The organism is uncultured Eubacterium sp., from assembly GCF_934561735.1.
Taxonomy (GTDB): domain Bacteria; phylum Bacillota; class Clostridia; order Oscillospirales; family Acutalibacteraceae; genus Eubacterium_R.
Map to the genome: position 1 here is coordinate 1 of NZ_CAKTGT010000001.1, position 57,671 is coordinate 57,671.

Below are 57,671 nucleotides of genomic sequence, written 5' to 3' on the forward strand. Positions count from 1 at the left end.
GGATCAATGGTACATTAATCCCGAAATATATAATGAACCGGATTTTCATGAACCGAAATTGAATAGTCTTGATGATTTTGATAATCAAAAGGTATTATCACGAGAATTATTAATTGATTATTTTGAAACAATCAAAGAAAAAATAATGGAATATTTAAATTCGTTAAGTGATGAGGATTTATATGAAAAACCCGAAGGATGTGAGTATAACAGATTATCGTTAATTTTAGGTCAATTTAGACACTTTCATTGCCATATGGGTAATATAAACGCAACAACTATCTACAATACAAACAAATGGCCACGAGTGCTTGGTATGTATTGGTTAGATAAAATTAATGATTTTAGAGATATGGATAACTTATATGAATGAGTTCATATATTAGAATCAGTACAGTTCTATGCAAAAACTGCCTACTCAATGAGTAAGCAGTTTTTATATATTTTAGCAATTTACTTTTTTATGAATTATGATTAATAATCGTCATCGTCATCATCGTCGTCATCCAAGAATGAGCTTTCTCTTTCGTCATCCTCTTCCAAGCCGTCAAGAATCAAAGAATCAATAACAGTGTCCTTGTAGTCAATATTTCCGTCGTTGTTCCAATCAATATCAAATATGCTCATATCAAAATCTCCTCATCAGCATAAAAAGATTGTTTGTGTTTCTGTACCTTGATAATAACATTATTTTTTTAGGATTACAATACTTAGACAGATTAAGTCCTGTTTTTCGTACTATTGTGACAAAATTGTTTACTATATTTATTATAGTTTAATTATAACAAGGCCATGTATCCTAAAATCGTACTCCTTTGAATAAACACATTATTCTAATAGGAGCTTTATAATAATGTTAAAGTAGAAAACATGTAATTCGATGAACAAAAAGCTGCAAACAGCAAAAATGTTCGGAATGAAGCCTAACTTTTTGCCATATTGAACAAATTTATATAATATGCTATAATCATACATATTAATTATAAGAGGTTGAATTATGGGAGAAAACAGCACGCCTTTGCAAAAGCCGCGGTATGACTGGCTCGACGCAATCAAAGCCGTTGCGATGGCATTTGTAATTTTTGTTCATTTGGGGCTGAACGGGTTTACAACATTTGTAATGTACACAAGTTTTTTGAAGCTGCCGCTGTTTTTTGCGGCTTCGGGATTTGTGTTTAATCCGAAAAAGCAAATGAGCGTTAAAGAATTTTTGATTACCCGCTCAAAGCGAATACTTGTGCCCTACCTTTGCCTGTCGGTAATATTGTGCATATTCGATTTATTCACATACCAAGGCACATTCACCGAATGGATAAAATACTCGCTCGATTTGATATGTATGGGCAAAATAATGTGGTTTTTCCCTACATTGTTTCTGTGCAACTTTTTGATGTTCATAATCTTTAAAATTACAAAAAACAACGATGCAACAGTGATAATAAGTGCCGTGATTTCGCTTGTTTTAGGCTACTTCTGCATCACCGGCAAGCATATATTTATGGCGGTAAACGCCGTTTTTGTGGCATATCCGATATGCGTTTTCGGTTACTACCTAAAATCTTTTCTTGCTCTTGTAAAAAAGAACTACCTTATTATAATCGCAACAATTTCCATGATAGTTTTTCTTGCACTGCCTGCCCTGTACAAATACCACACGGGCAAGTTCAACTACATAAACCTTTTTTCATCGCTCTACTGCTCATATTTTTACGATATGCTGGTTGTGTACAGCGGCGTGCTTGCATTTTTCATATTCTTCAGCTTTATGAAATTCCCGAAATTTGTGGTTAAATTCGGTCAAAACACTATTTTTTACTACGCATTTCACATTCCGGCTTGCAAGCTGATAATGTTCTTGCTGAGCACCTTTGTGTCCCCTAAATTTGATGCAAAACTCCTTGGTAACACGCACAAAGGCATACTGATTTATTCGGCTGTAACGCTGTTTACTTTGATTGTACTTGCACCGATTTGCACACTTGTAAACAAATACATCCCGTTCATCGTAGGGTCAAAGAAGCGAAAAGCATAACAAAAAGAACTGTGATAAATGAATTTAATTCATATCACAGTTCTTATATTTTATACCTGCTTTTTTAATTTAAGTGTTTTTAGTTTCATTAATCCGTAGGACATAAGCAGAGTGCACAGAATTATCATTAAGCCGTATAGCAAGCTGTTATTATATATCGGTTTGATTTCTTTAAATACAAACTGAAATACACCGTGCAACAAATATATTTCAAGTGACATCTTTCCGCACAATTCAAACACGGGGTTTTTAAACCGAACATATCTTCCGACCGATAATGCAACTATTGCCAAAGATAAAACCGAAACATTATAAATTAATGCCCAAAGCACTATAATCTTTGGTTTGTCACTCAAAACATATTCTGCACCGGTTGCAACAACGGCAAGTGCACCAAAGCCAAATATTAACGGTAAAGTCTTTTTTTCGTTCAAATTAACAACACTGTAAATCATACCGCCGCTGAAGCATAGCAAGCTTAAATACCAAAACTCATCTACTCCGAATGCCGATAAAGCTATTATTAGAGCCAATTCAAAAATTGTTACAAATATAATTAATCCCTTCAAATTATCTTTAAACAATTTATATCCAATGTAAAACACAATATACAGCACTTCAATCATGATAATAAACCATGAATGAGGAGTAATTATTTCTTTAAGGAAATTAAAATTTCCCGATACTAAAAACATACAAACGAAATTGAAAATCCACACAAAAATATATTCAACAAACAGCGGTACACAACGTTTTAATATAAATCCGTTCATATAGTTATCAATGCCGATTTGCTTTATTCTTGTCAGCATACCATAGCCGGATAAGAAAAAGAATATGCCGACAATGGGATTGCCTAAATAATTAAAAACATTCAGCGGAGCAAAATTTGTTATTCTGATATGACACAACATAATTGCCAAGGCACAAACTCCTCGAAGAGAAGTTGTATAATCCTTAGACATAAATTCATCGCTGACTCCGAATTTAATTTTGTACAAAAACAGCAAAAAGAAAACTGCAAATAACAATTCCATAAAACAATTTCTCCAATATTTAATGCAATTTTATAGTATCATATTTAACAACATAAAGCAATATAAAAAGCGACTTGGAAAATCAAATCCAAGTCGCTTTAATTATGCAATGTTCAAATTACGGCTTATGCCATAATCTTTTTGTAAAGCTCTTTAAGCTCTGCTTCGTTTGTATCTCTTGGGTTACCCGGACGGCAAGCGTCTGCGTAAGCGTCTGCAGCCAATGTGTCAAGGTCTTCTTCTCTTACCTTTTCATTAACAGCCGGAATACCTACATCGGCAGAAAGCTTTTTAACTGCGTCAACGGCAGCCTTTCTGTATTCTTCCTGTGACATTTCGTCAACGCCTTCAACACCCATAGCACGAGCAATTTCTCTGTACTTTTCGCCTGTGAAGTCCTCGTTGTATTCCATAACGATAGGAAGCATCATAGCACAAGCAACACCGTGAGGTGTGTCATAGTGAGCACCGAGTGTGTGAGCGATTGAGTGAGCAATGCCAAGACCTACATTTGAGAAGCCCATACCTGCGATATACTGTGCAAGTGCCATGCCCTCTCTGTCCTCAGGCTTGTTTTCAACTGCACCACGGAGATGCTTTGCGATAAGTTTGATTGCCTCAAGGTGGAACATATCAGACATTTCCCAAGCGCCCTTTGTTGTGTAGCCCTCGATAGCGTGTGTGAGTGCATCCATACCTGTTGAAGCTGTAAGACCCTTTGGCATTGATGACATCATATCAGGGTCAACAACCGCATATTCAGGAATATCGTTTTCGTCAACGCAAACAAACTTTCTTTCCTTTTGAACATCTGTGATTACATAGTTGATTGTAACCTCGGCAGCTGTGCCTGCTGTTGTTGGAACTGCGATTGTAGGAACAGCGTGATTCTTTGTAGGAGCAACGCCCTCAAGTGAACGAACATCTGCGAATTCAGGGTTTGCAATAATGATACCGATAGCCTTTGCTGTATCCATTGAAGAACCGCCGCCGATAGCGATGATTGAATCTGCACCGCAAGCCTTGAAGCTTTCTACACCGTCAACAACATTTTCGATTGTTGGGTTTGGTTTGATACCCGAATAAACTGTGTATGGAATTTTTGCTTCGTCAAGAAGGTCTGTTACCTTTGAAGTAACGCCGAACTTGATAAGGTCAGGGTCGGAACATACAAAAATGTGCTTCCATCCCTTTGATTGAGCAATAGGAGCAATTTCCTTGATTGCACCCTTGCCGTGATATGAAACTGTGTTAAGTACTATTCTGTTTGCCATAGTGAAAACCTCCGTTTTTTCTTTTCATTTTTCTATATTATACCACAAAATTTTAAATAAGTATTGTTAAATTTTTAACAATTATTTAAGAATTTTTACTATTTTGATATATAAAAGAATTTTTTAACGAAAATCGGAGCTTTTACGACCAAAACCAATCGCAAAAACCCCGATATTTTAATGCCTGATTAAATTTGATACCATTTTATCTCATTGGCTTCAAGGTGAAGTTCAAAGCTTGTGCCGTCACCGACATAAACAGTTGTGTCCTGAGGCTCATAAGTGTTGTTTACAACACAGTACTTGCCGTTTTTAACATAAGCGTGAACCTCAACATTGTAGTTTGTTGAATACCAACGATGAAGCTCGTCCTCTGCCGAAGCACTCCACAAAACCGCACGGTAAAGCACACGGCTGTTCTCGAACGAATACGGAAGTCCGCTGATGTAAACGCCTCTGCCCTTGCCGAATTCTTTAACAGCCATCTGAACTTCTTCTGCGTGTCTTACGGCAAACGGAAGCTCGGTTGCATTTTGAACAAGAACGGTTGTGCCGTCAAGAGCAACGATATTTTTCTTGCCCTCGCCGAAATCGACATTGCCGCCCTCGGTGTCTGCAAGGATAAAGTGATCTCTGTGCTCCTCGGTGTTGTATCTGCGAGTGTTGAGAGTGAAGCCGTTTTCTTCTTCAACGCCCAAAATATCATTGAGCTGGAAGAACTTGCCCTGCCAATGATGAGCGGCAGGCTCGCCGACACCGATAAATCCGCCGCCGTTGAACACGAACTTCTTAACGGCTGTGATGATTTGCTCATCTGCCCAATATTCGCCGCCCGACTGTGCCGTGTCTGCATCGCCGACATTGATGACAACATCAAACTTGTCAAGGAAGTTGTTGTCATTTTTAATATCATCAAAGCTGATGAACGAAACATCAAACGGAGCACCGCTCAAAGCCTCGATAACACCGAAATAGGAATAGTTCTGTCTGTAATAAAGACCGTGGTGAACCATATGATTTGACCAAGAACGCATCTTGCCCCAACAGTTAAGCACTGCAACTTTCTTTACGCAATAAGGAGTTACGCCCTGAATGTTATCGTAAAGTGTGCGGAACTCATCGCAAACGCCCTTGATATAATCAACAAACTCAGGGAATTTGAGTGCAAGTTTGAGATAACCGCCGTAGCCGATACGCTGGATAGGACTTCTCAAAATTGCTCGTCTTGCCGTTACCCAATTTACCTTTGCTTCGTAAATAGGGTCGCCGCCCTCACAAAAAACATCAGGGAAGAAGTACGGCAAAAATCTGCCCTCGGTATATTTTACATTTTTAATATCGCTGAAAAGACGAAGTGTTGCACCGTTGCCGACACTGCCCACAACAGCATCAAGACCGATTGATGCAAAGTCATCCATAAACGGCTCCATACCAATCCAGTGGTCGCCCATAAACATCATTGCTTCCTTGCCGTACTCGTGAACAATATCCACCATTTCTTTGGCAAGTTTGGCAACCTCACGCATTTGGAACTTTTGGAAATCCTTAAATTCCTTTGACGGAATACGATATGTATTGTTCATATAGCCCTGGTCAATGATGAACTCGGGACGGAACTTGTAGCCGACTTCTTTTTCGAATTGTTCAAGGATATACGGGCTTACAGACGCCGAATAGCCGAACCAATCAACAAACTTTTCTCTTGCAAATTCATCAAACACAAGTGTGAACTGATGGAAAAATGTTGTGAATCTGACAACATCAACATAATCGTGAGTGTCAAGGAATCTGCGAAGTCTGTCGAGCGAGTGTGCTCTTGTCTTTGGCTGACGAACATCAAAGGTAATCTGCGGTTCAACATCTTTCCACTCGTTGACAACTGCGTTGTACATATGAACCGGGTCCCACATAATGTAAGCAAGGAAGCTTACCGTGTACTCGTGGAACGGTGTGCACTTGTTAATCTTTACATTGCCCGTTGCCTCGTCATATTCCCAATCGGTCGGAGCAACAACCTCACCTGTTGTACGGTCGATAACCTCCCACCATCTTGTGATGTCATCACGGTTGTTGACCTTGAGCATATCGGGATAAAGATGATTCATAAGATGAATTTCAAGAGTTGACTCGGTTGCTGTGTAAAACGGAGTCATAATGTACATCTGCTGAATTTCATCAGGATTTGCCTTTGCCCATTCGTTATCTTTTCTTGTGGTGTAATAGGTTGCATAAATCTTTGCACCTGTGTCTTTAAGTTCCTGCGGGAACTCTGTGCCGTCACAGTCACGGATTGCGTCTGCACCCCATTCGTCCATAATTTCAAGGGTTTCCTTAACCACATCCATATCGGTTGGAATGGTTACTCTGCCTTTGTTTTGTGCCATAGTTGTACCTCGTTAATCTATAATCTCAATTTTATTATTTTTAAGCGTCATTTTGCCGTGATTTCTCTTGCGTTTGAGCGGAACACTTTTACGCATATAGAATTCGTTATCCGCAACATAAGCGTCAGGATTGCCCGACGGACTTAAAATTCCGCCCAAATCGTCATAACTTACATTATTGACAAATGTATTATGCACGGCTTCGCCGAGGCAGAACATCATGCAGCCGCCCTCGTTGAGCCTTGAATAATTGTACTTATATGTAGTTCCGTCACCCGAATCGGCATCCCACGGCATACCGTCTTGATTGAGCTTTGTGTCTACACCCTCGTTGTATTGAAGCAAAGCATTTTTGCACTTCCACGGCCAAATTGCCGCCGCAACCTTGCCCATTCTCTTGCCCGGCTTGGTATAAACACGGTCGTTCATCTCGGTTGCACAAGTGTCCGAAACATTATGTTCAACAAGCGGAGTGAGTGCATACATAGGCGTGATTGCGTCACCGCCGATATTCTTTGTGTAATTGCCGGTAATCAAAATATTGAGGTTGCCGTATTTTTCAAAGGTTTCCTCGCTGAGTTCCTTGCCTGCAAAATCTGCGTGGCGATAGGAATAACCCACCGCTATGCCCCATCTGCTGACATTCTTTACAAAACAGCCTTCAACGGTTACGCCGTCATATCTTGCAACGCCTGTTTTGCTTTCGTCTGCAGGCTTAAATGCGGTCATATAAATACCGCCGTTGTTCATATGCTTGTTGTAAACATTGCCGTTTACATCGTGAACAAAAAGATTTTTGAGCGTAATTGAATGAAGCGTGCCTCTGTTTTGAGCAACAACGGCAACGCCTGTTCTGTCCCTCTTGTCAGGGTCGCTGTACGCCTCGGGAGTTGTGAACTCCTCTTTGTTTGCAATTTCTATATCATGAATAACAATATTTTCCACATCGTAAAGAAGAACGGAGGAACTTACATCACCCTTGTAAACATGACCGCCGAAATCAAGCTTTGTGCCGTAATCCTGATGCCAAACGCCCTCACCGTTTGTGTTAATGAAAGGCATTCTGCCCTCCTTGCCGTAAGGAGCAATTTCAATAGCCTCGCCGTCGATACTGCCGCAGTTTTTGAGGTGCAAAAACTGATTGTTAAACACCGAGCCGTATTCAAGCAAAATCTTATCGCCCGGATTTATTTGAAGCGAATTGACCTTGTCAAGAGTTAAAAATGCGGTTTCGGGTGTGAGTCCGTCATTATTGTCGTTGCCGTTAAGAGAGCTTGCGTAATATGTTGTTGACTTCATTTTCATACTCCTCCTCTCTTATCTTCTTGTAAACTACATCCCTCGATTCCTTAAATCTGAACTTGTCGCCGTTATAACGGGTGAACAAGTCCTTGTTTGATTTGTAAAAATCTTTAAGCTGAGCTTTTTCAATAGGCTTGTAATTGTAATTAATGCCTTTTTTTTCGGAAACAAAATCCAGCTTGAAGCGTGTAAGCTCCCAATCAAGATAAACGGGAAGCGTAAATTGCTTTAAGCCGTAAACAATCTCGCCGTTTGCAAGAGCGGTTTTACGCTTTTCGTTTTCCTTTTCGCATCTTGATTTAAGAGCGTCAAGGCTGCTGTCATCAATAAGTCCGAGTTTTTCGGCAAAGGCAAGGCACGCTTTTGCGTACTTTTCCTCCTTTTCGCTCGTGAAAAAAATTGTATTCATAATTTTTCTCCAATCTCATTTATGTTTTTGATGAAGTTCTTTCATTCCCTCAACTTCATCACAAATAGGCTTTAGATTGCAGGTTGAACAGTCAAACATAACATTGTCAAGAATGTGGTTGAGGGCAGAGGTAGTTTCCTTGATTTTTTCGGCAACGGAATTAAGTTCTTTATAACCGTCAAAATCGGTGAGAAAAACGACCTCAACGCTTTTGACCTTTTCGTTTTGCAAAAAAGTATCAATCAACTTTTGACCGTAATCGGCAAAAGAAACACCGCTTTTTACGGCATTTTTGCCGACTCTTATCTGTTCACGCATATTAAGAGCGGACGCTCTTGTCATAAAATCACGAACATAAAATTTGTACTTTACCTGCTCAAGTTCCTTAACGGTGTTAAATGCGGTATCGTCGTCCGTTTGCTCGTCAATCTCAACAAGCACGATTTTGCCAAACGGAGAATCCCCCGTTATCTGCGGCAAATCCCTGCCCACAAGATACGCCTTGTTTGAAAAGTGCATATCGCTGCTCACGGCAAGGGTTGAAACGCAGGGCTTTTGACTTCCGCCGAATTCAAACGCCGTGTCCCTGCCAAAGATAATATCATTTTTACTGCCGTTTTGCAATTCTTTTGTTGAACGGGGCAGTTCTTTTTTATCTTTAACAAGCTCGCTCAGCCTATTTATAAAGCCGTCATAAAGCACCATTACAGTTTTCTGTCCTTTTCCAAATTATCATAGTGAACCTGAAGTTTGTCGTAAATCACCCTTACAAGCTTCATATCCAAATTGAAATAGTACACCGAAAATGTTGCAACAAAAAGTGCCAAAAATACACATACAAATATAAATGCAGATTTCATCATTATGCCATCCCTTTCTGTCTTGCATATTCTGCCGCACCGAGAGCACCCATAAGCTGAGGGTCGGTTTTGAGATTGACAACCTTGATTTTAAGCACCTTTTCGATAGCTTTTTTAAGCCCTTCGTTCTTTGCACAACCGCCCGTAAGAGTAATGCTGTCGGTAGCACCTGCCTTTTTTGCCATAACAAAACATCTCTTTGCAACGGCAAGCTGAATGCCTGCGGCAATTTCGTCCATAGGTTTGCCCTCGCCTACAAGAGAGATAACCTCACTCTCGGCAAAAACGGTGCATTGTGCGGTAATCGGAATAGTGTTTTTAGCCTTGAGCGAAAGCTGACAGAACTCGGGAAGGCTCATTTCAAACGCATTTGCCATAGCCTCGAAAAATCTGCCCGTACCTGCCGCACACTTGTCGTTCATTGCAAAGTTTTTAACCGTACCGTCGGAGTCAATGGCAATGCCCTTAACATCCTGACCGCCGATATCTATAATAGCCTTTACGCTTGGGTCGGTTACATGAACGCCCATAGCGTGACAGCTGATTTCCGAAATGTTTTCATCTGCAAACGGCACCTTGTTTCTGCCGTAGCCGGTACCGATGAGATAAGTTAAATCCTGTGCGGAATTAAGTCCCTCAACCTTACCGATTGCCTCACCGAGTGCAAGTTCGGCACTTGCAACCGGATTAATCTTGCTTCTTACGGTTGCGTCTGCAACCATTTTTCCGTTTTCGTCCAAAATAACGCATTTTGCATATGTAGAGCCTACATCGCATCCGCCAAAATATTTCATAATCTGTTATCCTTTCTGCTTACCACGCCAATGTATCGTCAAAGTCAACCAATGTAGGGTCAACCGGTTCTTCGTGCATAACTGTTGTCATATACTTGTTGATGTTTTCACGCATATCTCGGCGTGATACGGTACGAGGGTCCATAAGGTCCTGCGGAACCCAAATAAAGTGAATTCCTCTTTCTCTTGCCTGGTCGTCAAATATACCTACAAGACCGTCCATACCCTTGCACGAAATTTGGTCGTACATAATTACCATATCGGCATTGTACTCGTCAACAATGTTCCAAAGTTCATCAACAACATTTTGATAGCCGCCCTTTGTGTGCTTACGCATTGTGGTACGCTGAAGAGTTTTTGCAAAAGTGGTAAGAGCCGCGTCCTTGTCCTCGGTGTCGTACATAATGTAGGAAATCATTGTTTCCATATCCATTACAACATTTACACCCCAGCAGTTTTCAAGCCAATTTGCAAGAGAAGTGTAATAGTTAGCCGGGCAAGACCAAACGATTGCTCTGTGACGCATTTCCTTTGAGCACATCTCTCTTTTTTCATAGCCCTTCATCATAAGCTTGTTAACTTTTTTGTCTATCTTCAAAAATCTGTCGTCCATACCGCCGGAGATGTGGAAGTAGAAAAGACGGTAAAGCCAAAATGTTGCACCGGTCATTTGAGGATAATCGGTTTTGTTGATGTCCCACTTTTGAATTTCGTATTCAAGCTGCTTATTGTACTTCTTCATTGCGGAGAAAAAAGCGTTCCAATCAAACTTTTCACCCGTCTGCTCTTCAATAAAGGTGATAACATCCTTAACCTCCTGCAATGCGTATTCCTGAACATCTTCACCGTTGTAGCGAAGCGGAACATTACACACATGGGTTGGAATGTTAAATCTTCTGTCGATATAAGCGGAGTTCATAACCGAGCCGTCGCAAGGCATATTACATGTTATTGAACATTTACCGAGCATAGGATAATCGTCATTGATTGCAACGCCGGCTTCGGCAGACGGAAGCGGACAAACATCGGCAGGAACGCCGTAGCTTTCTGTAATATCAAGGTAAGGCGGAGTAATGTTTTGGTCTACCATTGACGACAGAAAGATAGGCACGGTTGTAACATGGTTGTCTTTAAGATTAGGGAAGCCTGCCATAATCTCGGACGAGAAAATCTCATCAACATTTACCGTTCTGTCGGACATTTTTGAATGCTTGTGAAAATGCTTGTCGTTTGCAAGGAGGTAATTAATCATATCCGTTGTAGGACGAACAAGACCGTTGAAATGAAGGTGAGTGATACGAAGCTGTGTGCCTCGAAGGCCCTCGGTGTGTCTGTCTATCCAATCGGGTGCGGCAAGATAGCTTGCCATCCAGCGATAATTATAAATGCCCTTAACCGTGGAAACGGGAGCTTTTGCAACCATAACCGCCATATCTTTCCATGTGATAAGCCAGCGGTAATAGTCGTACAGCGTGTCGGAAATTCCACGCCACTCTCTGTGCTTTAATATACCTGTTTTGTCCCGATGAAGGTTGCCGAGATTTTTCGGCTTATTACGCCAAATGCTCATTACTTGCCCTCCTTTGCTTTTTGAATTCTCTTAATTTCAAGGCTTTCAACAAAAGCCTGAATTCTTGTACGGAGCTGTCCCGAAGCGTTAGCCGTGTACTGCCTGTCAACGGTAACGGACGGAATGCCCATTTCGTTTGTAATGATGTGAGAAGCGAGTGCCCTCTCATATCCCCAATATTCACAGAATTTAAGTTGCTCGTAAACAACGCCGTCTGCATGATATTCTTCTACCAAATACTTAACATAATCTCGTCTGCCCTGAACCTTATCCTGCGACATATAGCGAGGACATTGGCAGGTTTTCATATAGTGAAGAATGATTTGCTCAAGCACATCGCCGTCATCGGTAAGATGAATTTCTTCTCTGCCCGGAAGCGAACCGAAGCAAAATCTGTCCGCAACAACAAGTGCACCGGCTTCTTCAAACAGCTTTGTAAAGTCGGGATCGTCCATTTCCGAGCCGACAACAACAACCTTTGCCCTAAAGTTCTTTTTCTCGTCAGGCTCTCTTGTTTTGAGTTCTTCAGCCGTTTCGCGAAGTTTGTCAAGAATCAAATACTTAGGGCAGCAATATGTAACAAGATTGATAACATGAAACTCATAGCCCGTAATTCTCGGATTGTCCTCTTTTCTGTACTCGCCGATTTCCGTAATAAGGCGGCAAACCTCGTTGTGTTCCTCAACCGCCTTGCGGAGCGAAGCCTCGCTGATATCAACTCCGTACACCTCGTGAAGTCGGTCGAGCACCTTTGTTTGCATTTGATTTTTGTAATGCTTAACGGTGTGCGGTGCAATCTTGAACGGAACATCCGAAATGCTTACAAAAAAATCGGGATTGTTAACCAAATTGAGAACCTCAAAATGCTCATATGCTCTGTTCATCTCGGAGCACGACTCAGAACCGATGAATGCGGACAAAAAGTTGTAACCGCCCTCAATGCCTCTTTCAACAAGTGCCTTTGAATAGCCGCAAAGATAGGAACTCATATAGTAGGTTGCAATATCGAGCGAGCCTGTTCTCGGAGCACGAAGCCTGACCGAAAAGCAATCGCCGACATTAAGCAAAACCTCCGGGATGTGATAACAGGTGTAGGCAACAGCTTTTTTGCCGTCCTTAACAGCCTGCTGTACAAGCTCATTGTTTGCTTCCTGAAGCAAATTTTCAAAATAAATAAGGTGTTTTAAATCTCTCATTACAGTACCTCAATTTTTTCAAGTGCTTGTTTAACTCCGACAACCACATTTGACTCCTCGGGAAGATTAAATATGTTCTCGCCCTGAATGTCAAACATAGAAAGATTTTTGTCATCACCGATATACGACAAAACCTCAATGCCGTTTGTGTCGATATAATCTTTGAGCGACTCGTCTGCCATACGGTTGACGATTGCTCCGATTTTTTCATACATAACCAAATCATCGGCAACGCTCTTGATTGTGTTGATAACCTGACAGCCCTTTTTGCTCGGGTCGGTTATAAGAAGAAGATGAGTAACCTTTTCCATAACACGGCGGTTAATCTGCTCAATACCTGCCTCACCGTCGATTACAACATAATCAAACTGCTCTGCCAAAATAGAAATTACTTCCTTGAGATACGAATTAATCTTGCAATAACAACCCGCAGTTTCGGGTCTGCCGACTGCAATAAACGAAAATCCGTTTGTTTCCACGAGTGCGTCAAAAATTCTGAACTTTGCTTCTCCCAAAAGTTCAACCGCACTTCTTGTATCGCCCTCGTCAACGGAAGCGATAATTTCTTTTCTGATGTCATCGATTGTCATTTTGACATCAATACCGAGTGCCGTGGAAAGACCGACAGCCGGGTCGGCATCAATAGCCAAAATTTTTTTGTCCGGATACCTTTCTACAAGACATCTGACAATAGTTGCAGACAGTGAAGTTTTACCTACTCCGCCCTTGCCTGCTACCGCAATGATTGCTTTACTCATAATTTCCTCCAAATCGCAAAAATTTGCAGACTGTCGATAAAGCCTCTGAAACACGCCTATAAAGAAAACTAACCGTTTACTGCCTCCCTTGTAAAGGGAGGTGGCAACACAAAGTGTTGACGGAGGGATTGTAAAAGTGTCACAAACATCGAGTTTGCAACACTTTTGGCGTTTTTCGTTTTTTGCTCACAAGCGGTACCATCGTACAGCAAAGTTCGCAAGAAAACGAAATTCAGAACCTTTCTCAACAGCCTTAAGTTTGTTTTTCATTCGTTTGTTAAAATCTTAACACACCATATTAATTATAATATATAATATAGGCAATATTCAAGGCACAATCAAAATCAGGTAATAGAAAAACTCTCTGTTTTTTTAGTTAATATTACCAAAAATCTCGGCATTAAATTTTCTTGAAACAACCGAATTTTTTTGGTAAACTGAATATATCACACAAAAAAGGATGTAAATATGGATATTGCAAAACAATTAGAGCTTGAATTTTCGCTCAAGCCGTGGCAGGTGGAAAACACCTTGAAACTTATTGATGACGGAAACACAATTCCGTTCATTGCACGATACAGAAAGGAAGCGACGGGTTCGCTTGACGACCAACTTTTAAGAGAGCTTAACGACAGACTCGATTATCTCCGCTCACTTGAAGAGCAAAAAGAAAAAATCATTGCGTCAATCACCGAACAGGAAAAAATGACGGATGACATAGCCAAATCTATTGAAAATGCAAAAACAATGACAGAACTTGAGGACATCTACCGTCCGTTCCGTCCAAAGAGAAAAACAAGGGCTTCCGTTGCAAAAGCACTCGGACTTGAACCATTGGCAAATGCAATTTACGCACAGGAAAAAGGCACTCCCGCTCCCGAAATTTTGGCAGAGGACTACCTAACCGATGAAGTGCCTGATATTGAAAGTGCACTTCAAGGTGCAAAGGACATCATTGCAGAACTTGTATCGGACGACCCGAACGGCAGAAAACTCATCCGCTATGCAGTGCATAACAACGGCGTACTCACATCAAAGGGAGCGGATGACGACCTCGGCGTGTACGAAATGTACAAAGAATACAGTGAGCCTGTAAAATCCATTGCGGGGCACAGGGTTTTGGCTGTTAACAGAGGTGAAAAAGAGGGCAAACTCAAGGTTTCAATCGACTTTGACAAAACAATTGCCACCGACCTTTTGTTCAACATTCACTGCAAAAACAACACAAAGGCGACCGACCTTGTAATTGAAGCGGTGGAGGATTCGTTCAGCCGTCTTATATTCCCGTCAATCGAGCGAGAAATCCGCAACGAACTGACCGACAAAGCCTGCGAAGCTTCCATAAAAGTTTTTGGCGAAAACACACGCCAACTTCTTATGCAACCGCCTGTAAAGGGCAATGTCACAATCGGGCTTGACCCGGGCTATCGCACAGGCTGTAAGGTTGCAGTTATCAGCGAAACGGGCAAGGTGCTCGACACGGGCGTTATCTACCCTGCACCGCCGCACAACAAAATTGCCGAAGCGAAAAAGGCAATCACGGCACTTGTTAAAAAATATAATGTAAAAATGTTTGCAATAGGCAACGGCACGGCGTCGCACGAAACCGAGGTGTTTGCCGCCGAGCTCATCAAAGAACTTGACTGCGGCATAACATATATGGTTGTAAGCGAGGCAGGTGCTTCCGTTTACAGTGCGTCAAAACTTGCGGCGGAAGAATTCCCTCAATTTGATGTCAGCTTGCGAAGTGCCGTGAGCATTGCAAGACGACTTCAGGACCCGCTTGCCGAACTTGTAAAAATCGACCCTAAAGCAATCGGAGTAGGTCAATATCAGCACGATATGCCGCAAAAAGAACTAACCGCCGCACTTGACGGTGTGGTTGAAAGCTGTGTAAACAGCGTAGGCGTTGATCTCAACACCGCATCGCCGCAATTGCTTTCAAGAGTTGCCGGTGTGTCAAATGCCATTGCAAAAAATATTGTTGCGTACCGTGAAGAAAACGGCTCGTTCACATCAAGAAGCGAGCTGAAAAAAGTATCAAAATTAGGGCCTAAAGCATTTGAACAATGTGCAGGATTTTTGCGTGTTGCCGAAAGCAAAAATGTGCTTGACAACACAGCCGTTCACCCTGAAAGCTATGCCGCCGCAAAAGAACTTTTGAGCGTTTGTGATGTGTCGGAAAACGACATCAAATCGGGCAACATCAAAAAACTTCAGTCACAGGTGCAGGTAATCGGAACATCGGCACTTGCACAAAAGCTTGACATCGGTGAGCCGACTCTCGTTGACATAGTAAACGAGCTTTCAAAACCGGGCCGTGACCCAAGAGATGAACTGCCAAAACCGCTTTTACGCACAGATGTTATGGGCATGGAGGACCTGAAGGCAGGAATGGAACTCAACGGCACGGTCAGAAATGTTATCGATTTTGGTGCTTTTGTTGACATCGGCGTGCATCAAGACGGACTTGTGCACATCAGCCAAATCACAAACCGCTACATCAAACATCCGTCGGATGTGCTTAAAGTAGGCGACATTGTGACGGTTTGGGTACTCTCCGTTGATGTTGACAAAAAGCGAATTTCGCTCACAATGAAAGACCCGAATGAAAAAAAGGACAAAAATAAAACACAGCGTTAAGCCGTGTTTAAAAGCATTTTGTATTAATATGATTTTATAATCGCCAACACATAATCGCCGAGGAATTGAAGCTCGGCGGTTATTTTTTTGCCGTTAAGTATAATTGATTTACCTCTTGTAAGCGGCAAAACATCAATGCCGTCATACAGCATTTTTACACCGTCGCCCGTAAGTTTTGACAGTGCTTCTTTAAGCGTCCACAAAACCGTGAGCCTTATTTCGTCATCTCCTGCCCACTCTTGTTCGTTTTCGGTAAAAAAACGGTTTGCCACACTTTTTGCAACCCTGCCGACTCTTTCAATATCCACGCCGACAGGAATGTCAAACACCGCCAAAACGCAGTATTTTCCGCTGTGTGACACGGATAAAAATCTACCGTCTTTGAGGTACGGTTTGCCGTTTTCGGTATAAAAAATCTCGTACTCTTTTATTCCTGCATTGTCAAAAAGCACACCGACGCAAAGGCAGAGAGCGGCATCATTTTCGTCCTTAAATTCAAGAGATTTTTTGTACCTTTTAGGATAGTTTTGCTTAATATAATCAACCGCCGCCGAAGTAAGTTCGGCAACGGTCATTGAATAAATTTTGTTCATTACAAATAAAAATACCTTTGTATAAATTCTTCAACCTTTGGGCCGTAAACGCTGTTGTAGCCCGCCTTTGTAGGCGATGAATCGTCAACCAAATACAGCCTTTTTTCTTTTTTGTCAAAAGAAATTTCGTCGTTATTATAAAAATTAATTACCTTAGTGCCCCACTTTTCGGCAACGGCATTTGCCGCATTAACAACCTCGGCATATTTCTTTTCATCATCGCTCGGGCAAGTGATAAAAACCACCTTGCAGCCCCAATTAAGTTCCGCACTTGCACAAATATATTCCATTGCTCCGTAAAGGGTGGTGGTATCGTAATCGCCGATATAATAGCTGTTTGTAAGTTCGCCGTTTTTCTGTCTGCCGCTTGCGTTGCAAACAGGCACCTCACAAAAAACGACCTTTGGATTTACGCTCTTTTTTACCGCCTTGTTAAAAGTATAAACAAGCGTGTTTTCGTCCTTGCCGTTGAGTTTGTAATCCTCGCCGCCGTACTTTTTGACTTTGATACCGTCAACGGCTTTGAGATAATCAACAAAGGATTGACCTCCGGATTTTGCACCAAAGGTAAAATCAGAGCCTAAAAACACATAGGTGTCGCCCTGCATAACGGAATCATCGTTTTTCTGCAAAGTTTCGGCATTATATTGCTTATTATTTCCCTTGCTGATTGCACCCGTTTGCCTACCTGCCGTCAAAAAAATCAACACGCCGACAACAATTACAACCAAAATTGCAACTATGATTTTTATAATTTGGTTTTTGGATATTTTTTTTGCCATATTAAATCCTCAAATTTTACATAACAAAGCAAAAACGACAACATTACATCATCGTTTTTGCCTATTATTTTAATTTATGTCTTGCTCGGCACCGTTGCCCGTTTGAGAACCTTTGTTGAGAATATCTCGGTCGAAGAACAAGTGTGCTCCGCCGTCGGTTTCATCTTGGGTGTTACCGCTTGTCATAAACTCTTCATCAACATTGTTGACCTGCTTATCATACTCTTCTTTGGAAATCATATAAACATTGCCCGATTCGGCAATTTTGAGATCCATAGTTCTCCAGTTGTTAAATCTGTGGAAATTGATGTAGAAGGTATCAATAGATACGGTATCGCCTATACATGAGCCCCAAATTTCCTGATAATAGCCGTCAAGTTTGATGTTGCCGACCTTTTTATCTGTGGTTGAATTAGGTGACGGTGCATAGAACAACGCCGCAATCTTGCCGTACATGGTTGCATAAGTGATGTTGCCGTTGTACGAAGCAATAGCGTTTGGCAACTGATAAAGGTTTCTGTCATCATAAGTATTGCTTGCATACGGATCCGAAATAGTTACATCACCGTTGCATGCAACAGCATAACACATACTCATATCGGTTGATGTTGCAAGAACTATATCGTTGTTTGCATAAATCGTTACCGGACAGGTTACGCCTTCCTTAACCGTTCTCTTGCTGAGCGATGCACCGCACTTGTCACACTTATAATTTATCGAAGGGTCATAGCTCTTTGTATACATTGTGTAACCGTTAGGATGCTTTGCCTTGTTTGTGCACTTCATGGTTGTGTAAACATCACCTGCCGCCTTAAATCCGGTAAAGCTGCCCGAGAAGATACCGCTCAAATCAAGGCTCGGTCCGTAGAACTTAATATCATGACCGAAATACATAAGCGAATCGTGGCAAAGAATTGCCTGACCAAAGCTGTAACTGTCATATGTACCCATAAGAGATGCGTTTTTATTAAGAGTTAAGTCGCCCATTGTGTAAACAGAACCGTTCTTAAACGACATCTTATCCTTTATATCATATGCCTTTTTCCTGATATAAGCAATAATTTTTCCGAGAACAGTACCGTCACTTTCAAAGGTCTTGTCAACATGCCTGTATGTTTCGCTGTTAAACGCTTCAGGAAGAACCCAAATATCCGAGTTACTTCTTAATGTGAGGTATTTATTTGCAAATACATACTGTCCTACTGCGGTGCTTGAAAATCCGTATTGTCTGATATAACTTGTATACGATGCAAGCTTTTTACCGATATAGAATTCACCACCGTCTGCAGGGTCGGTATAATCTTTTGTTATATCATTTTCAAGAGTTTGTTCCTCTTGGTTAACCTCACACTTGCTGTAATCATACTTACATACTTCACAACTGTCATTCTTAGAAGTACACTTTGTTGTACATGTACATTCCTGAGGTGTTTGGTTGTCAGGATCGGTAGCCTCACAATTATGCCAATCTCCGCCGTCGCTCTTACAAACAGGGCAATCCTCAGTCTTTGAATTTTCCGTACAAGGAGTTGAACAAATACATTCAAGCGGTGCTTTACACTTTGAGTAATCGTCCTTACATATAGGGCAACTTGCGTCAGGGTCATCCTTTGTACATCTGCCCGTACAGGTACATACATTACCGGATGACGGGTCTTCCGCCTTACGGAGAGTATCAACATATTTTTCATCGTACTTGCCGAGTTCAATATAGCTGAGCGCCGTCATATTACCGCTGCAGAAAAGCTTAACTCTGTCACGAATCTTAATGTTGCTGAGAGTTGCTTTGATAGAACCGCACGAATAAATTGTTGACGCTGTTTTTGCCTCAAACGAGGTGCCGCACTTGACATCTCCGCCGCTGTAAAGAATACCGTGCTCACGAACACAAATATAATTCCAAGCGTTAATATTTTCTCTTGCAAAGAGATTTGCATACTGACCCACATCAATATATCTGTGTGTGGAAATCTTACCGCCCGAATATACACTTGAATCGTGCGAAAGCTTAACCATACCGCGAGGAGAATAATCCTTGCCGGTTTTAACCGTTGTGCCCGGATAAATATTTACCTTTCTGTCAAGGTCGAGTTTGCCCTGAACATACAGATAGCAAGCGTTTGCATAATTGTAATCATAGTTAGGATTTTGAACATAGTTTCCGCTCTTGTCCCTGATTGTACGAGGCTCATCGTTTTCATCCATAAATGTTCCCTTTGACGCCCAAGTGTCGCCGTCATTTTTAACATCAATGGCTCTGCCTATTTCAAACGCCGTAATCTTGCCGATAAGGTCCGTCTTATTTACAAAGTCACCGTAAACATAGAACTTTGTCATATCCGAAATCTTTGCTCTGCCGTTTAAGAACACACTGCCGTGAACATAAAATCTGTTGAGCATCGAAATTGTTCTGCCCTCACGAAGAGTTTGCTGAACATCAAATCTGTTGTTTACGATAAATTTAAAGTCATCAGGGTTATATCCGTTGAGCGAAAGTGTAACATTATTCGCAATCGTCTGCAACCATGTAATGAAATTGGTCTTGGTGTTAACCTTGCCTTTATCCTGACCGTCTACAACAAGAGTAACATTCATATGCGGTGTGAAAATACTGTTTGTAAAGAACGAACCGCCTACATAAACACTTGCATTTGAGAAAATGTCAAGATAGTTCCAGGTGGAAACACCGCCCCAGCTACCGGCAATATCGCCGGCTCCGCCTGTGCCGTTGGTACTTGTTGCCATATTTCCGCCGATGTAAAGATATGAGCTTGAATTAAGGTCGTCTTCACTGTTTACCAATTCGGAAATACCGAGTCTTGAGCAACGCCTTGAGATAAAGTCGCCGTCGCACATAAAGAGTGAATTACGCATTGTTACAGTACCGCCGCTTGAATAGCAATCACCTGCAATAACGGTCTTTGAATTAAGCTGTGCCGAAAGAGCAATGTAGTTGATTGCATAAGTATCGCTTGAATAAACATTAAGCGAGCCGTTAACATACATACTGCCGTAGTTTTGAACGGTACCGCCGACATCGTTTGCGTCTGCGTTTTTGCTTGTGCCGACTTGTATTCCGCCTCCGGAATAGAAAACGGCATTTCTGTTTTCAGGGCAATAATTTCCGTTTCGGCTGCCGTTATAAACATAACCGTTTACGATTGAGAACGAGCCCTTGAAATCACCTTTGAGATTAGCGGAACTGAAATAAATAAGTTCAAGATGATGAATATAGTAATCGCTGAATACATCGTAACCGTTAAGTTTACTGTTATCAAGGGTATGGCCCACATCACCTGTGTAGCCGACCTTACCTTTGGCGTAGAAAATACCGCCGTTGATAATACACATACCGTAAGTAGCGTCGCCCTCGCTGGAGAAAACAGGCATTTTGCTCTTGTCGTCCGACGAAGTGTTGAAGCAAAGGTATCCGCCGAGCATTGCCACATCGCTGCCGAAGTTGGCAACCGAACTTTCCTGAGCAAGAAGCGAACCTCTCGGAGCTACTTCGTAACTCCAGCCGCCGTCATAATATGCACGGGTTGCATATACGGCATTTGTATTTTCACCGACTACCCTGAACCACATTGTACTTGTTACGCTGTGACCCTTGATATAAGTAGGCTGCATAATATTGATTTTGCCGTAATTATGAACATAGCCCTCAAATATAATTGTTTCGGTTGAAATTTTGCCGTTTTTATCTACGCCGCCTACAAAGAAGCGTGCGTCCTTTGCATTATCGGAACCGTTAAGGAGAGAAATGCCTTCATAAAGTTTGCTCAAATCTTCTCTGTCGGTAGACCATTTTCTCGAATTTTCGGCTTCGGTTCCGTCCGACTTTTTGTAATTTACAAGCTTGCCCATAATAAAGGTTGTGCCGAAATTGTAAATAGTCGAATCGGCATAAAGTGAGCCGCCGCTTGAAATTGAAGAACCTTTTGTAACATACACACCGTTGCCGGTATTGTTATCCAATCCGTTTGAATAAATATCACCGGATACGCAAAGGGTTGAGCTGTTTTCAAGAATAACGCTTTCGCCTCGGTTTGGAATGAGGTCGCTGCCCTTAGTTCCTGCCTTACTGTAGCTCTTTTGACCAAGGTTACCGGTAACAACAAGGTCGTTATCAATATAAACCTTTTGGTTGCCGTAAGTATTAAAGGAATTCTTATACTTTAATGCACCCGACTTTGTTTTGCCTACAAACAAGTCTGCGTTTTGCCCGCCGAGAGTAACAAAGTCATCAAACGAATTGTTTGCAGCCTTGTCATATCTGTCTGAAAGTTCTTCAAAATTACCGTAAGTAATTGTTGCCAATGCATTTGAACTGTAATACATCTTGCCCATGATATAAAGATTACCGTTGTTTACAATGCTTGCCGAAGCACCGCAAAAGTAAATATTACCGCCTACGCAAAGAGTTGAACCTTCAGGAATTGTAAGCCTACTTGTAATCTTGATATTACCAATAGTAACAATAGTCGAGTTTTTAGCCGCAAAGTTACTGTCATAAATAGGGAATACGCTGCCCGGATCGGACATAATAACCGAATCTTCGCTCTTCGTAAGATTTGCAAGTGTAGTTGAATTTGGATAATAAATCAAGCTGACATTGCTGAGTTGAACACTGCCGATACCCGAATATGTACCTGACGGCAATTTCATAAGATAAACTCTTGAAAAGTCCGAAATAATCGCCTTGAGTATTACCTCACTTCCGAAGCAATAGAAGCCCGATTGATTTTTGAGATAAATCGTTGTTTTCGGTGCATTTACATCGCCATTGATATAAAGTGTAGCCGAATTGTCGATATTAAAGTTAGCATCGGCAGAACATTCATATTTACCGTAAACAAACATATTACCGTAAAGATTTTGAGTGTTATTATCCGGAGTAACTTTTACATCATTGCCAAAGAAAATATTTGCACCCTTTTGTTCACAGTTGATTCTGCCCGTTTCAATCTTTGAAGAGAACAAAGAATCTTTCTTTCCGTAAATGCCGACTCTTGCCTTAACTGCGTTTTCATCAGCATTTGCCTTGATGAACAAGCCGTTGCCGTAAGCGTTTACAGGAAGTGAGCCGTAAATATATACCTCGGCTGAATTTTCAACACAAAGTGCCGAAGCGTCATACGAAACTGAATTTGCAACATCCGCATCGCCGTTGATATAAATCTCTCCTGCGGTGGTTCTGATTGAGCCGTAGCCGTATACATCACCGTTTACATACATATTACCTTCGTTAAAGATAGAAATATTGTCACGGTGATTGATAACTTCAAGTGCTCCGCCGCCGTCCAAAGCAAAGTTTGCGCCCGGCATATTGATGAAGTATCTTATAGTAAAGTTTTTGCTTGATTCAACATAAAGAGTACCGTAGTTTTGAATTCTTTCTGCCGTAATGCCTTTGAGCGAAAGATTTGTTCTGTTTACAAGATAACCGTTAATTGTAAGTTTACCGTTGTACTTAAACGAACAATTTTCAAAAATCTCGATATGATTTGTTGTAATATCGCCCTTGTTTACATAAAGAGCACTGTTTTCACGGCAGGATAACATAGAACCTACCTTAAGGGTTCCGCCGTCAACAAAAATATTTGCATAGTTGTTGATTCTATCCGCCTCAAGAGAATATGATGCCGCATTGCCGACATAAATTATTGAGTTATCTGCACCGCTGTTGCCGTTTGAATTGTTATTAATCGTAGCGGTTACAACAAGACTGCCGTGACTGTAAACCTTGCCTGTATTGGTAAGATTGCCTGCTGTTGATTTGCCGAAGCACTCAAACTTGCCGCTGTTTGTCATATCGCCCGAAACATTGATTTCCTTGTTTGAAACAAAGTCACCGCTGTTGTCAAGAGTTGTGATATTTGATACAGCCGAATTGTTTCCGCCAAATACTTCAATAACACCGTTTGCCTTGTTTACAACAGCCGAAGATGTTCCCGTAGAAAGGAACGAAACGCTGACAACGCCGCTGTTAACAAGTTCTGCAAACTTACCGTCATTATTTGAGCAAATAAAGTTGCTGTTTGTAACGGTACCTTTTGAAGCGATTGTGCCCGCAACGCTGATTTCACCGCTGTTTTCAACTTCATTAAATGTTGCACCGTATGATGTAACCTGAAGCTTGCCGGTGTTTGTAACTTTTCCCGTAAATTCGGCAGTACCGTTGAGTTTAAGATCAGCGGCATTTGTAATTGCTTCAATCTGCGAATTACCGTTAACCTCAACAAAACCGTTGTTGTTTGCACTGCCATTTAATGTAAGATAATTGTCAACCTTAACGGTTGCATCGGCATTGTTTGTAAATGATGTCTTTACAGTCATATTGTTTAGCTGAATATTACCTGTATTTACAACATTGTCCGCCTTAAAATTACCCTTACAAATAACAACACTTTCTTTTTCATTGGTAACGCTGTTCAAATTGCCGTCTATACTTATATAAGTTGTCGAACCGCGTGATTTTGCCGTGTTGTACTTATTGTTAATTGTAACACTGTCTGCCGAGCCGTAAACCTGAAGAATATTGTAATTGTTAACAGCTCCCGTGCCTGAAAGTGTACCTGTTGTACCCGGATTTGACTCCTTAGGAGCAAGACCGAGCAAGACTGTACCGTAGTTATCAAATGTGCCGTTTACGGTCAATTTTTTTGTTACAAGCAATTCACTTTTGTTTGTAATATCTTTGGCTGTACAGTTTTTCTCAATCAAAAGGCGTTTGGATTCATTAACAACAATTTTGTTTGCCGAAGCAATTTCCTCAATCTTTACATTTGAATTGATTGTTAAGGTATCCTTGATATTAAGCAATCCGATATAAGTTGACGAGCCGTCATTGATTGTAAGATTGTTAGCGGTAATACTGCTGTCCTTAGGAATGCAGAAGCCGCCGCCCTTTTCAACCGTAAGATTGTTAATGCTGAGTCCCGGAGCAGAAAGGAAGCTGCCGTCATAAAGAGTATAGTTGCCGTTGCCGCTTTGCAAGCCTGTAACCGTACCTGTTGCACCGAGGGCAAATACTCTGTTGGTTGAACTTCTGTTAAAATTAATTTGACCGCAGTTTGAAATTGACTCATTCTTTGTATTTTTACCGAGAAGGAGCTTTGTGCCAGGATTAAATGTAATTTGCTTTGAATCCTGAACATAAATTTCATCCGATACAAAAACATGAGCGTTTTCATTAAATTCGGTTGTTCTGACATCCATTTTTTTACAAATTACATTGCCGAATTTTGAAGTGTACTCCTTGTTTTTATCATACTGACTCTTAATCATATCGGTAACAATAAGCGAACCGGAGGCACAATCGTACCTCATTGCGCTTATTCTGTGATACTTGTCACCGTGAGTAACAAGTACGGAACCTGTATCCATAGTTAATGTGCATACACCGCCGACATTAACAACGCCTTGTTCGGCATCATTTTCCCACTCGGAAGGCATATTGGCAATAACATACGCATTTTTACCGATATTGATATTACCGTCTTTTGTTGAGAGATCTCTGCCAAGGTAAACCTTTGAATTATCCGCTATATTGATATTTCCGCTGCCTTTACGACAATAAAGTGCACCTGTACTGTACAAGTCACCGCCTAAACTTATAGGACCTGAGCCGTCATGTTTATAAAAATCTCCCTTGCAATAAATCTGTGTGTTGGATTTAGATTCAAACTCGCTGAAGAAAATATGAGATTTGCTAACAACAACAGAATTCTTATCAACCGACATTCTTCCGTCTTCAACTTCGATATCGCCGCCTACAATGAGTGTTGAGTTTTCACCGATTGTAAGCCACTTATCGCTCCAAACATGAAGATTTCCCTCACAAATAACCGTTGTGTTATTACCGATGTTAAGGTCGCCTCTGTTTATGTCGATATTTCCCGATACATACAGATAAGTAGGCTTATCGTTTTCGTTATTGCCTATTCTTGACCTTGCCGAACCTTTGCTGTCATTTACATACAGATTTCCGTTTATTACTACAGAATAGCCCGACTTCAAAGTTGCACCGTAGAATTTTGCGGTAGGTCGCCAAGGATTTTCGATATTACCGTTGTAAATGGTTTTATCCTTAAAATACCATTCCCAGTTATCGCCCTCAGAATAATCCGAGCCTATTCTATTGATACCGCCTGATGTGTTCCAACCGTTTGCAGTTGATGCCGATTTTTTAAGCGAATTATAAAGTTCGTTATACTTTGCGTCAACCTTTTGACCGATTTCGTCCGCCGTTACTTCAAAATCCTCACGGGTTTCTTCCAAAATGCCCTTAACATCTTCTCCGTCAACCGTGGTTTCTCCCGAAACTTTCTTTTTTACAACTCCGTCCTGACCCGGAAGCAAATCTTCATACGAATACTTTTCGCTGACCTTTGTGCCGTCAGCCTTGGTGTAATCTTTTGTAATACCTGCGGTATTCTTTGCTTCAACCGTTTCGCTGTTTTTAATGTCATAGCCGAGGTCGGCAAGAGTTGCGTCAATCAGAGTTTTATAACGCGGCTCCACAGGGTCGAGTCTTAAATCGGCAGGAACCGACAATTCTTGATTGCTGAGTTCCTTTGAAGCTTCTTTAACACTCTTTATTTTGCCGTTCAGATATTCTTTTTTTGTTCCTTTGCTCATAAGGAACACATCGTTTTCTGCCGGTGCGGAATCCGAAAACTCACTTTGGTCCGAAAGCATAAGTGTATTTTCAATGTAATGCTTTTTCTTTTCTACTGCGTCATCGCCGTAGTGGTTTTCGTAATCGTGAACAGTGGCATCGTCATGATCCGAATCAACAAGAACATCGGATTTGTTAAACTTTTCAACAGCGTTTTTGCCGTATTTTGACGAATTCTTTGCAGAATAATCCTTTATTACATTTTCAGCACTGTTGAGTTCACCGTCTGAATCAAACACATTTATGCCGTTATATGTGGTGTGCTCGCTGCTTTTTGCACTGTATTTTTTGAATGTATAAGGCGATTTGCCGTTATCGTTATTTGCGATAAGTTTGCTCTTGTCATTGGTTGTGGAAGAAAGTCTGTACTTCAAAATAGGTGAAGTTTTTACATCCGTAAGGGTTGAAGTTGACATATAAGAATTGTCAACATATGTATCGGCTTTGCCCTCATCAACCTTCAAATAATCGTTTGTGGCGTCTGCCGCACCTTTTTTAAATGTACCGTCAAGATTTTCAACCGTAGCCAAGCTGTCTTTTGACTTGATGGTTTTTTCAAGTTTTGTTTGAGTCTTTTTAACAGCGTCTTTTACCGAAGTTGCGTCTGAAGTTTCAAGGTCGGTGCTGTCGCTGCTCTTTGAAGTTGTTGCATTCTTTACCGAACGGTTAATCGCTCTGATAAAGTACGGCTTCATATTAGGAACTTCAATATGATTTGAATATTGCTGAAAACTTTTTGCAAGTGCAAATCTGTAGCCGGCTTCTGCCTGAGGTGTCAAACCGCTTTTGCTTGTCATATCCATAATACTTCTGTTTGTATTTTCGGAATCAACAATAGAAAGCTCGGCAGTTGAGTCGCTGTCAGGCTTTGTGAATGTAATAACGCTGCTTTCTTTATCTATTGTTGTGCCGTCATAAAGAAGCAGGCTTTCAGGTGTTGCCGTGGTGTCAATACCGTTTGCTGTAACGGGTTGCAAGAAGTTTGTAAGCGTTTTGCCGCCCTGAACCTCGGTCATTACCTGATTTGCCATTGCGTTTGTAGCCGCATAAACAATGGATTTTTGATTTACAAGCTTGTATTTGTTTGGCGAAACATATTCAAGATTGTTTGCCTGATTAAGCACAGCCGACTTTTGAGGAGCTGTGAGAGTAATGCTCTTTTCAAAATATTTTTCTGCAGTTTGAGTATAAGCATTTCTGAGTGATTCCGTGCTTGTAATCATATCAAAGTTAAGCTTATTGATGATATAAAGTGCAACCTGAGTTTGCTCAACATACTGATAATTTCTTACAAACACTCTTGTATTTATATCGTTTTCGGAACCTATAAGCGAACCGATAAGACTGCCATTTGCAATTTTTCCGGCAGAAAAGTCAATTTTGTTTACAGCGGTAAATATTACCTGATTATAGTCATCATCCGTTTGTTCGTCACCGTCACATTTTCTGTAATCACCCTGACAAACGGTGCAATATTGGTTTACGGAATCTTTTTTACACAAAATCTGGCATATACATTCGTCGTCTTTGCCGTCAAAATCTCTGTCCTTGGAACGGCTTGCCTGAAGATTGTTTACACCGATGCTGATATCGGAATTTGAGTGAACATCACCGTTAATTACAGCGTGCGACAAACTTGCATTTACAAGAGTGTTATAGTTTGGCGTACCGCCGAAAATGCCGATAAGAGGCTGAATCAATTTTTCGTTGAGTCCGTTAATTATATTAACAAAAACATTAGCCGCCGCCTGAGCGTTGTTTGTTCTGCCGTTGATGCCTACCGTCATCTTATCGTAATCATTGGCTTGATTTGTTGAATTACCGAAAATTGTATACTTGAGTGCTTCCGGCATTTCATTGTACTGCATATCGCACTTGGCATAGCCGCTTTTAGCAATCTGCTTATTGTCAAGACCCGAAAAAGCCGCCCAATATCCCTTACAATTAATGGCAACCGTAACTTTAAGATAACCCGCCGTGATGTATTTATCTTCATCATCCGTGCCGTCGGTTTCCTCTGTTTTGAGTCCTTTTTTATCAATAATTACAATAGCGTCGTTATCACCGTAAGTGATTTTGGTTCTTAATTTACCCGGAGTGATTGTGCCGCTGCCCTTTTCCGTAATATCAACGCCGTTGTCTTTCATATATTTTTCAACAGTTGCTTTAACGGTGGAATCCTCCGCCATAAGATTGTGCGCAACAGCAACAGTCGTAGAATCAACTGCATTCTGCAACCTTGCCGATTGAAAATATATTAAGCCGAAATCAACGATAAATGCTACAATAGTCAATATTACAATAGTTGCAAATATGGCTATAAGAGCAATATCACCTTTTTCTTTTCTTTTCAGTATTTTTTTCAAGGCAATCACTCCCCTTGCTAAAATATATAATACTTACAAACCGATTAATTACTGGATATCTTCCGCTTTTGAATGAGCAAGCGACAATTCCGTTTGAAGCCTGAAAATCAGGTCCTCACATTTGTCAATTGCTTCTTCATATATTCTTGAAACCTGAATAAAGCGTTCGTCGGTAACATTTGTGTAGTTACCTTCCGCACTTGTTCTGAGATTATTGATTTCCGAACGGTTTTTGTCAATTTTCTTTGTAAGATGAGCAACATCACGCTTCAATCCCTCGTTTTCCTTTACGAGTTTGCGATTTTCTTCGCCCATCAATCTGTGCTTACTTACAAGAGAGTCATATTTTTCCTGAAGTTCTTTTAATTGAGAATTGTCAACAACCTTTACCTCACGCGGAGCCTCGTTGATTTTTTTCATCAATCTTTCTTTTTCTTCAACAGCATATTCGTTTTTTTCGGTAAGGCTTTTAACTTTTTCTTTAAGCTCTTTAACCTCATATTCAAGCATTGAATTTGCGTTTCTGAGGTCTTTTACCTGACTGTCAAAAACTTCGGATGCGTTTTTTTGCACATTGATAAGATTTGAAATATATTCGTCAACCTGTGCCGTGTCATATCCTCTTAAAGATTTGTCAAATTCAACCTTGTTTTTTCCCAAAATTTGATTTCTGTCTACAATTTCATTATTACTCATTTTATATAACTCTCCAAAAAGTTTATTTTTTATTTAAAAGCCAAAACATCCCCGACGGTTATACCGAGTTTTTCGGCTGTGCCCGCATTGAGTTCAAGAATTTTTTTAGAATTTTTCACTCTTTTTCTCACCTTATGCGGAGGAACGGCGGGGTCGATAAACAAAACCCTGTTGTCCTTATCAAGTGCAACGGTGTCTATGGCAAAACGCATACCAAAAGTATGAATTTCATCACACGGGGTAAGCAGAAGCCCATGATTTTCAGCCATACTTTTGCGATACATAAGTCCCATAAACCTGCGTACAAAATGATTTGCGTTTTCAACTTCTTCAACAAGAAGTTCATCGCCTTTATATGCTTTTAACATTTTCATTGATTAACCCAATCCGCCCTTGAAGTTATCCATAACCTGAATAATTACAGGGCCCATAATAATACAAATAATAGCAGGCAAAATCAAAAGTACCGTAGGAATTGTCATCTTTGTAGGAACCTTTGCCGCTTTTTCTCTGATTTCCTCTCTCTTTGCAACACGGAGTTGTTCAGACTGAGCCGAAAGTACATTTGTAATCGGAATACCAAGTGTGTTTGCCTGAATAACGGCAGACACAAAAGTTTTAAGCTCGTCAACATCGGTTGAATCCGAAAGACCTTTAAGTGCATCGTTTCTGCTCTTACCGAGTTGAATTTGCTTAAACACGGTTACAAGCTCATCAATAAGCGGACCTTCCATACGCTCGGACACTTTAAGAAGCGAAGCGTCGAAGCTGAGTCCGGCTTCCATACAAACGCTGAGAAGGTCAAGTGTATCCGGAAGCTGTGACCTGATAGCCTGCTGATGACTTTTTATTTTTGAATTAAGAACGAATGTAGGTGCAAGCACCGACAACATACTTCCGACTATAATAATCAACCAAAAGTAATTTGTTACATTCATAAGCAAAATGCCTATGCCGGCAAACACGATTATGCCCACAATGGCAACAGCGGTTTTAAGATATGTAAAGCTGCCTGTCGACATATGTATACCTGCTTTTCTGAGTTGAAGGGCAAGTTTTTCGGTTTCCTGCCTTTTACGGGCAGACTTTGTTTGCTTGTTACCTTGACTGTCAAGATTTGACAACTTTGTAACAAACGGCTTAATGTTTCGGTCATAAAATGACGATTCAATATTTTTATATTCGGCAGTAACAACTTCCTTGCCGATTGATTTCATTCTTTTAAGATTGTTATCCTCTTCCTTGCCTTTTTTACCAAAGACGGCAATGCACAAAATCAAAACAAGCAAAGAATACGCAATTACCAAAAAAGCAACCATATGTTTTCTCCTACATCTTAATGTTGATAATCTTCTTAACCGCTACGAAGCAAAGGAATTCAAGTCCTGCTGCAATGCCTAAAAATACATGGCCTAAATTTGTTGTAAAAAGCGGCATAATAAATTCTCTGTTAATCAAGAAAAACAACAGACAAAGAATAACAGGCATTGAACCAACCATAATAGCGGTTGACCTACCGGACGAGGTGGAAGCCTTAAGTTCTTGCTTCAACTTCATTTTTTCCTTAATGGAATTTGCGATGCCTTCCAAAATAGATGACAAATTACCGCCGGTTTGCCTTTGAATAAGAACGGATGATACCATAAGCGGCAAATACTGACTGTTAATTCTTTTGTTAAGTCGTTCAAGTGCCTCATCCATAGGCATACCCATTGACATTTCTTCCAATACTATGCTGAATTCCGAAGCAATAGGGTCCGGCATATCTTTGGAAATAGCTTCCATAGCCTGAGTAAAGCTAAGGCCGGCACGAAGAGAACTGCACGAAAGCATAAGTGCATCCGAAAGCTGAACATCAAACTTTTTTACTCTTTGCTTTTGCTTAATTTTTATAACCATATAAGGAATTATTGAACCGACAACAGCAGCTGCGGCGGCTACCACTCCGAGTGAATCGGAAATAAGAAGAATAAACAATGCAGGCAAAACCGCAACTATTACCCAAATGAGCAAAAACTCCTCAGGACGCATTTTTATATCCGCACTTTGAAGCTGACTGTAAAGAGCCGAGGCGAATTTTACAAAAAATCCGTTTTGATTTTCTCTCTTTTTACGGGTTTTCTTTTTATTCTTAACAAGAGAAACTTCTGAATATCCCTCCTGTTTTTTGAGTTCTTCCATTCTTTTGTCTGCGGCAATTTTTGAAGAGCCGAGAGCATAAGACAAAATAAACGCAAGAATAAATGCAAGCAGGGCAAATGCCGCCGTTATTATGATTACGCTAATCGTTGAACCAGTCATTGTTTACCACTACTCCGTTTTCTCTGATTTTTTCAACACATTTAGGAATGATACCGGTAGGCTTGAACACACCCTTAAACTTACCGTTTGAGTCGTATTCACCCTCGGTTTCATAAGTGAATATATCCTGCATTCTTACAACATCGCCCTCCATACCGACAATTTCGGAAACAGAGGTTACTTTTCTTGAACCGTCACGCAAACGAGCCTGCTGAACAATAAGATTGATAGCAGATGAAACCTGATCTCTGATAGCCTTTGACGGCAATTCCGAACCGGACATCATAACCATTGTTTCAATACGGGAAATTGAGTCTCTCGGCGAGTTGGCGTGGATTGTTGTAAGTGAGCCGTCGTGACCTGTGTTCATTGCCTGAAGCATATCCAATGTTTCTTCGCTACGAACCTCACCTACGATGATACGGTCGGGTCTCATACGAAGGGAGTTAACTACCAAGTCACGGATACTGATTCTACCCTTGCCCTCCATGTTAGCCGGGCGGGCTTCAAGAGTGAGTACATGCTCCTGGTGAAGCTGAACTTCGGCAGAGTCTTCGATTGTAATAATTCTTTCATCCGCAGGAATGTAAGACGAAAGTACATTAAGAAGTGTTGTTTTACCTGAACCTGTACCGCCGGATACGATAATATTAAGCTTGCCTTTTACGGCAGCCTCCAAAAATTCAAGCATTTTAGGCGATACAGAACCCCATTTTACAAGGTTATCGGCGGTAATGGGAGTTTTACCGAACTTACGAATTGTAAGAATAGGACCGATAAGTGAAAGAGGCGGGATAATTACATTTACACGGGAACCGTCAAGCAAACGGGCGTCACACATCGGGCTTGATTCGTCAACATGTCTGCCTACCTTTGATACGATTCTGTCAACAATCTGCATAAGGTGGTCGTTATCCTTAAACTGAATGTCGGTGAGAACAAGCTTACCTTTTGATTCAACATAAACATGGTCATAACCGTTTACCATAATTTCGGAATATTTGTCGCTGTCGATAAGCGGCTGAATAGGACCGAAACCCATAATGTCATCAAACAGTTCTTTTTTAACCATTTCTCTGTCAACTCTCGGAATGTTAAAATCCGGTCGTTCAACATATTCGTCAATGAGTTTTTTCATTCCCTCATCGGACACATCGGCGTTGTCTGCACCGAGCTGTTGCTCGATAATCATTGCGTGAATACGCTGTTTTACATCCGAATATCTGTCATCAAGAGCAGGTCTGATTCTGTCCGACGACTCATGCGTGCCGCCTATTGACGGTGTTTGAGGTGTATTTTCCTCGGGTGTGCTTGTTCCGTATCTGTCAAGTAATCCCATTTATGTATCTTCTTTCATTAAAAATTATTTAGCAAAAAGTCCTTTTTTCTTTTCCTTACCTTTTGCTTTTGTAAGTCCCTCTTTGCCCTCTCTTTCAAGGATTACCTTTTCGGTAAAAGCATTGAGTTCCTTTGAAAATGCGGCTCTCGGCTTGTACGAAACAGCCGGCTGACCGCTGTTAAGAGAATCGTTGATTGTTTTTAGGTCGCTTGAGAATATTGCATAAGCGTCCATATTCAAAATGTTTTCATAATCGCTGATTTTAACATTGTTTTTCTTGGTATTTTTATTGATAATAAGCTTTATTTTGTCGCTTTGGTTAATTTGATACAAAACATTTTGGCAAAGTTTTGCACGCTTAAGTGACAAAATGTTGACATCGTTTACCATAAAGATTGTGTCGCTTGATTCAAGTGCCGTAATAACCGGGTCGGTAAGATTACAGCCGCAATCAAGAATGATGTATTCATAATAATTTCTTGCAACATCAATAATAGCCTTTACATGGCCTGACTGAACATATTCGGCAAGCTCCGGAGATGAAGGAGAAGCAAGCACCGAAAGACCCGAAGCGTGTGTAACCGTGCAGTTTGTAAGGTTGTCAATAGAAATACCGAGCGTATCTCTTACAACATCAACGATGGTTTCGGTTGGATTAAGGTCAAGAGCCATATCCGAATCGCCAAACTGCAAATCAAGGTCAACAAGGAGTGTTTTTTTGCCACGGCTTGCAAGATTTACGGCAAGGTTTGTAGAAATTGTTGTTTTGCCTACGCCGCCTTTACCGCTGAAAAACGAGTAAACATGCGACCTTGTTTTACGCTCAACATTAATTTTTTTACTAAGCTTTCGCTCACTGTTGATAACGCCCTCAAGATTGCGTGTAAGTTCGTCAGTCGAGATTTCCATATTCATAACCTGACGAACACCGTAACGGGCAGCACTGTTTACAAGGTCAACCGTTACTTCATCGGTCATTACAACAGGCGAACAACCGTTTGAAGCAAGTTCCATATCTTCAATGAAACCAAAGAAGTCATCATCAATATCCGCACTTTCTGCGGCAAAAATTACAACATCGGGCGAATAACCCAAAATTCTTGTTTTTGCTTCGGCATTAAAATCACTGTAGCCGATAATATCAATCTTTTCGGGATCGATTTTATTTTTGATGTTTACTTTAAATTCTGTTTGCTCGGCGCAAACAACAATGTTTATTAAATCAGCCATATGTATTCTCCGTTATATAAAATTCTGTTTTGATTTATTCGGCTTTGTCGGCAGCCTTTGTTGTTGAAGGCATATTGCTTCTGTGCTTCAAAACAAGCTTAAATGTACTTTCGTTTTCAATTTTATAAAGCTTCAAAGCCTGCTTTTCGGTTACCGATACGGTAAGGGTATTGTAATCGGTAACTGCCTTGCCCGATTCCGAAGCGGTTTTGCTTGCGGTAGCGGTTGATACTCTCAAAATTTCAAGGTCTTTATAAGCTATTTTTGAAGTTTTCTTTTGGGAATCATAAACCAAAACATCTACGGTGTCGCCCTCGCTGATGTAACCGTCGGCACCTGTTACGCTTCCGGCGGTAAACGAATAAGCAACCTTACCCTTTGGAAGTTTAATTGAAAGTGCAACATCCGAACCGTCTATTGATTCAAGACGCTTTGTATTAATCGGCTCATTTGCGTAAAGCGGGTCAACCGTTACTTGATTAATAAGCTGTTCCTTATCTGTTGCAACATCGCCTGTTACATCGTCGGCAACAACGGTTTTTGTTTCAAACACGCCTGCATCTTCGGCAAACATTTCCTCTGTAATGGTCGAATTTTTAGGCATATCCGCAACAGGAACGATAACCGCAACCGTGTCGGCATCCTTGATGGTTGTTTTTTTATCGATTTCGGTTGCAAAGAAATATGTGGCAAATCCTGCGATTAATGCAAAAATAACTGCAATCAAATAAACTTTTTTCATTTTGTTCTCCTTTTAGATAAAGCTTTGACTTGACAAAACTTTTTAATTATTTTTTAGAGAGCATATAGCTCTCATTGTTTAAATAAATACTAAGCGCTGAAATTTCCGTTATCATCCGTTATCTTGGTCGGCAAAGCTGTTTGCCTCAACCTTGTAAACGGACTTGCACTTGAGCGTACGGGTCATACGGCTTTGTCCCGGTTCTACATCCCAGTTTACAAGCGGAGTGATGGCATGGTGCGTACCTGTTACGATAACCACAACATCGCCGTTTGAGCGGTTTGTCACCTTGTACTCATATGCGCTCGGCGAGGTGAGATATTCCTTGTCGTATGTATAAGCAATAGAAACAGACACATCGCTGACATTTACCGGAATTGTGTTTTTTACCTGCATAAGCACTCTTTTTTCCTGCTCGGACAGTACGCTTTCACCATCCGGAACTTCGGAAGAAGCCTCGTCTTTAAGTTGATCTTCATAATCATCAAGATTATAAGTTTTTTTATAAGCGGTTACCATACCGGCAGGGCTGTATTCAACATCCGGGCGTTTGTTGCCCTTGTCATAAGCAACATCGGTGTATTCAACGCAAGCCACACGGGCGGCATTTCGTGCGGAATTTTCCACACCCAACTGGGTATAAAAAAGCCAGCCATAATCCAAGATCATAGCCAAAAGCAACATAAATATCGGGAGGACAAGTACAAATTCAAGCATTGACTGACCGTCCTCGGCTTTTCCTTTTTGCCTTATTCGACGATAAAACTTTTTCAAGAGATTTCACCTCTTAATATTCACTTACATAAATTTAACATTATGCCCAATTATGAATAGTGGGGCAGGAAATCCTGCCCCAGATTCATTTTAAATTTTTACGAGACTAATATTAGTCAACATCACCAACGATGCCGTTAATTTTTTCGTTAGTCTTGTTGCCGATTTCCTTAGATCTGCTCTTAACTACCAAGAGAACACCGATAAGTACAAGTGCTACAAGAGCAATGATAAGTACATATTCAAGCATGCCCTGACCGTTTTCGTCTTTGATAAACTTCATCATAATAATTTACTCCTTTATATAATTTTTATTTATGATTTTTATTCAAATCTCTATTTGCCCAACGATTTTTTCCAAAAACGGGAAGCAAAGAGAAATTACCGAAGCCAACGAGATCAGCGGACCGAGTGGAATCAATGTTTTGATACCGCCCTTTTTGGTTACCTTCAAATATATGAGGCAAACCACAGCCAGCAATCCCACAATTACCATTGACTGGAGGAACAACTGAAAATATATACACAAGCCAAGGCAAGCGCAATATTTTGTGTCCCCGGCGCCAACCGGTACTTTGAGCAAGGTGGTGAACGCACAGGAAGCAAATCCTATGAAAAAACCGAACCCTGCGGTAAGCAATATACTCACATCGTTTGTTATACTGTAATATGTAAGGTACACTGCTTGAATTATTATCATTAACAGCAAGAGCGGATTTGGAATTTTCCTAACCAGTGAATCCACAACTGCTATTGATGCTATCGGAATGAGGAGCAACTCGTTTCTGATTGCGAGTGCCGTATCCGTTGCGGTCAGCATAATTGCCACGGAAGCAATTATTCCGACAACAATCGACATCACCTTAAATATCGGTGTGTCTATCGGTGCTGCCTTTACCGGGTCCTCCGTTCTTTTGAGCGTCAATTTTTTTGAAGCAAAAATTGTAACAACTCCGAGAATGATTCCCCAAGCAACTCCGATCAATATCTTAATCCAAATTGAACTTGTAAACATCTAATCTCCTGCGGAACCTCTTGTGTTCCTTTAACATAAGAATAATACTTTTCTCACACTTTTTCAATAAAAAATTCACAGATTTTTCATTTTTGTAGGAATGAGTAATTTGAAAAAGTGATTTTGTGCAATTTGCACAAAGAATTTAATTTTTGTTTAATTTTTAGTTAAGATTTTACGCTGTAAACTTTAATTTCGAACTCATCTTTATTATACAATGCAAGCTTTCTGTCAAAGTCCTCATCTGCTTTTATCTTCTTTTTTTCGTTGCAATATTTGAGTTTTCTGTAATCAAGGTCAGCTTCGTAAAACATATACTTACCGCCTTTTGATACGGCTTTTGCAAATTGATGAATGAGTTTTTCGCCTTTATACACATCCGTAAACTCTATTTCGTCCGAGTCAAAATAGAGAGCAAACTCGGCATCGGCACCCGATACACCGGCTCCGCTTTTAAATGTTTTCTCCATAACATAATTATATGCTTCAATAGGCGAAGCGTTGCAATTTTTTTGTGCAAAAGTAACAGAATAATCTTTTGCGGAAGAAATATCCTGTGCCACCATTCGTGCACATTGCTCAACGAGAGGACAAATGCCGTTTTGTGCAAGAGCCTGCATCCATCCGAGCCAACCGTACATAGCCGTGTAACGCTCTACGCTGATTACGGTTCCGCCGTCTTTAAGATTATTGCCGATGGCAGTTGCAAGAGGCAGGAAGGCTTGCTGATACGCACCCTCTCTTGCACCCCTTTCGCCGATAACGCTGACACCGCTTGTTTGACGCTGAGCAATATCGAGAAGTCCCCTGAATGAAATGGCAACATCTGCCTTTTCATCAAGATTAAAATCATAAATGTCCGCAGTTACAAATTCGGTATTTGCAAGTCCGAGTCTTTCGGCAAGTTCCTTTGCGTTGTTAACAGCCGCCTCATTTTTGTCTACGCCGACAACTTTACACTCCGGATATTGCTGTGCGATAAAGCAGCTTACAAGTCCGCAATCGCAGCCTATATCAAGAACCGTGCCGTGAAAATACTCTTTGCCGTCAATAATCATATTGCCGAGATGTCTGAAAAGTCCGCTGTCAAATGCGGCAGAAACACAAAGTGAGCCGTCAAGAGTTCTGTTTTTCAATTTGTAAAAATATTCATTGTCCGAATTTTGACCCTGTGCTCTTGAATTGAGAGTGTCGGCAAGTTCTTTAACATATCCCTTGTCGGTTTTGAGCATAAGATTTGCCAAAAATTCATTTGTGCCCTTGTAATACTTCAAATCAAGTGCTTTCATATAATTATCTACTTGTTCGTAAGTTTGCATAACATAACCTCTTATTATAAATATGTATATATATTACCAATAATGATACAACCGTGTCAAGTTTTGGGCTGTTGTCAATTACGACAAAATTCACACGAAAAATTTGTACAAATGCTTGTTTTGGTATATTATATATGATATATTAGATATAATCGAATACAAATTTTAAGATGCTGATTTAAAAAGGGGTTAAATAATGGTATCAAAGCTTGAAAATCTGCTCGGCAAAAGCAAAAATAAAGGCGAAAGTTTGCAATCGGCAATTCAAAGCAAAAACAATCTGATTTCGTTTTCTTTTGACGGCAAAGAATATTATGTGGCAATCAGGGATTCCGTGCTTGTTTTTGACGAAAATATGGCACTTCTCTACAACTTTGAAATGAACGAACTTGCCACATCCGACAATGAATTTATCAAAAAAGTAAATGCAATAGTTAACGAAAATTCAAACGACCTTGTTCACCTTTATATCAACAAGGTGACGGGAGTTGAGCACATCACATTTTCAAGTTTGTTTGACGCAACCTATATTTTTTGGAAACTGAAAAGAATTATGGGCAGAGATTCCGAGGGCATAACCTCGCTTATTATTGAAAAAGACTCAAAGGTTGTCCGCACGGTAAACAACGAAAAACTTGCTTTTAAAGAAAGTATGGACGACACTTTTGCCGGAGATGTTGAGGACAGAACCGCAAGGGACGAGGAAAAAACCGACTACATTGCCACACTTTCCAGAGTTGAAGATTTGGTGGATATGGTAATCGGCAAAAATGTGAGCGAACTCGGCATACAAAAAGACGACGAAAAAGTCAAAAAAGCAATAGAACTTCTTTCAACCCTCGTTGAAGAAGACACAGAAGAATAATACATAAAAAAATAAGAGGCGAACGCAATTTCTTCGACACGCCGAAGGCTGTTGAGAAAGTTTCTGAATTTCGTTTTCTTGCGAAGGAAGATGTATATAAATACCTCGACTGAGCAAAAAACGAAAAACGCCGAAAGTGCCGCAAACTCGATGTTTGCGGCACTTTTCTTTAAATAGTATTATTGAAACAATAATATTTCGGGATAGGCAAGCCTATCCCCTACAAAATCACGCTGAAATAATTTTGGCGTGGTTCAGGAGCTTTATCGACAGTCTATTATTTGCTCATTTCTGCACGAGCTTCTTTAATTCTTTGAACAAAGAGCTTGCCTGTTTCGGTAATCTTGTCGTAATCGCCTGTTTTAGCACCTGCGATAAGTGATGAGCCTGCACCGCAAGCAACAGCACCTGCCTTAATCCATTCCTTAACATTGTCTACATCAACTCCGCCCGACGGCATCATAACAGCGTTTGGAATAGGACCGTGAATATCTTTGATGAAACGAGGACCTGCAATGTCACCCGGGAACACTTTGAGGACATCGGCACCGCATTCCATAGCGTGAACAGCCTCGGTAGGAGTGTAAATGCCCGGCATTGACGGAATACCGTATCTGTTGCAGCACTTAACGGTTTCAGGGTCAAAGTATGGCGAAACAATATATTCGGCACCTGCAAGAATTGCGATTCTTGCCGTTGCGGCATCCATAACGGTGCCTGCACCGATGATGATTTCACCCGAATTGTACTTTGCTCTCATTGCTTCAATAAGTTTGTCTGCATGAGGAACGGTGAAAGTAAGTTCAATAGCGGCAACACCGCCGGCGATACAAGCGTCGGTGATTTTTTCAGCCTGTTCAATAGATGTTGCACGAACAACGGCAACAATACCAACCTCTTGAATTTTTGCAAGAGTTTCAATTTTATTTGACATAGTTAATATCTCCTATTTTTATTTTACGGGCGGATAATATCCGCCCCTACATATATATTTATCTTTGAACACGGGCACCTGCACCGTTAACCTTAGCCTCAACCTCTTTGAGTGAAGCCATTGAAGTGTCGCCCGGAGTGGTCATTGCAAGCGCACCGTGAACAACACCGTAGTTAACAGCCTTTTGTGCGTCCTCATATGTCATCAAGCCATAGATAAGACCCGAAGCAAAGCTGTCGCCGCCGCCTACACGGTCAAGAATTTCAAGTCCCGGATACTCAAGAGAATTGTAAATTTTGCCGTCAGCCCAGCAAATAGCCTTCCAGTCGTTTACTGTGGCTGTTTTTACTGTGCGGAGTGTTGTTGCGATAACCTTGAAGTTTGGATAAGCCTTTGTAACGGTTTCAATCATCTTGTAGTAGCCGTCCATATTCAATTCCTTGAGGTCGGCGTCGTTGCCCTCAACCTCAAAGCCGAGAGAAGCGGTGAAGTCCTCCTCGTTGCCTATCATAACATCAACATATTTTGCAATTTCTTTGTTAACTTCTTGAGCCTTTACCTGACCGCCGATACCTTTCCAAAGTGACGGACGATAGTTAAGGTCGTAAGAAACAACCGTGCCGTATTCCTTTGCTTTTTTAACAGCTGTGATAACTGTTTGAGCGGCTGTTTCGGACAAAGCAGCATAAATTCCGCCTGTGTGAAGCCAACGAACACCGAGGGTGCCAAAAATATAGTCCCAATCAATATCCTCAGGTTTGAGCTGTGAAGCGGCTGTGTTGCCTCTGTCAGATGCACCGACAGCACCACGGATGCCAAAGCCTCTTTCGGTAAAGTTAATGCCGTTTCTTACGGTTCTGCCGATACCGTCATAAGGTACCCACTTGATGAGTGATGTATCCACACCGCCCTGAAGAATAAGATCTTCCATAAGATAGCCGATCTCGTTTTCCGCAAATGCGGTAACAACCGATGTTTTCATACCAAAGCATCTGCGAAGTCCACGGGCAACATTGTATTCGCCGCCGCCTTCCCAAGCTCTGAATGAGCGTGCAGTTTTTATTCTGCCTTCGCCCGGGTCAAGTCTGAGCATAATTTCGCCGAGAGAAATCTCGTCAAACATACACTCTTCTTTAGGTCTTAAATTAAGATTCATAATAATCACCTAAGCCTTTCAATGTTATGTTAAAATCCAAAATATTTTATAGCGTTATTATAAGAAATGCCGCAAACAATTTCCTTGAGTACATCCTCGTCATAAGCATACCAGCCGTCCTCAACCCATCTGCCGAGCAAACGGCACATAATTCTTCTGAAATACTCGTGTCTGCCGTATGAAGTGAATGAACGAGAATCCGTTTCCATACCAACAAATTTGCCGAGTACACCGAGGTTGCCGAGCGACTTCATCTGTGCGGTCATACCGTCCATTGTGTCAAGGAACCACCACGCAGGGCCGTACTGAATTTTGCTCTCTGCCTCTGTGCCTTGGAAGTTGCCGAGCATAGTTGCAAGCACGGTGTTGTCTTTGTCGTTAAGATTGAACAAAATCGTTTTAGGCAGCACATTGTTTACATCAAGTGCATCCAAAAATCTTGAAAGAGTGATTGCAACCTCGCAGTCGCCTACGCTGTCAAATCCTGTGTCCGCACCGATTGCCTTGAACATTCTTGTGGAGTTGTTGCGAATTGCACCGATGTGGATTTCCATAGCCCAATCAAGTTCGTGATACTTTTCGCCGAGTGCAAGAAGCACCGCCGTTCTGTATTTGTCGCCGTCTGCCTGTGACGGAACATCGCCGCTCATAGCCTGACGGAACACTTTTTCAATTTCTTCATCGCTTGCTTTGTCAAACGGAACATATTCAAACGCCTGGTCCGAAACCTTGCAACCGACTTCGTTGAAATAATCGCATCTTTTAAAAAGTGCGGCAATTACATCCTTGTATGATTTAATTTCAACGCCTGCCGCTTCGCCCAAATTCTTAATGTAATCGGCAAAACCGTCAAGGTGAATGTTAAGTGCCTTATCCGGTCTGAATGACGGAAGCACCTTGCAGTCAAAATCGTCAACTTCTTTAAGAAGCTTGTGATATTCAAGGTCGTCAATCGGGTCATCCGTTGTGCAAACAACCTTTACATTGCTGTTTGTAATAAGGCTTTGCGGACGAAAATCGCCGTTTTTGATTGCCTCGTTGGCTCTTTTGTAAATATCCCTTGCGGTTTTTGCGTTGAGCGGTGTGTCAATTCCGAAATATCTTTGAAGCTCAATATGTGCCCAGTGATAAAGCGGATTGCCGATGCAATATTGCAACGCTTCGCCAAACTTAACAAACTTTTCTTCGCCCGAAGCGTCACCCGTGCAGTACTTTTCATCAATACCGGCACTTCTCATTGCACGCCATTTGTAGTGGTCGCCCGACAGCCATAGCTGTGAAATATCGGACGGCTCTTTGTTTTCATAAATCTCTTTAGGGCTCAAGTGACAATGATAATCGCAAATAGGCATATTTTCCGCAAAATCGTGGAACAGCTTTTTTGCACACTCGGTGTCAAGCAAGAAGTCCTTACCCATAAACTCTGTCATAGCAGTTCTCCTATATTTTAATCAAAAATATTATATAACTAATCTTTTTGTAATTCAATATTAATTAATTACATTTTTATATTTTTTTATAACCATAAAATAAAAATTACGGTCGCCGCCTGCCGATGTTTACAAAAAATATAAGATTTGTTAATCAAATAAAATTGACTTTAAGCCGAAATTGTCATAATATATACCCATAGACAATAAAGTTATTTGAAAGGAGATATAACTATGAAATGTCCTAATTGCGGCAGAGATTTGCTTGAAGGTGAAATTTGCACCTGCACAACCGTTGAACAAGATGCTCAAACAACAGCACAGGCACAGCCTGAAAACGAGGTTCAGCCGGAAACAGAGGCTCCTGTTGAAGTTCAGGAAGTTGAACAGCAAAACGAACAACCGCAGCCTGAAAACACATATTATCAGCCAAGCGAGCCTGCTCCTCAGCAAGGCGAATATCAAAATATTTATCAAGAGCAAGGCTTCAATCAGCCGATGTACGGTGCTCCTCAGCAGAATTATTACGACCCTAATCAGCAAGTGCCGTATTACAATCCTGTAATGGCAAAGCCGGAGCCGTCAACCGATTATCCGGAGGATTACAAGCCGAAGAAAAAATATGTTGCCGTAATTCTTGCCGCAACTCTCGGTGCGTTCGGTATTCACAATTTTTATCTTGGAAATAACAGCAAGGCAACCGCACAGCTTCTCATTGCACTCATCGGTTCACTTTTCTTTGGGCTCGGTCTTGTAGTTGCTGAAATCTGGGCACTTGTTGAAACCGTTCAACTCCTCACCGACAAAATCGACGCAGACGCAAACAACTTCAAAATTATGACCTTTGCCGAAGAACTTGCAAAAGCACAAAGCAAAGAATAAAACAAAACACACAAACAAAAACGGCTTCTCTTCGTTTTACCGAGGAGGAGCCGAATTAAATTAATTTTCAAAAAACTATTGTTTTTTTCATTTTATGTGCTATAATACACAAGTAACAAATCAATATCGAGGTGTGGCTCAGTTTGGTAGAGCACCACGTTCGGGACGTGGGGGTCGCAAGTTCGAATCTTGTCACCTCGACCAAAAAAGTAACTGCAATGTAAAAACAGTGCAGTTACTTTATTTTTTGACAATTTGACATTTATCATTATAGTGTTAAAAGATAAAAGTTACGCAACGATGATATTGCATTTTGCAAGCATTGACGGATCGGCTTGCAAAACACTGAGAAATCTTCGTGCCGAGCCAATCGGCTTATTTGTGCCGGCTTCCCATGCTTCAACGGTTTTTTGAGATACGCCGACAACTTCGGCAAATGTTGATTGTGTCATTCCGAGAGAAAGTCTTAATTCCTTTATTTGGGCAGGTTCATAATTCGGAGCAGGGTTAACCGTACATTTTGTTACCTTTGCGGTTCCTTGACCCTTTTCGTAATCAATAGCCTCATTAAGGCCTTTAATAATGCTTTCATAAACGCTCATATAATCAACTCCTATCAACAGTTTTCTTAAGTAATTCGACTAATTGTTTAACCTCGTTTCTTTCTTCCTTGGTTAAATTATCTTTGTCGTTTTTAGTATATGCAGTAATTAAATATATTTTCTCGTAAACAGCAAAATCAACATAACAGGCTCTTGCACTTGAGCTTTTACCTCGACCGTCAAATGCAACTCGTATTTTTCTGAGTCCGCCTGTGCCTTGCATTAAATCGCCCTTGTTAGGATTTATTGTTAATTCCTCTTGCAGTGATTTAAGTTCTTTGTCTGTTAAACCTATGTTTTTCCATTGCTTATCAAATTCAGGAAGCATAATAAACTCTCGGGTCATAACATCCCTCTTTTCATCTATCATTATACCCTATTAAATAGGGTAAGTCAATCAAAAATATGAAAATAAGTAAACAAAACCTCTCATTCGCACAACGGCAATGAGAGGTTTTTGTTGTCTTTTAGCTACTCGATGCTTTGTATTATATCACCTGAAAAATCAAAAAGTCAAATGTTTTTTAACAGAATACCGAATTAATCATTTTTAACGGCTGATTGATTTAGTCTTTTATATTCAGGGTCATCTTTAATATTTCCGATAAAAACAGGTCTGCATTCAAGACGAGGATATTTTTCAATCAAATAATTATATAATTCCAAAGAAATTATGACCGTATATGAGCCAATTTCACCGTCAAGGCAGTTTATATGTTCCATTTTGTCAAACGCTTCTTTAGAAATGTATACAGGACAGCCCAAACGGTTATATGTATCAAAATAGCTGTCATCAACTTCGAACTTTTTGGTTTTGCAATGCTCGCAGTAAAATATTTGCTTTTCTGCATTATTTTCGGTTATTGAAGGCAACATATTTTTAGGTGTAACCTGATATCCTAAAATCTCATTATGCTTTCTTGAATAAATCGGTCTGAAATTGCTTTCCTCAATTCCAAATTCAAGCATATCATTTTTTAGTTTTTCGGATACCCCGCTGTCATAAGTATCTAAAAGATAATAATCCTTGTTTTTCGGAAATGAAGATTTCGGATATTCATAGTCTTTTTTCTGCTCAACTTCATTTTTGCACTTAGGACACAGATAGAAATAATCATCATAACAATCGGTGGGATATCCATATACTAATTTAACGAAGTTGAATTGATATGCGACCGCCTTACTGCAATCGCCCCACTTCTTTTCTGCATAAGTCATAATTAAACCTTAACTTTCTCCTTTAATCAAAACATTCAAATTGCGGTCTGCATTCGGGCCAAATAATCTCGTCATCATTTTTAAACAACGGTGAGAAATCAAATGATGTTACTTCGTTGAATTCCAAAGTGAAATAAGTGCTGCAGTCATCAAAGTAAACCGTATCAAAATAATCGTAGCTGTCGACTTCGTAGTCTTCATATCCGTTCTTTTTCATAAAAGACAGCAATTCGTCAAACGACATTCCGATAACTTCGGTTGACAGAAAAGTGACTTCTTTTTTGAAAACTTCGATGGAATAAAGCCGATTGCCTTCTTCAGAATCGAAAATCAATTTTAGTTTAAACAAATTATACAAGAACTCTTTGTTGTCATCAATGCCTGCAATAACCCTATCAGGTTTGCCGAGTGTTTCAATTACTTCGTTTTCCGTCATACCGAATATAATATTTGACAATCCTTTTCCGATTTCAACATTCATTTTTATGTTTTCTCCTTTCTGTGCATTGCGTAAGGATCAAGCTGTTTATTTAGGCCAAATAATTTCATCATTAATAAATAACGGTGAAAATTCAAACGATATAACTTCGTTGAATTTTACAGTAAATGAAGTGTCGCATTCGTCAAAGAAAATTGTATCAAAATCTTCAAAATCATTGATTTTGTATTTTTCATATCCGTTATCTTTCATAAATGACAAAAGTTTTTCAAGCAACATCCCAATAACTTCGGTTGACAAAAAAGTGACTTCCTTTTTAAAAACTTCGATGGAATAAAGTCGATTGCCCTCTTCAAAACCGAAAAACAGTTTTAATTTTAGAGAATTATATAAAAACTCTTTACCGTCTTCTCTGCATGTGATAATTCTATCAGGTTTGCCGAGTGTTGCAATTACTTCGTTTTCCGTCATACCGAATATAATATTTGACATCCCTTTTCCGATTTCAATATTCATATGCTTAACTTTCTCCTTTAATAAACCGTGTGGATGATTTTGCCGTTAACCGTATTAATAAAACACAAGGTTTGTGTCGTTTTCGGTGATGTTGAGGACTGTGCCGTTGTTTGAAATGTGAAGTCTGCTGAAGATGTAGTCGTTGAAATCCTGCGATGAAAAGCTGTAAAAATCGGTGTAGTCCTCGTCAATCGGAATTGAAGCGGTGAGGGTGCAGGTGTAGTATCTGTCGTTGTATTCCGAATTCTTTGCAGTCAAGCCGTATTTGCTTGCAAATTGCTCTGCACCTTTTTTGCTGTTAAACACAAAGTATATTTCGCCGTCGATAAACCACGATTTTTTGCTGTTTTTATCCTCTGTGTATTTGATTGCGTGCTGACCCTCAATGAACTCAACACTTAAAACCCTGTGGTCGTTTGCCATCTCTGCCAAATCATTGTTGACCTGCGGGATGTCGATTTTTTCAAAAAGTATAAGTTCATCCTCAACTTTTGTGTCGTTGTCGCCATCGGTGCACGAATATCTGCAATAACCGTCTTTGCCGTAAAATGTGTTGCCCACAAGATTGAATTTTTCGCCGTCATATTGGTATTCTGCAATTTTCGGAAAATCGCTGTCATACTTCTTTTGCGAAGTGATGTATATGTCATTTGCACCGTATTTTGCACTGCCGTCAAGCTTGTTGTAAGAGATTGTGTAGTCCTCGCATTCGGCATTTACACCAATTGTTTTGCCGTCTTCCAAAATATATTTAACGGTTAAGCTCTTGCCGGAATTCGACTTGATGTAATAATCAAAAGAATCCTCGCCGTATCCGATATACTTTTTGTATACAATCTCGCCGTTTCTGTCGTAATAATCGATTGTTCCTGTGGCTGATTCGTCATCTTTTTCCTCAACTTTTTTCAGCCCCTCAACCTCCATATAGTGATTCAAATCAACGGTTGATGCGTCATTCATAATCTCATCGGGCGTCATAAGTCCCTCGGTGTCGGTGTTGAAGCCCGATTGAGCGGCAGTTGGTGCTTCGGTGGTCGGTTCGTCGTTTTCAGTCGGCTTTGAGCAGGCTGAAAAGACGGTGAAAATCATTGCCGTTGCCATAAGTACGCATAATAATTTTTTCATAAAAACATCTCCTTTTTTAGGCGAACACAGTTCGCCCCTACGAAAATTGTTTGGCGGGCGGATGGTATCCGCCCCTACGATTTTAAAACAAATTAAGTAATGCCCCTACATTATTTTGTTTCGGTATTGTGACGGTGTCATATTTTTTCTGCGTTTGAACATTCGGTTGAAGTAGCTCAAATCGTTGAAACCGCACGACAACGCAATTTCCGTTATCGACAAATCGGGCAGTCTGAGTTGCTCCGCCGCACATTCAATGCGGTAATAGTTGAGGTAATCAATCGGTGATTTGCCCGTAAGTTCCTTGAACGCTCGGCAAAAATATTGCGAATTGAGGTGAGCCTCTCTTGCCAAATCGTCAAGGGTGAGCGGCTTTGAATAGTCGTTTCTGATTTTTGTCAGCACCCGTTTTATCTGCTTGTTTTTGCGGTAAACCGTGTCAAAATCGTCCGTTCGGCAGGGAGATTTTTGCTCAAGCACTTCTCCGATGAACTGCCACAAAAGTCCTGTTGTTGTAAAAGTATAAGTTGAGCCTTCCTTTTCCATATTAACAAAAAGTTCGTCAATGATTTTTCCGCATTTTGATGTGCCGTCAAATATCATTTCACCCACGCCGCCGTTGTCAAGCGACGAATTATATTTTTCAAGGCATTGCGGAGATTGAGCCAAAAACCGCTCAATATCAAAAACAACACATTCGTATATGCAGTTTTGGGGCGTTCCGCCGTGGATAAACTCACCGGGGATAAACGCACTCTGCCCTTTTTGCAAGGTATATACCGTGCCGTTGATTGTCAGATGAAGTTTGCCGTCAAGCACAAGAATAAGCTCACATTCCATATGCCAGTGAAACGGCATTTCGTATTGCGGATGTTTGATGTCTACATAATATAATTGTATGGGAAATCCAAAAGTGCCGCGCGCCTGATTTTCCTGATAGCCTAAATATCGCATAATTTCACCTAAAATGTCAATATTGTCCTACTACTTATCATTATACACCTTGTTTTAGATAAAAATCAACTATATAATAAAAATATAGTATTATTGAAAGGAATATTTAACTATGGATATTGAAACAATCAAAGAGCAAATCTGTGATGTGTGCCATAAGATGTGGCAACTCGGCTGGGTTGCTGCCAACGACGGCAATGTAAGTACATTGCTTGAGGACGGCACAATCCTTGCAACACCTACGGGTATGAGCAAGTCGTTCATCACTCCCGACAAGCTCATCAGAATCGACAGAGAGGGTAATGTGCTTGAAGCGGCAGAGGGACTTCGTCCGTCAAGCGAAATCAAAATGCACCTTCGTTGCTACGACAAAAGACCCGATGTAACAAGCGTAATCCACGCACACCCACCGGGAGCAACAGGCTTTGCAGTGGCTCACAAAGCAATGGATATGTACAATATGATTGAGGATGTAGCGGCAATCGGTGCAGTTCCTCTCACACCGTACGGCACTCCGTCAACAACGGAAGTTCCCGATGCAATCGAGCCATATCTTGAGGAGCACGATGTTATGCTTCTTGAAAACCACGGTGCTCTTGCAGTAGGCAGTGATGTAATCACAGCTTTTTACAGAATGGAAAGCCTTGAACTTTGGGCAAAAATCACAATCAATGCCGTTATTCTCGGCGGAAGCCACGACATCGACCACAAAAACATCCAAAAGCTCATCGACCTCAGAAGCTATTACAGAATCACAGGTCGTCATCCTGGCTATAAGGTATTCAATCCTGAGGACGAAATGCTCCACAAAAAGGAGGACTGATTATGCTCAAAGGTATCAATCCTATCGTTTCACCCGAACTCCTCAAGGCTCTTTGCGAGATGGGACACGGTGACGAACTTGTAATTGCAGACGGCAATTTCCCTTGCGAAAGCGTTGGCAAAAACGCAATCGTTGTTCGTGCGGACGGTCATTCAACAACCGATGTTTTGGACGCTGTTTTGTCGCTTATTCCGCTTGATACATACACCGAAAAGCCTGTTGCGCTTATGGAAGTTGTTAAGGGTGACAACACGCCGACTCCTGCAATTTGGGCAGAGTACGACAAGCTTTTAAACAAATACGAGCCTGACCATCACGATATTGAAATGACAGAGCGTTTTGCTTTTTATGAAAGAGCAAAGAACGCTTATCTCATCATCGCAACAGGCGAAACCGCAATTTACGCAAATGTTTTGCTCAAAAAAGGAGTAGTAACAGTATGAGCCGAGTATTAGCATTCGACTTTGGTGCGTCAACGGGCAGGGCAATCCTTGCCGAATACAAAAACGGCAAAATCGAGTACAACGAGGTTCACCGTTTTGACAATGTTCTCACCGAAAAAGACGGGCATCTCCGCTGGGATTTTCCGTATCTGCTCGGCGAAGTAAAAAAGGCGATAGAACTTGCCGACAATGCGGACTCTCTTGCTTTTGACACTTGGGGCGTTGACTACGGACTTGTAAACGCCGACGGCGAAATTGCCGATTTACCGATTTGCTACCGTGACGGCAGAACAACGGACGCACCGCAAAAAATATTTGAGAGCATTTTTCAAACGGATTTGTACGAAAAAACAGGCAATCAGATTATGCCGATTAACACCCTCTTTCAGCTTTTGACAGAGGAAAACGACAGCGCCGATATGTTCCTGTTTATGCCCGACCTGTTTGCTTATGCACTTTGCGGAGCAAAAACGGCGGAGCAAACAATCGCCTCAACATCCCAAATGCTTGATTTGAATAATGTTGAGTGGCAAAAGGATGTTTTTGCACTCACGGGCAAGAGCAAAAATATGCTTCCGCCTATCGTTGAAAGTGCAACAGTTGCAGGCGAATACAACGGCATAAAGGTCATCAAAGTTGCAGGCCACGACACGCAGTGTGCCGTTTGTGCAATGCCGAGCGTTGACGGCGAAGAGCCGGCGTTCCTCTCTTGCGGAACTTGGTCGCTCATCGGTTGTGAATGTGACGAGCCGATTCTCACTCAAAAGAGTATGGAAGACGAACTTTCAAACGAACTCGGTGCAAACGGCAAAATCAATTATCTAAAAAATATCAGCGGTTTGTGGCTGATTCAGGAAATCAGACGCAATTTCAGAGAAGATGGCAAAGACTATTCCTATAACGATATGGAACAGCTTGCAAGGAACGAAAAACCGTTTGAATTTTTCATTGACCCGGACGAAGACATCTTTGCTTCTCCAAAGGATATGCCTAAAAAAATCCGTGATTATTGCAAAAAGACGGGTCAGGGCGAGCCTCAATCGGACGGTGCGTTGGTTAGATGTATCTACGAGAGCCTTGCAATGAAATACCGTTTTGCAATCAAGCAGATTGAAGAAAACACGGGCAAACGCTTTGATGTGCTTCATCTCCTCGGCGGCGGCACAAAGGACAGCTTCCTTTGTCAGATGACAGCCGACAGCCTCAATTTGCCTGTTGTTGCAGGTCCGACAGAGGCGACCGCTCTCGGCAACATCATTCTTCAGCTTATCGCACTCGGCGATATTGAGGATGTCAATGCCGGCAGAGCAATCATAAAATCACAGGAAAATCTAAAAGAGTACAAGCCAATCAATCCTCAAAGTTTTGAGGAGGCTTACGAAAAATTTTTAAACGCTATAAAATAAATTTGTAAAGGAGTAAATTTTTATGAATTATCCTAAAATCGGTATCCGTCCTGTAATCGACGGCAGATGGGGCGGCGTGCGTGAAAGCCTTGAAGAGCAAACAATGGGTATGGCAACTTCTGCCGCAAAACTCATTGAAGAAAATCTTTGCTATCCTGACGGAACACCTGTTCAGTGCGTAGTATCCAACACAACTATCGGCGGCGGAGCAGAAGCTGCTGCTTGCGAGGAGCAGTTCTCAACAGAAAATGTTGTTGCAACTCTTTCCGTAACTCCTTGCTGGTGCTACGGTATGGAAACATACGACAACAATCCAAAAACAATCAAGGCTGTTTGGGGCTTCAACGGCACAGAAAGACCGGGTGCGGTTTATCTTGCCGCCGTTATGGCTGCTTATGCACAAAAGGGTATGCCTGCATTCTCAATTTACGGCCACGATGTTCAGGATATGGACGACAAATCAATCCCTGCCGATGTTGCGGAAAAGATTTTGCGTTTTGCAAAATGTGCCGTATCTGTTGGCTGGATGAAGAACAAGTCATATGTAAACCTCGGCGGTATCGCAATGGGTATCGCAGGCTCATATTGTGATGCTGATTTCTTCCAGAAGTATCTCGGCATCCGTCCTGAGTGGGTTGATATGACAGAAATCGTACGCAGAATTACACTTGAAATCTACGACCACGACGAATACGACAAGGCTATTGCTTGGGTAAAGGCCAACTGCAAGGAAGGCTTTGATGTAAACGCAGGCAAGGACTTGCCTGAAATCATCAGAAAGTCAAAAGTTGTTTCTCCTGACAAGGATTGGGAGTTCATCACAAAGATGACGCTTATCGTTCGTGACATTCTTTTCGGCAACAAAAAGCTTGACGAAATGGGCTGGCACGAGGAAGCACTCGGCAAAAACGCTGTTGCAGGCGGTTTCCAGGGACAGAGAAACTGGACAGACTGGCTTCCTAACGCAGACTTTACAGAGGCTATTATGGCTTCAACATTCGACTGGAACGGCAAGAAGATGCCTACTCCTTTCGCAACAGAAAACGACACACTCAACGGTGCTTCAATGATTCTCGGCACTCTTGTTTCGGACACGGCTCCTTGCTTCCACGATGTTCGTACATATTGGAGCCCTGACGCTTGCGAGCGTGTAACAGGTATGCGTCCTGACGGCGTTGCAAAAGACGGCTTTATCCACCTCATCAACTCGGGTGCAACTGCTCTTGACGGCTGCGGTGCTTCAAAGAACGAAAACGGCGAAGGCTGTATGAAACCGTTCTGGAAGATGACAGAGGACGACATCAAGGCTTGCATTGATGCAACAGATTGGTGCAGAGCAAACTACGAATATTTCCGTGGCGGCGGATTTTCATCACACTTCCGTTGCAAGGCAGAAATGCCTGTAACAATGCTCCGTATCAACATTGTTGACGGTATCGGTCCTGTTCTTCAACTTGCAGAAGGTTACACGGTTGACCTCCCTGACCAAATCCACAACACTATTGATCAGCGTACAGACAAGACTTGGCCTACAACTTGGTTTGCTCCGACCCTCACAGGCAAGGGTGCATTCAAGGATGTTTACAGCGTTATGGCAAATTGGGGTGCTAACCACGGCGTAACAATCTACGGTCATGTAGGCGACAAGCTCATTACGCTCGCTTCAATGCTTCGCATTCCTGTAAATATGCACAATGTTTCTGACGACAGAATTTTCCGTCCGCAATGCTGGGCAGCATTCGGCACAGACGATGTTCAGTCAGCAGATTACGAAGCTTGCAAAACATACGGTCCGCTTTATAAATAAAACATTATTGCAAAACAGAAAAAAGGTTGGGATTTCCCAACCTTTTTTGTTTTGCAAAAATCCGAATTTGACCGTTTTTAAACGCCTGAATATGCGTTGAAGCCGCCGTCAACGGGTATATTTACACCTGTGATAAATCCGCTGTATGCCTCGTCGCAAAGGAACAGAAGTGTTCCGTCAAGTTCTTCGGGCTCGCCGAAGCGGTCCATAGGAGTTGCGGCAAGAATTTTGCCTGTACGGGCGGTAGGAGTGCCGTCCTCATTCCAAAGAAGAGCGGCATTTTGCTTTGTTGAGAAGAAGCCCGGAGCGATTGCGTTTACTCTGATACCCATAGGGGCAAAGTGAACAGCCATCCACTCTGTAAAGTTCTTTACAGCAGCTTTAGCCGCAGAATATGCAGGAATACGGGTGAGAGGTCTGAACGCATTCATTGATGTTATCATAACGATGCAAGCGTGCTCTTTTTCCACCATATCTCTTGCAAAAACCTGGGTAGGAATAAGAGTGCCGAGGAAGTTGAGATTGAATACAAACGAAATTCCGTCTGCATCAAGGTCAAAGAAAGTTTTTACATTCTCGTCCTTTTGAACAAGGTCGATTTGCTCCAAAGTGTCCTTTGTTGTTGTGCCCTTTGGATTGTTGCCGCCGGCACCGTTGAGAAGAATATCGCAGGTACCGAGCTTTTCGTTAATCGTTTTTCTTGCGGCTTGCATTGACTCCTGATTGAGTACATTGCAGCCTACGGCAATGGCAACGCCGCCGTCTGCGGTGATTTCATCGGCACACTTTTGTGCTGCCTCTTCGTTTAAATCAAGAACGGCAACCTTGCAGCCCTGTTTTGCCAAAGTTTTTGCAAACTGTCCGCAAAGAACTCCGCCGCCGCCTGTTACAACCGCAACTCTGCCTTTTAAATTTTCATGTGTCATTTTATTGTCCTCTGTATTTGAATTGATGTTTATTTTCTCGACTTCTCCACAGCTTCCCAAAGACCGTTGAGATAGCATGCGCCGAGTGCTCTGTCATAAAGTCCGTAACCCGGACGGGCAACTTCGCCCCAAATCATTCTGCCGTGGTCAGGGCGGATATATCCGTCAAAGCCGACCTCCTGCAAAGCCTTTACAATCTCGTACATATCAAGCGAACCTGCATTGCTTTCGTGTGCGGTTTCGTTGAACCATTGATTGTTGATTTGAACATTGCGAAGATGAGCAAAATAAATTCTGTCGCCTGCCGCCTTGATAATTTCAACCATGTCATTGTTTGGGCTTGCACCGAGTGAGCCTGTGCAAAGAGTTAAGCCGTTGTACTTTGACGGCACCATTGCAAGCAACTTTTCAACAGCCGCCTTGTCTGTGATAATTCTCGGAAGGCCGAAAATGCTCCACGGCGGGTCATCCGGATGTATTGCCATTTTGACATCACATTCCTCGCAGGTAGGCATAATCGCTTCAAGAAAATACTTGAGGTTTGCCCACAAATCGTCCGCAGTGACATCCTTGTATTTTTCAAAAAGCTCTTTGATTTCGCCCATACGCTCGGTTTCCCAACCCGGCATTGCATAGCCGTTTGAGTTGTCGTCAATCTCTTTAAACATATCCTCGGGTGACTTGCCCTCTACCTGCTTGCCGTCATAGCAAAGGCAGGTTGAGCCGTCAGGCAAAGGCATATAAAGGTCTGTTCTCGTCCAGTCAAAAACAGGCATAAAGTTGTAGCAAATTACCTTTACGCCAACCTTTGAAAGATTGCGAATAGACTCTTTGTAATTTTCGATATACTTATCTCTTGTCGGCAGACCGATTTTAATATCCTCGTGCACATTTACACTTTCTATGCACTCCATAGTAAGCCCGGCAGCGGTGATTTCATCATACATTGCCTGAACCCTGTCCATGGTCCACGCTTCACCGGCAGGCAAATCGTGAAGTGCAGGCACAACGCCGACTACATTTGGTATTTGCTTGATTTGTTCAAGAGAAACAGTATCCTTCTCTTTACCAAACCAGCGAAATGTCATTTGCATACGCTAATCCTCCGTTGTTTTAATTCCCTTTAATTTTAGCACAACACAAAAGCATATTCAACCGCTAATTGGCGGTTTTTTTACTTTGTTTCGGCTTTTTTGAAATTAAGCGTACTTCTTCTCCTATATTCTCCAAAACATCAACTCTGCCGCTTGCAACCGCCGAATTTGAATTCAAAGCGACCTTTATATCCTTTGAAACAACATTATTTTTGCCGTAATTTGCACTAAGCTTTTGTTCAATCAAACTGTCTGTAAGCTTTAACAACTCATTATCCGACAGCGTAACGGTGTAAATATTGCAAGCCTTGACATAGGTTTTGACCGTACCTATCGGAATAGGCTTTTTATTAATCGTTAAATAAATATTATGCCGTTCGATTTCCGTATTTTCTTTGGGAATTTTGCCGATATAAAGCGGAAGATACAAACCGAAAAAAGATATTGCCCTGTACTCCTTTTCGGCGGTGTATTCTTTTCGGCATTGCTCACGGCTGACAGTTAAGGTGAACTTTTCGTTTACCCTTGCAATAAAATCTCCGCTTGCATGGGCAAAAAAGTTTTCTTTTTTCTTTTCGGGGGTATAAACACCCGACACAAGAACCGTGCCCTTTGTAACGCTGTCGCCGACAAAAGCCTGCTGCCATCCGTCACGCACCATAGCAGACACAATAACGCCGTCTTTTGTTGCCGTAAGGTTTGTATATGTTTTGCTTTCAATATCGGGCTTTGGCGTTGCCTCCTGAATTTCCACACGGGCAGTTGTGCCCACACGATTGATGTGCACCCACGCAATTTCATCAAAAGACGCAAGCATCAAATCCTCAATTTTCTGCTTTTCCTTAACATTCCAATGAGTGCCGATACGAAAATCCTGCTTATCCAAAAACGCTTCTATTCTGCTGTCCTCAATAGTTTTGTTGCCGACACATTCAATATTCCACACAAAGCCCGACAAAAAGCAAAAAAGTGCAACAAACAGCACGCAACCTACTGCCAAACCCGGGCGGACAAGAATTTTTGAAAAACAAAACGGCAAACCGCACTTTTTAGATATTTTGATTTTTCCGCCGTGACGGTGAGCGATTTTGTACAAATATTTATATGCCGCAACAGGGCAACGGGCAACAAGCACATCTTTGTACCTAATGTCATAAATATTAAGATGCAAGCGATAACATTCGTCCAAAAAATCGCTTGCAAAGCCGCCCGAAAAAGAGAACTCAACATAACCCGTAAGCCAATTAACGACTTGATTAATCACTGCAATACTCCACGGATAAAATATCACCCTCGATTACCGCACCCTCGGGCGAAAACTCGTTTATGCAAAGATTTGAGCCGACAATCTCAAGGCAGTATTTGCCGAGATTGATTTTTATTTTGTCACGGCTGTACTCGCATATGCCCTTTAAGCCGTCAACAACGCACTGTGACGAGCCGACAAGATGAATATGCGGACATTCGCAATAGCCTACAACAGTGCCGTTAAATTTCTCTTTTTTCTTCATAAAATCACCGTAAAATTTTATGCCGAGAGAACACCGAATATCACCTTTTGAATTTGAGCCACAAAATCATACCGACCGTTACGGCAACCGAAATAACACCTGCAACCGCCACACCGTAAGGTGAGGACACAAGAGGCATATTTTTAAAATTCATACCGAACCAGCCGGTAATAAATCCGAGCGGTGCAAATATAACCGTAACTACGGTGAACAGCTTCATAGTGTTGTTGAGCTTTAAATCTATTGCGGATTGATAAGCATCACGCAAATGTACAATGCTGTCTATAATCGTCCTGACATCATCACGAAGCCTTGTGATTTTATTAGACAAATTATCAAAATATTTCATCTCATCATCGTCAAAAAGGTCAAAATCGTTATCTTTGAGTTCCTCAATTATATTTTGCACCTTAGAATAGTAATTGCTTTTTGAAATACATTTTTGTTTTTCGCAATACAAAACACGGTTTAGGTTTTCACTCTGTCTGTCATCAAGAATTTGCTTTTCGAGGACCGCAAGCGTTTTTTGAAATTCGGCGTGAATACCCGCCTCCTCGGTAAGCAATTCATCAATAAAGGTATAAATAATTTTTGCTCTGCCGGCATCCGTGCTGTCAAGTTTTGAGAGAACATTGTGAAAAATCGGAAGTTTTTCCTTTGGATTGTCGCACACAATAATAACAAAACCGTGGCGAATATATATTTTGATTTTGTCAAGGCACACGCAAACACATTCGCCGTATTTGTAATAACCCAAAGTTTCCACTCGGTTTTTAGGCAAATCAAAAGCATTGCATACATTGTCAAATTCATACGAGCTTATATAACCGAGTACAAAATCGCAAATTTTCGCTTCGTCAAGCGAGATGTTTTTTATTTCATCATAAAAAGCGTAAAACATAAAAACCACCCGTTTTATTTTTCCGATAAAACAGGTGATTATTTATTTTAAAATATATTTGCGTTTAATCAGTACTTTCTGATCATATCCGAAAGGGCTGCAAAAATAATATCCTTATTATTTTTTACATCCGCATTGAGCACCACGCCCGTAACAGCATAAACAGAGAGAGAAACTCTTGCAAAATCAACCGTACCGGGCTGAATATTGTTGTTGACGCAAATTGTTTCGATAGCGGTTTTTTGCAATCTTTCGGTTATAGGACCGGCAAGTCTGCTGTGCTTAAACTTTTCGATAATATCTTGATTTGTTGTAATTTGATTAATAATATCGTTTACAACCGTACTCGGATTGATGTGTGCTTGCTGACAATTAACCGTTGCTGCAAAATTTGCCACAGACAACACCAAATTTTCCAAAATAGCTTTTACACATTCATCAATGCTTTTGTAATGAAGATAAAATGTACTTTTGTTAATTCCTGCATCCTCGCATACTTTTACAACACGAACCTCATTTAAATCTTTATCTTTTGTTTGT

At 41.2% G+C, this 57,671-nt stretch carries 51 protein-coding genes and 1 tRNA gene (1 of these 52 running past the window's edge); 10 read left to right on the forward strand and 42 right to left on the reverse strand.

Features of this window, described 5'->3' with window-relative positions; translation table 11 throughout:
- A partial coding sequence (locus tag Q0E08_RS00005; RefSeq protein ID WP_294774668.1) for a DinB family protein occupies positions 1-373 on the forward strand: 373 nt, incomplete at its 5' end.
- A 101-nt stretch (positions 374-474) separates the two neighbouring features.
- Here the strand turns inward: Q0E08_RS00005 and Q0E08_RS00010 are convergent.
- Positions 475-627: a hypothetical protein gene (locus tag Q0E08_RS00010; RefSeq protein ID WP_294774671.1), complete on the reverse strand. Its 153-nt coding sequence runs from the start codon at positions 625-627 to the stop codon at positions 475-477.
- 370 nt (positions 628-997) lie between these two features.
- On the opposite strand from Q0E08_RS00010, the gene Q0E08_RS00015 reads away from it, so the two are divergent.
- The gene (locus Q0E08_RS00015; RefSeq protein ID WP_294774673.1) at positions 998-2,032 is read left to right on the forward strand and encodes an acyltransferase; all 1,035 of its coding nucleotides are present in this window, start codon (positions 998-1,000) and stop codon (positions 2,030-2,032) included.
- Positions 2,033-2,082: 50 nt separating this feature from the next.
- On the opposite strand, the gene Q0E08_RS00020 is transcribed toward Q0E08_RS00015, so the two are convergent.
- The 11 genes from Q0E08_RS00020 to Q0E08_RS00070 all read right to left on the reverse strand — a co-directional run bounded on the left by Q0E08_RS00020 (position 2,083) and on the right by Q0E08_RS00070 (position 13,616).
- The gene (locus tag Q0E08_RS00020) at positions 2,083-3,069 is read right to left on the reverse strand and encodes an acyltransferase (protein WP_294774676.1); all 987 of its coding nucleotides are present in this window, start codon (positions 3,067-3,069) and stop codon (positions 2,083-2,085) included.
- Positions 3,070-3,194: 125 nt separating this feature from the next.
- Positions 3,195-4,343 carry a lactaldehyde reductase gene (fucO, locus tag Q0E08_RS00025; protein WP_294774679.1) on the reverse strand — a complete coding sequence of 383 codons (1,149 nt, stop codon included), beginning with the start codon at positions 4,341-4,343 and terminating at the stop codon, positions 3,195-3,197.
- Positions 4,344-4,531: 188 nt separating this feature from the next.
- Positions 4,532-6,727: a 1,3-beta-galactosyl-N-acetylhexosamine phosphorylase gene (gene gnpA, locus Q0E08_RS00030; RefSeq protein ID WP_294774682.1), complete on the reverse strand. Its 2,196-nt coding sequence runs from the start codon at positions 6,725-6,727 to the stop codon at positions 4,532-4,534.
- Positions 6,728-6,739: 12 nt separating this feature from the next.
- A complete protein-coding gene (locus Q0E08_RS00035; RefSeq protein ID WP_294774686.1) occupies positions 6,740-8,026 on the reverse strand; it encodes a polyhydroxyalkanoate depolymerase in 1,287 nt (428 codons plus the stop codon).
- On the reverse strand, positions 7,992-8,438 hold the full coding sequence (locus Q0E08_RS00040) for a hypothetical protein (protein ID WP_294774690.1): 447 nt from the start codon (positions 8,436-8,438) through the stop codon (positions 7,992-7,994). Before Q0E08_RS00040 ends, Q0E08_RS00035 begins: the two co-directional genes overlap by 35 nt.
- A gap of 15 nt (positions 8,439-8,453) precedes the next feature.
- Positions 8,454-9,143 carry a hypothetical protein gene (locus tag Q0E08_RS00045; RefSeq protein WP_294774692.1) on the reverse strand — a complete coding sequence of 230 codons (690 nt, stop codon included), beginning with the start codon at positions 9,141-9,143 and terminating at the stop codon, positions 8,454-8,456.
- Complete coding sequence (locus Q0E08_RS00050) at positions 9,143-9,301, reverse strand: hypothetical protein (protein WP_294774695.1); 159 nt, start codon at positions 9,299-9,301, stop codon at positions 9,143-9,145. The genes Q0E08_RS00045 and Q0E08_RS00050 overlap by 1 nt, the downstream gene beginning before the upstream one ends.
- Entirely contained in the window at positions 9,301-10,092 is a 792-nt protein-coding gene (locus Q0E08_RS00055) for an acyl-CoA dehydratase activase (RefSeq protein WP_294774698.1), read from the reverse strand. Before Q0E08_RS00055 ends, Q0E08_RS00050 begins: the two co-directional genes overlap by 1 nt.
- 19 nt (positions 10,093-10,111) lie before the next feature.
- Positions 10,112-11,662 (reverse strand): 2-hydroxyacyl-CoA dehydratase family protein, encoded by a 1,551-nt coding sequence (locus Q0E08_RS00060; RefSeq protein WP_294774701.1) that lies wholly within the window; start codon positions 11,660-11,662, stop codon positions 10,112-10,114.
- Positions 11,662-12,858: a 2-hydroxyacyl-CoA dehydratase family protein gene (locus tag Q0E08_RS00065; protein WP_294774704.1), complete on the reverse strand. Its 1,197-nt coding sequence runs from the start codon at positions 12,856-12,858 to the stop codon at positions 11,662-11,664. Before Q0E08_RS00065 ends, Q0E08_RS00060 begins: the two co-directional genes overlap by 1 nt.
- Positions 12,858-13,616: an AAA family ATPase gene (locus Q0E08_RS00070; protein ID WP_294774707.1), complete on the reverse strand. Its 759-nt coding sequence runs from the start codon at positions 13,614-13,616 to the stop codon at positions 12,858-12,860. The genes Q0E08_RS00065 and Q0E08_RS00070 overlap by 1 nt, the downstream gene beginning before the upstream one ends.
- Before the next feature lie 468 nt (positions 13,617-14,084).
- On the opposite strand from Q0E08_RS00070, the gene Q0E08_RS00075 reads away from it, so the two are divergent.
- The gene (locus Q0E08_RS00075) at positions 14,085-16,259 is read left to right on the forward strand and encodes a Tex family protein (protein ID WP_294774709.1); all 2,175 of its coding nucleotides are present in this window, start codon (positions 14,085-14,087) and stop codon (positions 16,257-16,259) included.
- Between the two features lie 23 nt (positions 16,260-16,282).
- Here the strand turns inward: Q0E08_RS00075 and Q0E08_RS00080 are convergent, their stop codons facing one another.
- From Q0E08_RS00080 to Q0E08_RS00145, 14 genes are all read right to left on the reverse strand, one after another.
- The gene (locus tag Q0E08_RS00080; protein WP_294774712.1) at positions 16,283-16,852 is read right to left on the reverse strand and encodes a 4'-phosphopantetheinyl transferase superfamily protein; all 570 of its coding nucleotides are present in this window, start codon (positions 16,850-16,852) and stop codon (positions 16,283-16,285) included.
- A complete protein-coding gene (locus tag Q0E08_RS00085) occupies positions 16,852-17,634 on the reverse strand; it encodes a hypothetical protein (RefSeq protein WP_294774715.1) in 783 nt (260 codons plus the stop codon). Before Q0E08_RS00085 ends, Q0E08_RS00080 begins: the two co-directional genes overlap by 1 nt.
- A gap of 69 nt (positions 17,635-17,703) precedes the next feature.
- Entirely contained in the window at positions 17,704-28,683 is a 10,980-nt protein-coding gene (locus Q0E08_RS00090; RefSeq protein ID WP_294774717.1) for a pilus assembly protein TadG-related protein, read from the reverse strand.
- A gap of 48 nt (positions 28,684-28,731) precedes the next feature.
- A complete protein-coding gene (locus Q0E08_RS00095) occupies positions 28,732-29,379 on the reverse strand; it encodes a DivIVA domain-containing protein (protein WP_294774720.1) in 648 nt (215 codons plus the stop codon).
- A 29-nt stretch (positions 29,380-29,408) separates the two neighbouring features.
- Positions 29,409-29,753, reverse strand: a complete 345-nt coding sequence (locus Q0E08_RS00100; RefSeq protein WP_294774722.1) for a DUF192 domain-containing protein — start codon at positions 29,751-29,753, stop codon at positions 29,409-29,411.
- A 3-nt stretch (positions 29,754-29,756) separates the two neighbouring features.
- Positions 29,757-30,698, reverse strand: coding sequence for a type II secretion system F family protein (locus tag Q0E08_RS00105; protein WP_294774725.1), 942 nt, complete (start codon positions 30,696-30,698; stop codon positions 29,757-29,759).
- 10 nt (positions 30,699-30,708) lie between these two features.
- Positions 30,709-31,680 carry a type II secretion system F family protein gene (locus Q0E08_RS00110; RefSeq protein WP_294774727.1) on the reverse strand — a complete coding sequence of 324 codons (972 nt, stop codon included), beginning with the start codon at positions 31,678-31,680 and terminating at the stop codon, positions 30,709-30,711.
- On the reverse strand, positions 31,661-33,019 hold the full coding sequence (locus Q0E08_RS00115) for a CpaF family protein (protein ID WP_294774730.1): 1,359 nt from the start codon (positions 33,017-33,019) through the stop codon (positions 31,661-31,663). The genes Q0E08_RS00110 and Q0E08_RS00115 overlap by 20 nt, the downstream gene beginning before the upstream one ends.
- Before the next feature lie 24 nt (positions 33,020-33,043).
- Positions 33,044-34,249, reverse strand: a complete 1,206-nt coding sequence (locus tag Q0E08_RS00120) for an AAA family ATPase (RefSeq protein ID WP_294774733.1) — start codon at positions 34,247-34,249, stop codon at positions 33,044-33,046.
- Positions 34,250-34,283: 34 nt separating this feature from the next.
- Positions 34,284-34,991, reverse strand: a complete 708-nt coding sequence (gene cpaB / locus Q0E08_RS00125; RefSeq protein WP_294774735.1) for a Flp pilus assembly protein CpaB — start codon at positions 34,989-34,991, stop codon at positions 34,284-34,286.
- 111 nt (positions 34,992-35,102) lie between these two features.
- Positions 35,103-35,765, reverse strand: a complete 663-nt coding sequence (locus Q0E08_RS00130) for a TadE/TadG family type IV pilus assembly protein (RefSeq protein WP_294774738.1) — start codon at positions 35,763-35,765, stop codon at positions 35,103-35,105.
- A gap of 112 nt (positions 35,766-35,877) precedes the next feature.
- On the reverse strand, positions 35,878-36,051 hold the full coding sequence (locus Q0E08_RS00135) for a Flp family type IVb pilin (protein ID WP_294774741.1): 174 nt from the start codon (positions 36,049-36,051) through the stop codon (positions 35,878-35,880).
- A gap of 42 nt (positions 36,052-36,093) precedes the next feature.
- Positions 36,094-36,780: a prepilin peptidase gene (locus Q0E08_RS00140; RefSeq protein ID WP_294774743.1), complete on the reverse strand. Its 687-nt coding sequence runs from the start codon at positions 36,778-36,780 to the stop codon at positions 36,094-36,096.
- Between the two features lie 167 nt (positions 36,781-36,947).
- Positions 36,948-38,099: a class I SAM-dependent methyltransferase gene (locus Q0E08_RS00145; protein WP_294774745.1), complete on the reverse strand. Its 1,152-nt coding sequence runs from the start codon at positions 38,097-38,099 to the stop codon at positions 36,948-36,950.
- A gap of 196 nt (positions 38,100-38,295) precedes the next feature.
- Between Q0E08_RS00145 and Q0E08_RS00150 the strand changes: the two genes are divergently transcribed.
- Positions 38,296-38,964 carry a hypothetical protein gene (locus tag Q0E08_RS00150; protein ID WP_294774747.1) on the forward strand — a complete coding sequence of 223 codons (669 nt, stop codon included), beginning with the start codon at positions 38,296-38,298 and terminating at the stop codon, positions 38,962-38,964.
- Positions 38,965-39,241: 277 nt separating this feature from the next.
- Here the strand turns inward: Q0E08_RS00150 and Q0E08_RS00155 are convergent, their stop codons facing one another.
- From Q0E08_RS00155 to uxaC, 3 genes are read right to left on the reverse strand one after another with little or no spacing between them, the layout of a single operon-like run.
- Positions 39,242-39,898: a bifunctional 2-keto-4-hydroxyglutarate aldolase/2-keto-3-deoxy-6-phosphogluconate aldolase gene (locus Q0E08_RS00155; RefSeq protein WP_177663354.1), complete on the reverse strand. Its 657-nt coding sequence runs from the start codon at positions 39,896-39,898 to the stop codon at positions 39,242-39,244.
- 58 nt (positions 39,899-39,956) lie between these two features.
- Positions 39,957-41,057 (reverse strand): sugar kinase, encoded by a 1,101-nt coding sequence (locus Q0E08_RS00160; protein ID WP_367118513.1) that lies wholly within the window; start codon positions 41,055-41,057, stop codon positions 39,957-39,959.
- 26 nt (positions 41,058-41,083) lie between these two features.
- Positions 41,084-42,484: a glucuronate isomerase gene (gene uxaC, locus Q0E08_RS00165; RefSeq protein ID WP_294774753.1), complete on the reverse strand. Its 1,401-nt coding sequence runs from the start codon at positions 42,482-42,484 to the stop codon at positions 41,084-41,086.
- A 234-nt stretch (positions 42,485-42,718) separates the two neighbouring features.
- On the opposite strand from uxaC, the gene Q0E08_RS00170 reads away from it, so the two are divergent.
- On the forward strand, positions 42,719-43,366 hold the full coding sequence (locus Q0E08_RS00170; RefSeq protein WP_294774757.1) for a TM2 domain-containing protein: 648 nt from the start codon (positions 42,719-42,721) through the stop codon (positions 43,364-43,366).
- Positions 43,367-43,493: 127 nt separating this feature from the next.
- Positions 43,494-43,570: transfer RNA gene (locus Q0E08_RS00175), tRNA-Pro, on the forward strand.
- A gap of 86 nt (positions 43,571-43,656) precedes the next feature.
- Here the strand turns inward: Q0E08_RS00175 and Q0E08_RS00180 are convergent.
- From Q0E08_RS00180 to Q0E08_RS00210, 7 genes are all read right to left on the reverse strand, one after another.
- Entirely contained in the window at positions 43,657-43,968 is a 312-nt protein-coding gene (locus tag Q0E08_RS00180; protein ID WP_294774762.1) for a DNA-binding transcriptional regulator, read from the reverse strand.
- 4 nt (positions 43,969-43,972) lie between these two features.
- Complete coding sequence (locus Q0E08_RS00185; RefSeq protein ID WP_294774765.1) at positions 43,973-44,338, reverse strand: type II toxin-antitoxin system RelE/ParE family toxin; 366 nt, start codon at positions 44,336-44,338, stop codon at positions 43,973-43,975.
- A 170-nt stretch (positions 44,339-44,508) separates the two neighbouring features.
- Complete coding sequence (locus Q0E08_RS00190) at positions 44,509-45,186, reverse strand: hypothetical protein (protein ID WP_294774767.1); 678 nt, start codon at positions 45,184-45,186, stop codon at positions 44,509-44,511.
- A 22-nt stretch (positions 45,187-45,208) separates the two neighbouring features.
- Positions 45,209-45,667 (reverse strand): hypothetical protein, encoded by a 459-nt coding sequence (locus Q0E08_RS00195; protein WP_294774770.1) that lies wholly within the window; start codon positions 45,665-45,667, stop codon positions 45,209-45,211.
- Between the two features lie 45 nt (positions 45,668-45,712).
- Entirely contained in the window at positions 45,713-46,141 is a 429-nt protein-coding gene (locus Q0E08_RS00200) for a hypothetical protein (RefSeq protein WP_294774772.1), read from the reverse strand.
- A 54-nt stretch (positions 46,142-46,195) separates the two neighbouring features.
- Positions 46,196-47,266: a hypothetical protein gene (locus Q0E08_RS00205; protein ID WP_294774775.1), complete on the reverse strand. Its 1,071-nt coding sequence runs from the start codon at positions 47,264-47,266 to the stop codon at positions 46,196-46,198.
- Between the two features lie 105 nt (positions 47,267-47,371).
- Positions 47,372-48,220: an AraC family transcriptional regulator gene (locus Q0E08_RS00210; protein ID WP_294774777.1), complete on the reverse strand. Its 849-nt coding sequence runs from the start codon at positions 48,218-48,220 to the stop codon at positions 47,372-47,374.
- A 112-nt stretch (positions 48,221-48,332) separates the two neighbouring features.
- On the opposite strand from Q0E08_RS00210, the gene Q0E08_RS00215 reads away from it, so the two are divergent.
- Genes Q0E08_RS00215 through Q0E08_RS00230 form a run of 4 tightly spaced genes read left to right on the forward strand, consistent with a single transcriptional unit; the run spans position 48,333 to position 52,699 of the window.
- On the forward strand, positions 48,333-49,043 hold the full coding sequence (locus tag Q0E08_RS00215; RefSeq protein WP_294774780.1) for a class II aldolase/adducin family protein: 711 nt from the start codon (positions 48,333-48,335) through the stop codon (positions 49,041-49,043).
- A 2-nt stretch (positions 49,044-49,045) separates the two neighbouring features.
- Positions 49,046-49,486 (forward strand): RbsD/FucU family protein, encoded by a 441-nt coding sequence (locus Q0E08_RS00220; protein WP_273430608.1) that lies wholly within the window; start codon positions 49,046-49,048, stop codon positions 49,484-49,486.
- Positions 49,483-50,892, forward strand: coding sequence for a rhamnulokinase family protein (locus tag Q0E08_RS00225; protein WP_294774787.1), 1,410 nt, complete (start codon positions 49,483-49,485; stop codon positions 50,890-50,892). Before Q0E08_RS00220 ends, Q0E08_RS00225 begins: the two co-directional genes overlap by 4 nt.
- Positions 50,893-50,914: 22 nt before the next feature.
- On the forward strand, positions 50,915-52,699 hold the full coding sequence (locus Q0E08_RS00230; RefSeq protein ID WP_294774790.1) for an L-fucose isomerase: 1,785 nt from the start codon (positions 50,915-50,917) through the stop codon (positions 52,697-52,699).
- 77 nt (positions 52,700-52,776) lie between these two features.
- On the opposite strand, the gene Q0E08_RS00235 is transcribed toward Q0E08_RS00230, so the two are convergent.
- From Q0E08_RS00235 to Q0E08_RS00260, 6 genes are all read right to left on the reverse strand, one after another.
- The gene (locus tag Q0E08_RS00235; RefSeq protein WP_294774793.1) at positions 52,777-53,625 is read right to left on the reverse strand and encodes an SDR family oxidoreductase; all 849 of its coding nucleotides are present in this window, start codon (positions 53,623-53,625) and stop codon (positions 52,777-52,779) included.
- A 29-nt stretch (positions 53,626-53,654) separates the two neighbouring features.
- On the reverse strand, positions 53,655-54,719 hold the full coding sequence (uxuA, locus tag Q0E08_RS00240; RefSeq protein ID WP_294774796.1) for a mannonate dehydratase: 1,065 nt from the start codon (positions 54,717-54,719) through the stop codon (positions 53,655-53,657).
- A gap of 64 nt (positions 54,720-54,783) precedes the next feature.
- The gene (locus tag Q0E08_RS00245; RefSeq protein WP_294774799.1) at positions 54,784-55,983 is read right to left on the reverse strand and encodes a sporulation protein YqfD; all 1,200 of its coding nucleotides are present in this window, start codon (positions 55,981-55,983) and stop codon (positions 54,784-54,786) included.
- Positions 55,976-56,230 (reverse strand): YabP/YqfC family sporulation protein, encoded by a 255-nt coding sequence (locus Q0E08_RS00250; protein WP_294774802.1) that lies wholly within the window; start codon positions 56,228-56,230, stop codon positions 55,976-55,978. Before Q0E08_RS00250 ends, Q0E08_RS00245 begins: the two co-directional genes overlap by 8 nt.
- Before the next feature lie 40 nt (positions 56,231-56,270).
- Complete coding sequence (locus tag Q0E08_RS00255; protein WP_294774806.1) at positions 56,271-57,131, reverse strand: CorA family divalent cation transporter; 861 nt, start codon at positions 57,129-57,131, stop codon at positions 56,271-56,273.
- Positions 57,132-57,199: 68 nt separating this feature from the next.
- A protein-coding gene (locus tag Q0E08_RS00260) for a TetR/AcrR family transcriptional regulator (RefSeq protein WP_294774808.1) crosses the window boundary here: on the reverse strand, positions 57,200-57,671 show its 3' portion. 53 nt of this gene lie beyond the right edge of the window; only the last 472 of its 525 coding nucleotides appear in the window; its start codon lies off the right edge, out of view — the gene reads right to left on this strand; its stop codon occupies positions 57,200-57,202.

Excerpts from the sequence above, each read along its gene's own strand:
- Q0E08_RS00120 (WP_294774733.1), bottom strand. The coding sequence starts at position 34,249 with ATGGCTGATTTAATAAACATTGTTGTTTGCGCCGAGCAAACAGAATTT.
- fucO (WP_294774679.1), bottom strand. The coding sequence starts at position 4,343 with ATGGCAAACAGAATAGTACTTAACACAGTTTCATATCACGGCAAGGGT.
- Q0E08_RS00210 (WP_294774777.1), bottom strand. The coding sequence starts at position 48,220 with ATGCGATATTTAGGCTATCAGGAAAATCAGGCGCGCGGCACTTTTGGA.
- Q0E08_RS00205 (WP_294774775.1), bottom strand. The coding sequence starts at position 47,266 with ATGAAAAAATTATTATGCGTACTTATGGCAACGGCAATGATTTTCACC.
- Q0E08_RS00140 (WP_294774743.1), bottom strand. The coding sequence starts at position 36,780 with ATGTTTACAAGTTCAATTTGGATTAAGATATTGATCGGAGTTGCTTGG.
- Q0E08_RS00020 (WP_294774676.1), bottom strand. The coding sequence starts at position 3,069 with ATGGAATTGTTATTTGCAGTTTTCTTTTTGCTGTTTTTGTACAAAATT.
- Q0E08_RS00040 (WP_294774690.1), bottom strand. The coding sequence starts at position 8,438 with ATGAATACAATTTTTTTCACGAGCGAAAAGGAGGAAAAGTACGCAAAA.
- Q0E08_RS00010 (WP_294774671.1), bottom strand. The coding sequence starts at position 627 with ATGAGCATATTTGATATTGATTGGAACAACGACGGAAATATTGACTAC.
- Q0E08_RS00060 (WP_294774701.1), bottom strand. The coding sequence starts at position 11,662 with ATGAGCATTTGGCGTAATAAGCCGAAAAATCTCGGCAACCTTCATCGG.
- Q0E08_RS00185 (WP_294774765.1), bottom strand. The coding sequence starts at position 44,338 with ATGATAGATGAAAAGAGGGATGTTATGACCCGAGAGTTTATTATGCTT.
- uxuA (WP_294774796.1), bottom strand. The coding sequence starts at position 54,719 with ATGCAAATGACATTTCGCTGGTTTGGTAAAGAGAAGGATACTGTTTCT.
- cpaB (WP_294774735.1), bottom strand. The coding sequence starts at position 34,991 with ATGAAAAAAGTTTATTTGATTGCAGTTATTTTTGCATTAATCGCAGGA.
- Q0E08_RS00155 (WP_177663354.1), bottom strand. The coding sequence starts at position 39,898 with ATGTCAAATAAAATTGAAACTCTTGCAAAAATTCAAGAGGTTGGTATT.
- Q0E08_RS00195 (WP_294774770.1), bottom strand. The coding sequence starts at position 45,667 with ATGAATGTTGAAATCGGAAAAGGATTGTCAAATATTATATTCGGTATG.
- Q0E08_RS00100 (WP_294774722.1), bottom strand. The coding sequence starts at position 29,753 with ATGAAAATGTTAAAAGCATATAAAGGCGATGAACTTCTTGTTGAAGAA.
- Q0E08_RS00045 (WP_294774692.1), bottom strand. The coding sequence starts at position 9,143 with ATGGTGCTTTATGACGGCTTTATAAATAGGCTGAGCGAGCTTGTTAAA.
- Q0E08_RS00080 (WP_294774712.1), bottom strand. The coding sequence starts at position 16,852 with ATGAACAAAATTTATTCAATGACCGTTGCCGAACTTACTTCGGCGGCG.
- Q0E08_RS00200 (WP_294774772.1), bottom strand. The coding sequence starts at position 46,141 with ATGAATATTGAAATCGGAAAAGGGATGTCAAATATTATATTCGGTATG.
- Q0E08_RS00250 (WP_294774802.1), bottom strand. The coding sequence starts at position 56,230 with ATGAAGAAAAAAGAGAAATTTAACGGCACTGTTGTAGGCTATTGCGAA.
- Q0E08_RS00135 (WP_294774741.1), bottom strand. The coding sequence starts at position 36,051 with ATGATGAAGTTTATCAAAGACGAAAACGGTCAGGGCATGCTTGAATAT.
- Q0E08_RS00235 (WP_294774793.1), bottom strand. The coding sequence starts at position 53,625 with ATGACACATGAAAATTTAAAAGGCAGAGTTGCGGTTGTAACAGGCGGC.
- Q0E08_RS00095 (WP_294774720.1), bottom strand. The coding sequence starts at position 29,379 with ATGAGTAATAATGAAATTGTAGACAGAAATCAAATTTTGGGAAAAAAC.
- Q0E08_RS00170 (WP_294774757.1), top strand. The coding sequence starts at position 42,719 with ATGAAATGTCCTAATTGCGGCAGAGATTTGCTTGAAGGTGAAATTTGC.
- Q0E08_RS00150 (WP_294774747.1), top strand. The coding sequence starts at position 38,296 with ATGGTATCAAAGCTTGAAAATCTGCTCGGCAAAAGCAAAAATAAAGGC.
- gnpA (WP_294774682.1), bottom strand. The coding sequence starts at position 6,727 with ATGGCACAAAACAAAGGCAGAGTAACCATTCCAACCGATATGGATGTG.
- Q0E08_RS00065 (WP_294774704.1), bottom strand. The coding sequence starts at position 12,858 with ATGAGAGATTTAAAACACCTTATTTATTTTGAAAATTTGCTTCAGGAA.
- Q0E08_RS00055 (WP_294774698.1), bottom strand. The coding sequence starts at position 10,092 with ATGAAATATTTTGGCGGATGCGATGTAGGCTCTACATATGCAAAATGC.
- Q0E08_RS00145 (WP_294774745.1), bottom strand. The coding sequence starts at position 38,099 with ATGCAAACTTACGAACAAGTAGATAATTATATGAAAGCACTTGATTTG.
- Q0E08_RS00115 (WP_294774730.1), bottom strand. The coding sequence starts at position 33,019 with ATGGGATTACTTGACAGATACGGAACAAGCACACCCGAGGAAAATACA.
- Q0E08_RS00075 (WP_294774709.1), top strand. The coding sequence starts at position 14,085 with ATGGATATTGCAAAACAATTAGAGCTTGAATTTTCGCTCAAGCCGTGG.
- Q0E08_RS00015 (WP_294774673.1), top strand. The coding sequence starts at position 998 with ATGGGAGAAAACAGCACGCCTTTGCAAAAGCCGCGGTATGACTGGCTC.
- Q0E08_RS00110 (WP_294774727.1), bottom strand. The coding sequence starts at position 31,680 with ATGACTGGTTCAACGATTAGCGTAATCATAATAACGGCGGCATTTGCC.
- Q0E08_RS00190 (WP_294774767.1), bottom strand. The coding sequence starts at position 45,186 with ATGACTTATGCAGAAAAGAAGTGGGGCGATTGCAGTAAGGCGGTCGCA.
- Q0E08_RS00230 (WP_294774790.1), top strand. The coding sequence starts at position 50,915 with ATGAATTATCCTAAAATCGGTATCCGTCCTGTAATCGACGGCAGATGG.
- Q0E08_RS00255 (WP_294774806.1), bottom strand. The coding sequence starts at position 57,131 with ATGTTTTACGCTTTTTATGATGAAATAAAAAACATCTCGCTTGACGAA.
- Q0E08_RS00180 (WP_294774762.1), bottom strand. The coding sequence starts at position 43,968 with ATGAGCGTTTATGAAAGCATTATTAAAGGCCTTAATGAGGCTATTGAT.
- Q0E08_RS00225 (WP_294774787.1), top strand. The coding sequence starts at position 49,483 with ATGAGCCGAGTATTAGCATTCGACTTTGGTGCGTCAACGGGCAGGGCA.
- Q0E08_RS00215 (WP_294774780.1), top strand. The coding sequence starts at position 48,333 with ATGGATATTGAAACAATCAAAGAGCAAATCTGTGATGTGTGCCATAAG.
- Q0E08_RS00050 (WP_294774695.1), bottom strand. The coding sequence starts at position 9,301 with ATGATGAAATCTGCATTTATATTTGTATGTGTATTTTTGGCACTTTTT.
- Q0E08_RS00070 (WP_294774707.1), bottom strand. The coding sequence starts at position 13,616 with ATGAGTAAAGCAATCATTGCGGTAGCAGGCAAGGGCGGAGTAGGTAAA.
- Q0E08_RS00035 (WP_294774686.1), bottom strand. The coding sequence starts at position 8,026 with ATGAAGTCAACAACATATTACGCAAGCTCTCTTAACGGCAACGACAAT.
- Q0E08_RS00105 (WP_294774725.1), bottom strand. The coding sequence starts at position 30,698 with ATGGTTGCTTTTTTGGTAATTGCGTATTCTTTGCTTGTTTTGATTTTG.
- Q0E08_RS00220 (WP_273430608.1), top strand. The coding sequence starts at position 49,046 with ATGCTCAAAGGTATCAATCCTATCGTTTCACCCGAACTCCTCAAGGCT.
- Q0E08_RS00085 (WP_294774715.1), bottom strand. The coding sequence starts at position 17,634 with ATGGCAAAAAAAATATCCAAAAACCAAATTATAAAAATCATAGTTGCA.
- uxaC (WP_294774753.1), bottom strand. The coding sequence starts at position 42,484 with ATGACAGAGTTTATGGGTAAGGACTTCTTGCTTGACACCGAGTGTGCA.